Below are 55,843 nucleotides of genomic sequence, written 5' to 3'. Positions count from 1 at the left end.
GTCGGCGCGCAGGCGCTGGCCGATGACGGCATCCAGCTCGGCGGCGGGAATGCCGCTGGCGGGGCGGCGCAGTTGCAGGTGTTCGCGCTGCAGCACGGCGCCTGCGGGCAGGGCCGTGGACAGCACCACGCTGCGGCGGGCCACAGCGCGCACGTCGATCTCGTCAGGCCGCGGGGCCTTGATGCCGTCGCCCAGCATGGCCTCGATGCGGCGGATGTCGCGTGCCAGTGCGGCGAACTCGGCCGGTTCGCTCGAGGCGCGGTGGTCGGGGCCGGGCAGCTTGCGGTCGAGGGTGATGTGCTTTTCGATCACGCAGGCGCCCAGGGCCACGGCGGCGAGCGCGGCGGCATTGCCCAGGCTGTGGTCGGAATAACCGGTGGGCAGGCCTGTCTCAGTGCGCAGGGTGGCGATGACGCGCAGATTGAGCACCTCATCCGGCGCGGGGTAGGCGGAGGTGCATTGCAGCAGGGTGAGCGCAGAGCCCCCCTCGCTCGTGCTTTGCCCTCGCTGCCCCCCGAGGGGGCTGACCCCGCCTTGGGGTCATCTTCGCATCGCCGAACACGCTGGACCATTCGGCGAAGTCCAGGTTGGTGGTGATCATCACGCTGGTGTGCTCGTACAACTTGCTTAGCAGGTGGAACAGCAGCGCCCGCCGGCCTGGCTGAACGGCAGGTAACCCAGCTCGTCCAGAATGACCAGGTCCATGCGCAGCAGGCTGGTGGCGATGCGCCCGGCCTTGCCCTGCGCCTTCTCCTGCTCCAGCGCGTTGACCAGATCGACGGTGGAGTAAAACCGCACCCGCTTGCCGTGCCGGGTGATGCCCGAGACGCCCATGGCCGTGGCCAGATGCGTCTTGCCTGTGCCCGGCCCACCCACTAGCACGACGTTGTGCGCCTCGTCGGTGAAGGCCGTGGTAGCCAGAGTCTCCACCAGCTTACGGTCCACCGGTGAGACCGAGAAGTCAAAGCCCGCCATGTCGCGGTGCACCGGGAACTTCGCCGCGTGCATCTGGTGGCTGACCGAGCGCATCGCCCGGTCCGTGCCCTCGGCCTGCAGCAAGTGCTCGATCAGCCAGCGCGAGGACTCGATGCCCACACCACCTGCCCCGCCACCGCCTTGCTCGACCAGATCAGCCCACGCCCCGGCCATGCCGTGCAGGCGCAGGGCCTTGAGTTCGACCAGCACATCAGTCTTCGTGGTCAGCTCCCTCGGTGGTCACGCCCACCCTGTGGTCCACGGTGTCCGAACGCAGACGGTCGTAGCGCGCCGTGTTCGCCAGCGGCGGCGCGGTCACTTTCAACTGCGTGGCCGCCGTGGGCGGCACCGGCTGCGCGTTGAGCCGGTTGAGCACGTTGACCACGTGCTCCACACTGACCTTGCCCGGTGGCCCACTCTCCAGCGCCAGCTCGATGGCCACCAGCACCGCGTCCAGACCCGCGCTGAGCACGATGGCCAGCACCTGCGCCATCACCCGGTCGCCGCCCGGGTTGCGCAGCAGCCCTCGGCGCAGCCGCTGCAGCGGCTCGGGCATGTCGGCAAAGGGCGCGCCGTTTCTCAGTGCACCAGGCTTTCTCTGTAGCAGCGGAATGTAGTGCTGCCAGTCGTACCGGGTCTCGCCCGCGTTGCTCAGTCGCTCGTGGCGGGCCACGATGGCGTTATCCGCCACGATGGCGACGCTGCCCGGGTACAGCCGCGTGCTGACCCTCTGCCCCACCCGTTCGCACGGCACCGAATAGCGGCAAGCGCGCCACCGACACCAGGCAGGTGCTGGAGACCCGCGCGGGTTTCTCGACGTAGCCATCGAAGGGCACCGGCATGGGCATGAGGTGCGCGCGCTCGTGCTCCAGCATCTCGGCCACGCTGAACTGGGTGTGCTCGGGGTGGTGCACCTCGTTCCACAGCGCGCGGCAGCGCTCGCCCAGCCAGGCGTTGAGTTCGGTGAAGCTGCCGAACTTGATCTGGGCCGCGCAGGTCCAGATGCGTCGGCGGCTGTCCTGCACGTTCTTCTCGACCCCCCCCCTTTCTCCCAACCACTGGCCACGTTGCAGAAGTCCGGTTCATAGAGGTAGTGCGCACACATCGTCGCGAAGCGTGCGTTGACAATGCGTCCCTTGCCTTTCAAGACCCAAGTCCACTGCCGTCTTCATGTTGTCATAAATGCCCCGGCGGGCCACGCCGCCCAGCGCGGCGAAGCTGTGGGAGTGGGCATCGAACAGCATCTCGTGGCCCTGGCTGGGGTAGGCCACCAGCCAGAAGGCCCGACTGGCGCACAGCAACACGCGCGAGACCTGCACCCGGTAGTAGATGCCGCCGATCACCATGCCTTCTTCGCTCCAGTCGAACTGGAAGGCTTCGCCCAACTCGAAGGCCAGTGGCACAAAAGCGTTGACCACAGTCCCCTGGCCTTCGCCCTGGCGCCAGGCTCGGATGAAGTCGGTCACCCGGGTGTAGCCGCCCTCGTAGCCCGCACGCTTGATCTCGGCGTACAGCGCGCGGGCCGTGCGCCGTTCGTGCTTGGGCCGATGAGCGTCCGCCTTCAAGGCCAGCTTCAGCGCATCGTGAAACGCCGTGAGCTTGCCCGGCTGTTCGCCGCGCCGGTACTGCGGTGGACTGTCCACCTCGCCGTGCAGCCACTTCGCTACGCTATTGCGCGATAGCCCTGTCATGCGCGCTATCTCGCGCTCCGATTTGTTCTTGCGGGCATGCAAATGCCGGATCCTGCCAATCATGTCCATGGTGATCACTCCGGGTCCTCTGGTGCGTAAAAAAGCAGCAGAGTAGGTTGTTCACCTGGCTCAGTTTTGGGTCGGCACAACCCTCAAAGTAGCTCAGTTTTCGGTCGGCGTCAACAAAACGACCGCAGCTGGTCTTCCTGGCGTGCTGCCTCAAGCAATCGGACCTCCTCGTCTTCACTCAAACGCCGCTCGCGCTCGTTGAAGTATTTGGGCAGCCGCACGCCTTGCAGCGGATTGCGGTCGACGTAATAGCCCCACGTTTCCGTGGCGACTTTGATGACCGCACGCACCAGGTCCAGCTGCCGGTCGACCGTGGGAGGGGCAGCGTATTGCAGGCGCTCTTGAATAAAGTCCTCAATGTCCATGGCTTGAATTTCGGTCATGGGCTTTTGCATCCATTCCAGATTGCCCATAGGCACCCGGTTGGCGCGCAACTTGGTCATCGGCCGACCGCAAGCCTTGGCCTCCGCCTCCCGCACACGGATGCGCTGGTCGAGTGCGCCCACGCTGTCCTCGAGCATCGCGTTGAGGATGATGGCGTAGGTGTCGCCCCCTTTGAGCCGCGGGCACTCTTCGTCGATATACCGTTGCACGAGAGCCGCGAATGAGATGTTGGCTGCCGCGGTGTAATCGCGAAACAGGCCGCGCGATTGCTCAGCGTCAATGGTCTTGACAAACGCATCCGCGTCTTCCAAGGAGCCAAACGTCGTGACTTGGGCCGGATGACCCTTTCGGCGGACGCGGACTTGCCAAGTGTCTGTGCCCTGGGCGACCTGGGGCTTCAAACCCTTGGCTCGCAGCTCGGCTATGTAGGCCGCGAGTTTGGTGCGGCCGGCTTGGCTGAAGGGAAACGTGCGGTCGTGCTCGGGGCGGCGTGCGACGGTGACACGGTAGGCGGAACGATTGGAGATGTCTGACATGATGGGATTCCTTAGAAGTGGATGGAATCCCGTGTAAGCATCAATGGCGTTGAAACAGGCCGCCCCGCAGTCACTGCCACTTGACTTTAGGTCGCCGATTCTTCGGCGCTCCAGCGCAGTCTTATAGATTCGGCCCACAAATAGATTGAACTTATTGAGTTTTTCCGCATCTTCCATCCATGGAAAAAGACGATGCAAGAAAACTCAGCCCAGCCGAGCAGCACGAGCGGCGTCGGCAAGTCATCCGCTCACACAAGCGAGGGAGAACGCGCACGCAGATTGCCCAGGAGGTGGGGTTGAGCTACACGGCGGTGAGCAAGACGATCGCGCGCTTTGAATCGCAGGGATTGGCGGGTCTGGCGCCGCGCACACGCGGTCGGCGCAGTGGCGAAGACCGCGCCCTGTCAGTGGAGCAGGAACAAGCCATCCAACGCACCATCTGCGACAAGCGCCCGGAGCAGTTGAAGATGGACTTCGCGCTATGGAGCCGAGCTGCCGTCATGCAGTTGATCGAGCGCGAATACGGCATCAAGCTGCATGTGCGCTCGGTGGGCAAATACCTGGCGCGCTGGGGCTTCACGCCGCAAAAGCCGATCAAGCGCGCCTATGAGCAGTCGCCTGCAGCAGTCAAGCAATGGCTGGACACGCAGTACCCGCAGATTGCGCAGCGCGCCAAGGCCGAGGGCGCAGAGATTCACTGGGGCGACGAGACGGCGCTGGTCAACACCGATGTGCGGGGCCGCAGCTTTGCCCCCAAGGGGCGCACGCCGGTGGCCATGGCGGTGGGCGGCACGCGTCAAAAGCTCTCCATGATTGCCTCCGTGACCAATCAGGGCAAGGCGCGCTGGATGATCATCGACGGCGCCTTCAACCATGAGCGGTTGATCGAGTTCTTCGAGTCCCTGGTCAAGGACACGGGCAAGAGGATCTTCCTGATTCTGGACAACCTGGGGGTGCATCATTGCAAGCCGGTGAAGGCGTGGCTGTCGCAGAACAAGGAGCAGATGGAGGTGTTCTATCTGCCCAGCTACAGCCCTGAGCTCAATCCGGAGGAGCGCCTGAACGCGGACCTCAAACACGTCATTCGAACCAAGGTGCCGGTGCGAACCAAGGCGAAGTTGCAGGCTGCCGCCGTCGAGCACATGACTGCCCTGGCCCACAAGCCCGAGCGTGTCAAAACCTTCTTTCAAGATCCGTTTGTCAAGTACGCCGCATGACACTATTTGGGGGCCGAATCAATAGTGAACTCTACGCAGGCACACGAAACGCGACGCAAGGTGAATTGGCGCAAAAACGGAGCAAACTGTCGCCCTTTCTGAAAAGAACGACATTTACACATTTTGCACACGCTCGGTGCGATACCTCGACTTCCCGCTCAGGAACTGTCTAAGTTCTTGATTCCAAAAACAAAAACGGCCGCCATGTTGAAATAATGGCGGCCGTGTCAGCTTGAAAATTCTGGTCGGGGTGAGAGGATTCGAACCTCCGGCCTCTACGTCCCGAACGTAGCGCTCTACCAGACTAAGCTACACCCCGATCTTAAGTGGCGCGCGCTTCAATTCATCTCACCGCTCAGGCATTGTTGCCCGTGCTGTTGTCCGAGAAATCAGACCGTGCGTCCTAAAGAGTAAGCGCATAAGTCTAGCAGAGCCTGCCGGGCAGGGCTAGGTGCTAGGAGGGAAAGCGCGCGCTCGGCAACGCGGATCTCGCCCTGCGCGGCCTTGCGCACGGCCTGCATGGCGCCGCAAGCGTGCACGATGTCCATCACATCGTCGAGTGCGCTGGTGTCGCCTTGGCGGATGGCATTTTCGATCAGAGTGCGCTGCGCGGCAGTGCCCTGTCGCATGGCGATGATCAGCGGCAGGGTGGGTTTGCCTTCGCGCAGGTCGTCGCCAATGTTCTTGCCCAGTTCTGCGGAGTTCCCGCTGTAATCGAGCAGATCGTCAATCAACTGGAATGCGGTGCCGAAGCTACGTCCCGCCAGGGCCATCTCTTCCTGCGTGTTCGCATCGGCATCGGCGAGTACGGCGCCGATTCGGGCTGCGGCCTCGAAAAGTTTCGCGGTTTTGAAGCGGATGATTTGGAGATACCGTTGCTCATCGACTTCCGGGTCGTGCATGTTGAGCAATTGCAACACTTCGCCTTCGGCGATGACATTGGTGGCGTCGGCCAGGATGTCGAGGATGCGCATGCTCCCCACGGACACCATCATCTGAAATGCCCGTGAGTACAGAAAATCGCCGACCAGCACGCTGGCCGAGTTGCCGAAGAGGGCGTTGGAGGTTTCGCGCCCGCGTCGCATGGATGACTCGTCCACCACGTCGTCATGAAGGAGGGTGGCGGTATGGATCAGTTCCACCACAGCGGCCATGATGTGCAGTTTCGGCCCGCGAAACCCCAGTGCCTGGGAGACGAGCAGCAGCAAGGCGGGACGCAGTCGCTTGCCTCCGCCCGCAACGATGTAGCCGCCGATGGTGTTGATCAGCGCGACTTCGGAGGCCAGGTGGGTGTGAATGGCCCGGTCGACGCTCTCCATGTCTTCGGTGATCGGCGCAAAGACGGTATGAATCGTCGGTGCTTGCGCCATGTCTGGCGTTTGTGTTGATGAAGGCGACATGGAGGAGTCGGTTGAAAATCTGATGCGGGTTGACAATATTTGAGCTTTAAGGAGAGGTTCATGAACACCTTCCTACAGGCCGCCATTCTAAGAAGGTGCGGTGGCAGGGAGGGAGGTCGAACCTGAGGACATGGTGCGTGGACAACGATGTTTGAGCAGAACTGGTGAAAGACTTGAGCCGTGCTAGAATTGCGAGCTTTTTCCGGGCGAACCGCCAAGCCTTCTATTTTCTGAGGAAGCTTGCGGAGTGGTCTGGTTGTCCGTGCGGGGTCGATAAAAGAGGCCGTTTGCACGATTTCCAAGAGGTGAACTTATGTATGCGGTCATAAAAACCGGCGGCAAGCAGTACCGTGTTGCAGCTGGCGAAAAAATCAAGGTAGAACAGATGCCGGCAGACGTAGGTCAGGATATTGTGCTGGAAGAGGTGCTCGCCGTGGTCAACGGTGAAGACGCCAAGTTCGGCACTCCCCTGGTCGACGGTGCAAAGGTGACGGCCAAGGTGCTGTCGCACGGGCGGCACGACAAGGTGCGCATTTTCAAGATGCGTCGCCGCAAGCACTATCAGAAGCATCAGGGGCATCGGCAGAATTACACCGAGCTTCAGATTGAAACGATCTCGGCCTAAGGAGATTCAGACATGGCACAGAAAAAAGGCGGCGGCTCAACCCGCAACGGGCGCGACTCAGAAGCCAAACGACTCGGCGTGAAGGTGTATGGCGGCCAGGGCATCTCGGCTGGCGGCATCATCGTGCGTCAGCGTGGCACCAAGTTCCACCCCGGACACAATGTCGGCATCGGCAAAGACCACACCTTGTTTGCGCTGGTCGATGGCCGCGTTGAATTTGAAGTGAAGAGCGCGTTCAATCGGCAGACCGTGACGGTTGTAGCCAACTGACGTGTGAGACTCGGCCGCTGTTAGGCCGGGTTGGGGCAATGCCCCATCAACGCCCCGGCGTGGTGACACAAGGCACACAGCGTGTGTGCCGGGTTCGCCAGCCGGGGTTTTCTGTTTTTTCAGCGAAGCGAGCCCACCGTGAAATTTGTCGATGAAGTCGTGATCGAAGCGCACGCCGGAAACGGCGGCAACGGCTGCGTGTCGTTTCGCCGTGAGAAATTCATTCCCTTTGGCGGGCCGAACGGCGGTGACGGCGGGCGCGGCGGACATGTCATCGCTCGCGCAGATGTCAATCTGAACACGCTGGTGGACTTTCGGTTTTCCAGGCTGCATCGTGGACGCAACGGCGAGCACGGGCGCGGCGCGGATCAGTACGGCGCCGGTGGCGACGACAAGGTGCTGCGCATGCCGGTTGGCACGCTGATCTTTGATGCCGAAACGGATGAGCTCATCGCCGATCTGGTGCAGGACGGCCAGGAGATCATCATCGCCCGCGGCGGGCAAGGCGGCTTGGGCAATCTGCACTTCAAATCCAGCGTGAATCGCGCACCGCGCGAATCGACCAAGGGACAAGAGGGCGAGCATCGCAAGCTGCGTCTCGAACTCAAGGTGCTGGCCGATGTGGGGCTGCTGGGCATGCCCAACGCGGGAAAGAGCACCTTGATTTCCGCCGTGTCCAATGCCCGTCCCAAGATTGCCGACTATCCGTTCACCACGCTGTATCCCAATCTCGGCGTGGTGCGTCTGGGGCCTGGCCGGAGCTTCGTCATTGCCGACATTCCCGGGCTGATCGAGGGCGCGGCGGAAGGCCAGGGGCTGGGCCATCAGTTTCTGCGGCATTTGCAGCGCACCAAACTGCTGCTGCACATCGTGGATATGGCGCCGATTGAAGAGGGCGCAGATCCCGTCAAGGATGTTCGCGCCATCGTCGCCGAGCTGAAAAAATACGACGCCGACCTAGCCGCCAAGCCCCGTTGGCTGGTTCTCAACAAACTCGATCTGCTGCCCGAAGACGAGCGCGAGGCGGCGGTGAAAAACCTGCTTCGCCGTCTGCGTTACAAAGGCCCGGTGTTCCCGATCTCGGCACTGGCACGCGAGGGCCTTGACCCACTGCTACACGCGATTGCCGAACATATCGGCCAAAGCAAACCGGTAGAAACCGCCGAACCCGATCCCCGCTTCCGTGACGATGTCAGCCCCTGAAATGCAGCCTTCCCGCTCTGTCGTGCAGTCGGCGCGGCGCGTCATCATCAAGGCCGGTTCCAGTCTGGTCACCAATGAAGGGCGTGGCGTCGATCTCGATGCTGTGTCCCGTTGGGCGGGGCAGATCGCCGGCCTGCGCTCTGCAGGCAAGGACGTCATTCTGGTCTCCAGCGGCGCCATCGCCGAAGGGATGCGTCGCTTGGGCTGGTCGCAACGTCCGCGCGAAATGCACCAGTTGCAGGCGGCTGCGGCCGTCGGCCAGATGGGCTTGGCGCAAGCTTACGAAACGGCCTTCCGGGAGCGCGGCATGGTCGCCGCACAGGTTTTGTTGACCCATGCCGATCTGGCGGATCGCCAGCGCTATCTCAACGCCCGCACAACCTTGTTGACCTTGTTGGAGCAGGGCGTCGTGCCGGTCATCAACGAAAACGACACCGTGGTCACCGACGAGATCAAGTTTGGTGACAACGACACCTTGGGTGCGCTGGTCACCAATCTGGTGGAAGGCGATGTGCTGATCATCCTCACTGACCAATCGGGCCTGTACAGCGCGGACCCGCGCAAACATGCCGACGCCACGCTGATCGCCCAAGCCGACGCCGAGGACGCCACGCTGCAGGCCATGGCCGGCGGTGCTGGAACGGGAATCGGCACCGGCGGCATGGCGACCAAGGTCACGGCAGCGCGGCGTGCGGCGCGCAGTGGCGCGCATACCGTGATTGCTAGCGGACGCGAGCCCGATGTGCTGCTCCGGTTGGCGCGGGGCGAGATCGTTGGCACTCAGTTGCTGGCCGGGCATGCCAAGCTTGCCGCGCGCAAACAGTGGATGGCCGATCATCTGCAACTGCGCGGCTGGGTCAGGGTGGATGAAGGCGCAGCCCGGCGTTTGCGCGCACAAGGGGCCAGCTTGCTGCCGGTTGGCGTGGTGGAGGTACAGGGCGACTTCGATCGAGGTGACGTTATCGCCGTGCGCGATGCAAGCGGAGCGGAAGTGGCGCGGGGCCTGAGTAATTACGCGGCTTCACAGGCCCGGCGCATCATGCGCCACCCGTCTGCCGACATCGAGGCCATACTCGGTTTCAGCGAGGAGCCCGAGCTGATTCACCGGGACAATATGGTTTTCCTGTAGGACGCAGCGGTAGAGATGCTTCAGCGCTCATTCGTCATCAGAGAATTGTCCGAGGGCGCATGCAAGCCCATCTCGATGCGACGAGCCAAGTCAGCAGGCGTGCCGCGAACAGCCCGGTTGTGGCAAAAATCGTCGCTGTAAAGCGTGGCGTGCACCCGCGTTGCACCGTTTTCGGGAATGCGCTGCCAGTCACTCCCGCTTGCGGCCACCCATTTCTGGCTGGCGTCGTTCCACAGACCATAGAGCGTCCACTGTCGCGTGGCGCAGTTGATTCCTTCATAGGTGATATTGCGCGGTCCGTCGGGCGTTTTTCCCACCAAGGTGTAGCGCACCGTCTGGCCGGGTTCCACCGAGATCGAGCCCCGATCGACATAAAACTGCAGCGCGCCGCTCGCGGTGATGTGCACATGCAACAGATCGGCCGGGGCGCGGGGAAAGGTGACGGGCGCTTCGGCAGTGCTCTGTTTGGCGCCGAACAAGCCGCTTTCGTCTGCAGACTGGGCGTGAGTCAAAGGGCTGGAGCCTAAGCCGAGCAAAAGGCCGGCCAGCAGCGTCGCGCGCAGGCGTGCTGAAGCAGAAAAGGTCATGCTGGATCCGGTGTGGTGAAAGGAGAAGCCGAAGCATCCGTCGTGGCGGCCTCGTCTGCAGTGGCGGCGCCCTCATGGCGGTGCCGCAGATTGGCGCGCAGGAAACGCGTGCGCGGTTCGGTTCGGGGCAGAAAACGCGCCAGCTCAGTCAGCGCCATTTGATAGACGTCGCGCTTGAACTCGATCACACTGTCGAGCGGTATCCAGTATTCGTTCCAGCGCCAGGCGTCGAACTCAGGGTGCTCGGTGGCGCGCAGACAAACATCGCAATCGCGCCCGGTCAGGCGCAGCAAATACCAGATCTGCTTCTGGCCTTTGTAGATACCCCGACTGTCGCGGCGCACGAAATGGCTAGGCACGTCATACCGCAGCCATTGGCGGGTGCGGGCAATGATGCGGACATGACAGGGGTTGAGGCCGACCTCTTCGTGCAACTCGCGGTACATGGCCTGCTCAGGCGTTTCGCCCGGGTTGATGCCGCCCTGCGGAAACTGCCACGAATGCGCTCGCACGCGCTTGCCCCAGAACACCTGATTTCTGGCGTTGAGCAGGATGATGCCCACGTTGGGACGGTAGCCTTCGCGATCCAACATCGCCTGATCCTCGATCTTTTAGAATTCTCCGTTTGATTATAGGCAGCGCGGCCGCCGGGAGAGGGTGTTTCCAGAGTGCGGCAGAGCCTGCAAACGCCCAATACAGCTAAGACCCCGACGATCACGCTGATCTTCGAATTCATTTTTCCTCAAATGCCGGCCACGCGCCGCTACGCATGAAAATTTCCCGCTTTTTCATATCCACTCAGAAGGACGATCCGGCGGATGCCGATGTTCGCAGCCAGGCGCTGATGTTGCGCGCCGGCATGATCAAAAAACATGCAGCGGGGCTTTACAGCTATCTGCCGCTGGGCCTGCGCAGCATCCGCAAGGTGGAGGCCATCGTGCGCGAGGAAATGAATCGCGCGGGCGCCATCGAGTTGCTCATGCCCGTGGTGCAGCCGGCCGAGCTTTGGCAGGAGACCGGGCGGCTGGATCAATTCGGTCCTGAACTGTTGCGCATCAAAGACCGCCATGACCGCGACTTTGTGATCCAGCCCACCTCCGAGGAAGTCGTGACCGATCTGGTGCGCAGCGAGGTGCGGAGCTGGCGTCAACTGCCGCTCAATTTCTATCACATCCAGACCAAGTTTCGCGATGAGCGTCGTCCGCGATTTGGTGTGATGCGCGCGCGTGAATTCACGATGAAGGATGCGTATTCCTTCGATCGCGATTTCGAGGCGGCGCAGATCAGCTACCGCACCATGTTCGACGCCTATGTGCGCATCTTTCAGCGTTTCGGCTTCGAGTTCCGCGCCGTGGCGGCGGATTCGGGGGCCATCGGCGGCTCGCTCAGCCATGAGTTTCACGTCATTGCCGACACCGGCGAAGATGCCATTGCCTACTGCGAGGGTTCCGACTTTGCCGCGAACATCGAGAAGGCCGAAGCTCTGCCGTTGATCGCCGCGCGCGCCGAGCCGACGCAGACGCTGCAAAAGACGCCCACGCCGGGCGCGGCCAAATGCGAAGACGTCGCCTCGCTGCTGGGCATTCCCTTGCAGCAGACCCTCAAGTCGGTCGTGCTCGCAGTGGATGGCGACAAGCCCGGACAGGCCGCAACCATCGTGCTGCTGCTGGTGCGCGGCGATCATGCGGTCAACGAGGTCAAGGTGAGCAAACTCGCCGGTCTGGCCAGCACCCGCATGGCGACCGAGGCCGAGATTGTGGCCACGTTTGGCACGCCGCCGGGCTACCTTGGGCCGATCGGTACCGTGCACCCCGTGCGCGTGATTGCCGATCGCACCGTGGCGAATATGAGCGACTTCGTCGTCGGCGCCAATGCGGTGGATTTCCACTACACCGGCGTCAACTGGGGGCGTGATCTGCCTGAGCCCGAAGTGGCCGACATCCGCAATGTGCAGGCGGGCGATCCCAGCCCGGACGGCAAGGGCGCCTTGTCGATCTGTCGCGGCATCGAGGTGGGGCATGTGTTCTATCTGGGCACCAAATATTCGGCCGCGATGGGCGCGACATTCCTCGACGACAAGGGCAAATCGCAAACGCTGGAAATGGGCTGCTACGGCATCGGCATCACCCGCATCCTCGGGGCGTGTATCGAACAGAACCATGACGCCAAGGGCATGATCTGGCCGGATGCGATCGCCCCGTTCACCGCCGTGATCTGCCCCATCGGTTATGACCGCAGCGAAGCCGTGCGCCAGGCGGCGGACGCGCTCTACGCCGAACTCATCGCCGCAGGCGTGGATGTGGCGCTGGACGACCGCGGCGAGCGTCCGGGCGTGATGCTGGGCGACTGGGAACTGATCGGCGTGCCGCACCGCATGGTGATTTCCGACCGCGGTCTTGCTGCGGGCACGGTGGAGTATCAGCACCGCCGAGAGAGTGCGCCGACGGTGTTGCCGCTGGCTGACGCCTGCGCGCAGTTGCAGGCCCGGTTGCAGCGCTGATTCCGTCCGAGGGCTGTTGCATGCCTGACCTGTCTCGCCGTCGGTGGCTGTTGCAGATGGCGGGAGCGGGCGCTGCGATCGGCGCGGGCTGGAGCTTGCCCACTGCGCCTGCCTGGGCTGGCGCGCAAAAGGAAGAGCAGCTCAGCGACGCGGTGCGCACCGCGCTCGCCGCGCAGATTGCCGAGGCTCCGCCGCCGCAGCCGCATTTTCGCGACGCCAATCATTTCGCCCAATACTGGGTGTGGCTGGCGACCGAGTCGGCGCGGCTGCAAAACCGCATTCCGGGCTTCTCGGTGCGGCGCGATTTTCTGCAAACCGTCTGGTACGAAGCGCACCGCGCCGGGCTGGAGCCCGCGCTGATCCTGGGCTTGATTCAGGTGGAAAGCGGCTTCAAGAAGTATGCCATTTCATCGGCCGGGGCGATGGGCTATATGCAGGTCATGCCGTTCTGGACCCAGCAGATCGGCAATGGCGACATAACGGGGCTGTTTCACATGCAGGTGAATCTGCGTTATGGCTGCGTGATTTTGCGGCACTACCTCAACATCGAAAACGGCAGCTTGTTCTACGCCTTGGGCCGCTACAACGGCTCGCGCGGCAAAGCGGCTTATCCCGACGCGGTGCTCGCCGCGCGCCAGCGCTGGCTGGTGGCGGGCGGCTCCGGCTGAAGTCGCCCGTCCCGCCGAGCGTCGAGCACTCAGCGCGGCATCATGCCGCCCATGCGCTGCATCATTTTGAACATCTTGCCGCCCTTCATTTTTTTCATCATGTCGCGCATCTGCTCGTATTGCTTGAGCAGGCGGTTGACTTCCTGCACTTGCACCCCCGCGCCTGCGGCGATGCGGCGTTTGCGGGTGGCTTTGATGACGTCGGGCTTGTGGCGCTCCTGCGGGGTCATGCTGTGGATGATGCCCTGCATGCGGCGCATGTCGCGCTCGGCGCGGGACATATCGGCCTGACCGGCCTTGGCCTGCATCTCGGCCGGCAGTTTGTCGAGCATGCCCTGCAGGCCGCCCATTTTGTTCATCTGCTGCAGTTGCATCAGAAAGTCGTTGAGATCGAACTGGGCGCCCGACTTGACCTTGGCGGCCAGTTGCTGCGCAGCATCGACATCGACCTGACGCTGCGCCTGCTCCACCAGGGCGAGGATGTCGCCCATGCCCAGAATCCGGTCGGCCATGCGGCGCGGGTCGAAGGGCTCCAGGCCGTCGATCTTTTCCGACACCCCGGCGAACTTGATCGGTGCGCCCGTGACCTGCCGCACCGACAGCGCCGCGCCGCCGCGGGCGTCGCCGTCGAGTTTGGTGAGCACAATGCCGGTCAGCGGCAGGGTGTCGTGGAAGGCGCGCGCGGTGTTCACCGCGTCCTGGCCCTGCATGGCGTCCACCACGAAAAAGGTTTCGATGGGCTTGAGCGCGGCGTGCAGCTCTTTGATTTCGCGCATCATGGCTTCGTCCACCGACAGTCGTCCGGCGGTATCGACGAGCAGCACGTCGAAGTGGTGACTGCGGGCGAATTCGACGGCGCGGCGGGCGATATCCAGTGGTTTGTCGTCGGGTGAGGAGGGAAAGAATTCCGCCCCAGCCTGCGCCGTCACGGTCTGCAACTGCGCAATGGCCGCCGGTCGATAGACGTCGCACGACACGGTGAGCACTTTTTTCTTCTGCCGCTCGGTCAGCAGCCGCGCCAGCTTGGCGGTGGTGGTCGTTTTGCCCGCGCCCTGCAGACCGGCCATGAGCACGATGGCCGGCGGCTGGGTGGCGAGGTTGATCGGCACGGCGTCGCCGCCCATCAGCTCGGCAAGCTCGCGCTGCACCACGCCGACCAGCGCCTGACCGGGGGTGAGCGAACCCACCACTTCCTGGCCCAGCGCCTTTTCTTTGACGCGGGCGGTGAATTCGCGCACGACGGGCAGCGCCACGTCGGCTTCGAGAAGCGCGAGGCGTACCTCGCGCAACATGTCCTGGATATTCGATTCGGTGATGCGTGCTTCGCCCTTGAGGGTCTTGACCACGCGGGACAGGCGCTGGGTGAGGTTGTTGAGCATGGGGCGTGGAAGGTTGGAGCGAGGTTTGGGCGTTTGCGCAGTTTGGTCGTCGCAGAGCCTGAGGCCAGTCTGGCATTCACCGCGCGCGGCACTGAAGAACCGCAGGGGGGTCGGTTAAACTTGAAACATGTCGATTTTAGTGAATAGCCTCGCCTTCGCCTTCTATATGTTGGCTGCGGTGTTGTCGCGCCCGAAACCTGCTTTGGTGCTAGGCCAAGCGGAAGGGGCTGCCAGTGGGGCGACGCAACGTTCCGAGCGCTGGTCGACCTGGGTGATGGCGCTGGCCTGGATCGCGCAGAGCATCACCTTCGGTATGGTGCTGCACGGCGAGTTGCAGCCGCATTTCGGCTTTGCCCAGGCGCTTTCGGTCACGTTCTGGCTGGTGGCGGCAGTGTATTGGGTGGAAAGTCTGTATTACCCCCTGCAGATGTTGAGAAGCTGGATCTGTCTGCTGGCGGCCCTCTCCATTTTGTTGAGCTGGGTTTTCCCCGGAGGCTTTACGCCGCCTTACGGCGCCGGGCCCACTTTCGCGCTGCACTGGGCGATGGGGATCGCCGCCTATGGTCTGTTCGGCGCGGCCGTGCTTCACGGCATTTTGCTGTGGACGGCCGAGCGTTCGCTGCATCGGCGCAAGGGCGCGGTGTCGGGCGTGTCGCGCAGCCTGCCTTTGCTCACCCTGGAAAAGCTGACCTATCGTTTGGCGGCGGTGGGTTTTGTGCTGCTGACGGCCTCGCTCATTTTTGCGGCGACGTTCAGCGAGGAATTGTTTGGCAAGCCGTTCGAGTTCAATCATCAAGCGGTTTTCGGTATCGCGGCCTGGCTAATTTTTGCCGTGCTGATGGTGGGCCGGGTGTTTCTGGGCTGGCGGGGCACGCGGGCGCTGGCATGGCTGTTCGGCGGCACGGTGCTGCTGATGCTCACCTATGTCGGTTCGCGTTTTGTGCTGCAGGTGATTTTGCACCGATGAAGTACCTCGTTCTGTTCGTGGTGGTGATCGTCGGGCTGATGCTCATCAAAAAATCGCAGCAACCCCGCAGCGTGCGACAGCCGCCTTCGCCCAATAAACCGCCGCAGGTTCCCGAGGCGATGTTGCCGTGCGCGCATTGCGGCGTGCACTCGCCCGCCAGCCGCTGCGTCTGGCGCGATGGCAAGCCGTACTGCAGCGACGAGCATGCCCGTCTGGGGTCGTAAGCCGGGCGCTGCGGTCGCCGCTGAAAGCGCATTCGCGCGATCCATGTTCGCCCCGGCGGCGGCCTCTTCAGGTTCGGCCTTCGTGCCTTCTTCGCGTCTGGGCCGAGAACGCCTGCGAACCTACCGGGTGCTGGCTGCGGCGCGCGTGCTCATGTCGCTGATGTTGCTGGGCTGGCTGGTGCTGCTGCCCATGATGCAGGCGGCCCCCCATGCCGAAAAACCCGCCATCGCCACACTGGGTTACGGAGTGGCGCTGCTGTATGTGGCGCTGACAGTCGCGAGCCTTTGGTGGAGTTTCGTTCGCACGCAGGGCCTGGCCTGGCAGGTGCTGATCGCGATTGCCGTCGATCTGCTGGCCTTCACCACCTTGCAGTTCACTGCGGGATATCCCGCGCGCGAATTCGCCCTGATCTACGCCTTGCCCGTGTTGGCCGCGGGCATTTACGGCACGCTGTCGCTCACCTTGTTCGTGGCTGCCTTGGTGACGATGATTCTGCTGGGCAGCGCCGGGTTCGCGATGCTGGGCGGGGCGGCGGAGGCCGAGCAGCGCCTGCTCAATGCGGCCTTTGTCGGCATCGCCTATTTTGCCGTGGCGGTGCTGACTTGGCAGTTGTCGCAACGACTGGCGCGGCAAGAAGCGCGTGCGGCGGCCAGCGAGTCCGTCGCCCGGCGGCAGATGGCCTTGAACCAGCGGGTGATCGAGGCGCAGCGCGATGGCGTCATGGTGGTCGATCGGCACATGGTGCTCGAAGCGCTCAATCCGGCCGCGCAACAGCTGCTGGATTTGCCCTGGAGCGATGCGGTCACGGCGCGCTGGCTCGGGGGGCGCAAGGCCTTGCGCGATCTGCCGGTGGCCGAGGTGGTGCGAAAAGAGGTGGAGCGCATGGCCATCGACGGCGAGGAGGCGCTGGAGGTCAAGGTGCGCACGCCCGCGGGTCGCAAGCTGCTGCTTCGTCTTTCCACGCTGGACAACCTGCCGGGCGGCGTGGGCTATCTCATCGTGCTGCAGGATCTGCGGGAGATCGATGCGCGCATTCAGCAGGAAAAGCTGGCGGCGATGGGGCGTCTGGTGGCCAGCGTGGCGCATGAGATCCGCAATCCGCTGGGGGCGATCGGGCAGGCCAACCAGCTCGCCCGCGAATTCGCGGGCGATGCGGTGCAGCTCGAACGCCTGCATCATCTCATCGGCCAGAACGTCGAGCGCATCAACCGCACCGTCGAGGACGTGCTGGAGCTGGGCCGCACCGCGCCGCGTGAAATCGGGCTGATGCTTTGCGCGCCGTTGATGCGCGAGCTGCATGCCGAATTCGACCAACCGGATCAGGGACGCATCGGCCTGTTCATTCAGGACGACGCAGCGCAGATCCGCTTCGATGCCTTGCATCTGCGACGGGTGTTGGTCAATCTGCTGAGTAACGCGCGGCGCTATGCGAGCAACCAGCCGCGGGCGATCGAGATGCGGCAGCTTGGCGCCGGGCAGGTGCGGGAAATCCAGGTCTCCAACGATGGGCCGCTGATCGACGCCGAACTGCGCGCGCAGCTGTTCGAGCCGTTTCGCACCACGAGCAGCCGGGGCGTCGGGTTGGGCTTGTATATTTCTCACGAACTGTGTTTGCGCAACGGCGCGCGTCTGCTTTACCGCCTCGAGCGCGAGGGCACGCCGCAGGAGCGCGGTTCTTTTGTCATTCAAATCGCACCGGGCCCTTAAGGCATGAATCCAGCGGATGTGCGTATTCTCATCGTCGACGACGAACCCGATCTGCGCGAGCTCTACACCCTGAGCCTAGTGCACGAGGGCTGGCAGATCGACGTGGCTGAAACCGTGGCGCAGGCTCGCGAGCAGTTGGTGCGCAGGCGCTACGCCCTCATGCTCACCGATATGCGTCTTCCCGATGGCGAGGGGCTGGAGTTGCTGCGCTGGCTGGAAGCCCAGCCCGACCGCTTTGAGAAGTCCATCGTCATCACCGCCTACGGCAGTGCGGGCAACGCGGTGGCGGCGCTCAAGGCCGGAGCGTTCGACTACCTGAGCAAGCCGGTCGATCTGGCGGCGCTGCGTCGCACCGTGCATGCGGCCCTCGCAGCGGTCGATGTGGAAGTGCAGGCGCCGACCAGCAGCGCATTGCAACGCATGGTGGGTGAGTCTGGGGTGATGCGCGCCCTTAAACAGACCTTGCAGCGCGTGGCCCGCAGCATGGCGCCCGTGCTCATCCAGGGCGAGTCGGGCACCGGCAAGGAGCTGGCCGCAAAGGCCGTGCATGAGTGCAGCGCCCGCGCCAGCGGGCCGTTCGTTCCGGTGAACTGCAGCGCCATTCCCGAGCAATTGCTGGAGGCCGAGTTTTTCGGCTACCGCAAGGGCGCGTTCACCGGGGCGATGTCCGACCATGCCGGATTCTTTGCCGCGGCGCAGGGCGGCACGCTGTTTCTCGACGAGATCGGCGAACTGCCTCTGGCGATGCAGGCCAAGCTGCTGCGCGCCGTGCAGGAGCGGCGCGTGCGCCCGGTGGGCGAGACGGCCGAAATCGCGGTGGATGTGCGCCTGGTCAGCGCCACCCACCGTCATCTGGAACGCATGGTGGAGCAGGGCCAGTTTCGGCAGGATTTGTTCTATCGCCTCAACGTCATCGGGGTCACTCTGCCGCCGCTGCGCGACCGGCTGGATGATCTGCCGGTACTGGTCGAGGCGTTGCTGGGCGACATCCGCCGCGACAATGCGCGGCCCGGTCTGCGGCTGAGCCCGGCTGCGCTTGAGCACCTGCGCCAGCATCGTTTCTCAGGCAATGTGCGCGAGCTGGAGAATCTGCTGCACCGGGCTGCGGCGCTGGCTGCACAAGATCTGATCGGCCCTGAGGACATCGAGTTGCAGGGCAGTGGCGTCCGCGTCGCCGAAGTGCTGACCTCTGCGACGGCTTTGCCGATCACCACCATCCTGCCCGACACGACGGCGCCTTCAATGCAGCGACCGGCGGACCCGCCGATCACCCCAATCGTTGCGCAGCATGCCCCGGAGCCTCAGCCGCCTCAGTCGCCCCAGCCCCCCATGGCCCGGTTCGAAGCGCAATCGCCCCTGCCTCCCGACTTGGGGGCATACCTCGATCAGGTTGAACGCAGCATCCTCTGCGAGGCGCTGCGGCGCACCCGCTTCAATCGCACCGCGGCCGCGCAGTTGCTGGGGCTGAATCTGCGTCAGATCCGCTACCGTATGGAGCGCCTCGACGTGCGCGACCCGGCTGAAGCGCCGCCGGACGACCCTTTCTGATCATGTCGCCCCCCTTCAGTACGGCTAGTCGGGACGCAGGCTGGATGCCCCACGCCCGACATATGCCGTCTCCCAATCAGGATGAGCGGCCCGCGGGCATGCCGATCGATTTGCTGGTGATCCATTGCATCGCTCTGCCGCCGCGTCAATATGGCGGCGAGGCGATCGAGCAGTTGTTTTGCAATCGGCTCGATCCGCGGGCGCACCCGGCTTTTGCCGCGCTCGAAGGCCTTAGGGTCTCGGCGCATTTTGTCGTGCAGCGCGATGGTGTGCTCACGCAATATGTGTCCTGTGACCGGCGCGCCTGGCATGCCGGCGCATCGCGTTATGCCGGGCGCGAGCGATGCAACGATTTCAGCATCGGCATCGAACTCGAAGGGAGCGACGATGAGCCGTTCGAGCCCGAGCAGTACGACACCCTGATCGCACTGGGATCTGAACTGCTCGCGCGCTATCCCTTGCGCGCATGGGTCGGGCATAGCGACATTGCGCCAGGGCGCAAGACCGATCCAGGCGTCGGCTTCGACTGGCGCCAGCTCAAAAACGGCCTGGCCTTGCCGACATCGGCCTTTCCATTTCAGCGGTTTTGAGCACCCTTGCGGGTTTGCCCGAAGCCGCTCCAAGGGCAGACTTTGTGCATGAACCTGTGCATAAGCTGTGGGCTGACTGTCAATTTGTCCCACACTACGAATAGTGGTTGAAATTCCGCCAGACGCTAGATATAGTGTCTTGACGGATTGAGAGAGATGCCGGATCGCGGTCTGAGACTGCGGCTTCGGAAGGCTGGAAATGCTTACGCGCTCTCTCGGTTCGTCCCCGATTTGCCCTCATTCGTCTTTATTGCTTTGTCCGTGCTGCTTTCATGCGGCGTTCATGTGCGCTCGCAGCGCCGTGAGCCAGTCAGATTTGCTGCGCGGCCCATCTGCCCTCAAGGAGTCCCGATGTCCCAGACCACCGCCGCCACCGAATCCACTGCCGTCCCGCAACACCTCGCACACCCCGAGGTGGATACGCAACAGCAGGTCGCACTGGGTGATTTTTCAGACTACAAGATCATCCGTCGCAACGGGGCCGTGGTCGGGTTTGAGCCGAGCAAAATCGCCGTGGCGATGACCAAGGCCTTTCTGGCCGTGCAAGGCGGGCAGGGTGCGGCCTCGGCCAGCATGCGCGAAACAGTGAATGCGCTGACCGAAAACGTCGTGCGCGCCCTGCTCCGTAGCCGTCCCAGCGGCGGCACCTTTCATATTGAAGACATTCAGGACCAGGTCGAACTCTCGCTGATGCGCACTGGCCAGCACGAGGTGGCGCGCGCCTATGTGCTGTACCGCGAACGCCGCACACAAGAGCGGGCCAAGCAGAAAGCGGCTGCAGAGCAACAAGAGAGCGCTCCGGTGCTGCATGTGCTCGACGGCGGTCTGCGCAAACCGCTCGATCAGGCCGCTCTGGTGAGCCTGATTGAATCCGCCTGCGTCAATCTGAGTGCGGATGTGAAGGCGGCCCCCATCGTGGCGGAAACTCTGCGCAATCTGTACGACGGCGTGCCGATGCTCGAGGTTTACAAGGCCTCTATCCTCGCCTCGCGCACCCTGATCGAGCGCGACCCCGACTACTCCAAGGTCACCGCGCGCCTGCTGTTGCACACCATGCGCCGCGAGACGCTGAACGAGGACATTCCGCAGGAGCAGATGACCCAGCGCTACGCCGAGTATTTTCCGCGCTGCATCAAGGAGGGTGTCGAGCTCGAACTGCTCGACGAGCGGCTCGGGCAGTTCGACCTGGCCCGTCTGGGTGCCGCGCTCAAGGCCGAGCGCGACCTGCAGTTCGATTACCTGGGTCTGCAAACGCTGTATGACCGTTATTTCCTCGCCAATCGTGCCGATACGCGGGTGAACAAAGATGGCCGTCGCATCGAGCTGCCGCAGGCCTTTTTCATGCGCGTGGCCATGGGCTTGTCGCTCAACGAAATCGACCGCGAAGCGCGCGCCATCGAGTTCTACGAGCTGCTCTCCAGCTTTGATTTCATGTCGAGCACGCCCACCCTGTTCAATGCGGGCACCCGCCGTTCGCAACTGTCGAGCTGCTACCTCACCACCGTGGCGGACGATCTGGACGGCATCTACGAGGCCATCAAGGAGAACGCGCTGTTGTCCAAGTTCGCCGGCGGTCTGGGCAACGACTGGACGCGCGTGCGCGCCCTGGGCAGCCACATCAAGGGCACCAACGGCAAGAGCCAGGGCGTCGTGCCCTTCCTCAAAGTGGTCAACGACACTGCGGTGGCAGTGAACCAGGGCGGCAAGCGCAAGGGCGCGGTCTGCGCCTATCTGGAAACCTGGCACCTCGACATCGAAGAGTTCCTGGAACTGCGCAAGAACACCGGCGACGATCGCCGCCGCACGCACGACATGAACACCGCGAACTGGGTGCCCGATCTATTCATGAAGCGGGTGATGGAAGGGGGCGACTGGACGCTGTTCAGCCCGGCCGACGTCCCGGATCTGCACGACAAGTTCGGCAAGGACTTCGAGCAGGCCTATACCCGCTACGAGCAAAAGGCCGCGCTGGGCGAAATCAAGCTGTTCAAGACCCTGCCTGCGGTGCAACTGTGGCGCAAGATGCTGTCCATGCTGTTCGAAACCGGCCATCCCTGGATCACCTTCAAGGATGCGTGCAATGTGCGCAGCCCGCAGCAGCATGTGGGCGTGGTGCACTCGAGCAACCTCTGCACCGAGATCACGCTCAACACCAACGAGAGCGAAATCGCGGTGTGCAACCTCGGCTCGGTCAACCTGGTCGCGCATCTGAAAGACGCGCCAGACGGCGCCAAAGTCATCGACCAGGCCAAGCTCAAGCGCACCATCCAGACCGCGATGCGCATGCTCGACAACGTGATCGACATCAACTACTACGCCGTGGCCAAGGCGCGCAACGCCAATATGAAGCACCGGCCAGTGGGTCTGGGCATCATGGGCTTTCAGGACTGTCTGTATCAGCTGCGCATTCCCTATGGTTCGCAACAAGCCGTGGAATTTGCCGATCGGTCGATGGAGGCGGTTTGCTACGAGGCTTACTGGGCGTCGAGCGAACTGGCACGCGAGCGCGGCCGCTACAGCAGTTACGGCGGCTCGCTTTGGGATCAAGGCATTCTGCCCATGGACAGTCTGAAGCTGCTGGCCGAGCAGCGCGGTGGCTATGTCGAGGCCGACACCTCCAGCACCCTCGACTGGAACGCCCTGCGCGCGCAGATTGCGCAGCACGGCATGCGCAACTCCAACTGCGTGGCCATCGCGCCCACGGCCACCATCTCCAACATCGTCGGCGTCGACGCCTGCATCGAGCCGACTTTCCAGAACCTGTACGTCAAGTCGAATCTGTCGGGCGAGTTCACCGTCATCAATCAATATCTGGTGCGCGACCTCAAGGCGCGTGGCCTGTGGGACGCAGTGATGGTGGCCGACCTCAAGTACTTCGATGGCAGCACCCAGCGCATCGACCGCATTCCCGCCGATCTCAAAGCCCTGTATGCCACGGCCTTCGAGACCGATACCCAGTGGATCATCGAGGCTGCGGCGCGCCGCCAGAAATGGATCGACCAGGCGCAGTCGCTCAACATCTACATGGCCAATGCATCGGGCAAGCTGCTCGACGATACCTACAAGCTGGCTTGGCTGCGTGGCCTCAAGACCACCTACTACCTGCGCACTATCGGCGCCACGCATGCCGAGAAGTCCACGGTCAAGGCGGGTCAGCTCAACGCCGTGCCGCAGTCGCCAAGCGAGTCGGTTTCGGCTTTAGCTTCGGCTTCGGCACAGGCCGTGGTGCAGTCGGGTGACATCCGCTACTGTGCCATCGACAACCCGGAATGCGAGGCCTGTCAGTAAGCGCTGCAAACCGTTGCGGCGCATCACAAGTGATCAAGCGGCATGCCACTTGCGATGCGCCTGCACAACATGCGCCGCACAAACCACGCATCCTCATTGCATCGGTGTTGAGCCTTTGCGCTGAACACTTGATAATTCACGGAAGGTCATGAACATGCTTACTTGGGACGAACCACAACAGAACTCTGCAAGCCCCGCGCAAGGTGCGCTGGCGGAGCGTTCACTTCAATCCCTGGGCGGTGCCTCGGCTTCGCTTCAATCCGCAGCCGCATCGACGCCAGCATTGGCGGTGGCCGCAGACCTCTACAGCCAACGCGCGGCCTCCACCGCGCGGGTGCGCGCCGAAGACAAGCGCATCATCAACTGTAGTGTCGATGTCAACCAACTCGTCCCGTTCAAATACAAATGGGCCTGGGATAAATACCTCGCCTCCTGCGCGAATCACTGGATGCCGCAGGAAATCAACATGTCGCGCGACATCGCGATGTGGAAAGACCCCAACGGCCTGACCGATGACGAGCGCCTCATCATCAAGCGCAACCTCGGCTTTTTCACCACGGCCGATTCGCTCGCCGCCAACAACATCGTGCTGGGCACCTATCGCCACATCACCAACCCCGAGTGCCGCCAGTACCTGCTGCGCCAGGCCTTCGAAGAAGCCATCCACACCCACGCCTATCAGTACATCGTCGAATCCATAGGCCTCGATGAAAGCGAGATCTTCAACTCTTATCACGAGATCACCTCCATCCGTGACAAGGACGAGTTCCTCATTCCCTTCATCGACACCCTGACCAACCCCGAGTTCCGTACTTCGGCTTTCGGGGGTTCGGAGCGCAACGATCAGGAGCTGCTGCGTTCCATCATCGTGTTCGCGTGCCTCATGGAAGGGTTGTTCTTCTATGTCGGCTTCACCCAGATCCTGTCGATGGGGCGGCAGAACAAGATGACCGGTGCGGCCGAGCAATACCAGTACATCCTGCGCGACGAGTCCATGCACACCAACTTCGGCATCGATCTGGTCAACCAGATCAAGCTGGAGAATCCGCATCTCTGGACCCCGGAATTCAAGCGCGAGCTCACCGGCCTCTTCCATCAGGCGGTCGAGCTTGAGTATCGCTATGCCGAAGACACCATGCCCCGCGGCGTGCTGGGTCTGAACGCGTCCATGTTCAAAGGCTATCTGCGCTTTATCGCCAACCGCCGTGCGGTGCAGATTGGTCTCGACGCCATCTTCCCCAACGAAGAGAACCCCTTCCCCTGGATGAGTGAAATGATCGACTTGAAGAAGGAACGCAACTTCTTCGAGACCCGGGTGATCGAGTACCAATCCGGCGGCGCGCTGTCCTGGGAATGACGCCTGAATAACCTGCGAGCACGCACAACAGAGTGATTGTTGACCGAGTCCCTTCCACCCCGATACGTCCGGCCGCGCAGAGTCGGCGGGTGGAGTCTCCTCCTCTGTTTTTTGTCGCGCAACGCATGGGGGCGTCCATGGTGATGCCTGACTCCCTGCTCGATCAATTCTGGTGCGCCGGTCTGCGCCTCATGCTCTGGATGACCAGAGGTGAGCGCATGGCGCGCCGTTCCCCATTCCTTCCCGCAATGGCTTTGTCGCCGACGGAAGTGAATCCCCTGCACGGATCAGCGCTGAGCCGATCGCAGGTGGTGCCGGCTGAACGCCGTGCCGATGTCCCGTACTGGAAACCGCCGGGAGGCGGGGCCGTGAGGCGCTCGGACGCGATTTGGCGACCGGCTCAACTTCAAAAGACTTGATCAAGGAGAATCACCATGGCAACTGCAAAAAAAGCGGCACCGGCGAAGAAAGCGACGCCCGCGAAGAAAGTAGCACCGGCTAAGAAGGCTGCACCCGCGAAAAAGGCGGCTCCGGCGAAGAAAGCCGCACCGGCGAAGAAAGCTGCTCCTGCGAAGAAGGCCGCACCGGCGAAGAAGGCTGCTCCTGCGAAGAAGGCCGCACCGGCTAAGAAGGCGGCTCCTGCGAAGAAGGCCGCACCGGCGAAGAAGGCTGCTCCGGCGAAGAAGGCTGCTCCGGCGAAGAAGGCTGCTCCTGCAAAGAAGGCCGCACCGGCTAAGAAAGCTGCACCTGCGAAGAAGGCTGCGCCTACGAAAAAAGCGGCACCGGCGAAGAAGGCCGTAGCTGCTCCTGCCAAAAAGGCAGCGACCGCGCAAACCAAGCTGAATCCGCAAGCGGCCTGGCCGTTTCCGACCAGCAAGCCCTGAGCATTCAGTGCAATTGAGCCCGGGCTGATCGCCCGGGTTTTTTTATTTCCGCACGCCGCATGCCTACCTCGAGCCGCTATCCCGGCTAGCTTCACTCCGACGACCTGGCGGGTGCGGTATGGTTGCGTCTATCTGCCTTATTACAGCAGCCCGGCTGAGCCAGACTGCCCCGACATCATGAGCATCAAATCAGATCAGTGGATCCGCCGCATGGCGCAAAATACGGCGATGATCGAGCCGTTCGAGCCCGCGCAAGTGCGCGAGGTCGATGGACACCGCATCATCAGCTATGGCACGTCGAGCTACGGCTACGACATCCGTTGCGCCAACGAATTCAAGATCTTCACCAACATCAACAGCACCATCGTCGATCCGAAGAATTTCGATGAAAAGTCCTTTGTCGATTTTCGGGGCGACGTGTGCATCATCCCGCCCAACAGCTTCGCGCTGGCGCGGACGATGGAGTACTTCCGCATTCCGCGCAATGTGCTCACCATCTGCCTGGGCAAGAGCACCTATGCCCGCTGCGGCATCATCGTCAACGTCACACCGTTCGAGCCCGAGTGGGAAGGTTATGTGACGCTGGAGTTCTCCAACACCACACCGCTGCCCGCCAAGATTTACGCGGGCGAGGGCTGCGCGCAGGTGCTGTTCTTCGAGAGCGATGAAGTCTGCGAAGTCAGCTACAAGGATCGCGGCGGCAAGTACCAAGGGCAGCACGGCGTGACCTTGCCGCGCGCCTGAGCGCTTCGTCTGATCGCTTCGTTTTATGCGTCGCCGAGTGCGGCTTGCCAGCGCGCCACCTGCGCGCGCACTTGGTTCGGCGCCGTGCCGCCCAGATGATCGCGCGCGGCGAGTGAGCCCTGCAGCTTGAGCGCTTCGGGCGCGTCTTCTCCGATGAGGGGCGAGAAACTGTGCAGATCGTTCAGGCTGATGTCTTCCAGGCCGATGCCGCGCTCCACCGCAAAGCGCACGGCTTTTGCCACCGTCTCGTGCGCGTCGCGGAAGGGCAGCCCCTTTTTCACGAGATAGTCGGCCAGATCGGTGGCGGTGGAGTAACCCTGCAGCGCGGTGCGCTCCATCGCCTCGGCCTTGACGCGGATGCCGCTCACCATGTCGGTGAAAATGCGCAGGGTGTCGATCACGGTATCGGCGGTGTCGAACAGCGGCTCCTTGTCTTCCTGGTTGTCTTTGTTGTAGGCCAGGGGCTGGCCCTTCATCAGCATCAGCAGGCTCATCAAATGGCCAGTGACCCGCCCGGTCTTGCCGCGGGCGAGCTCGGGCACGTCCGGGTTTTTTTTCTGCGGCATGATGCTCGACCCGGTGCAGAAGCGGTCGGCCAGGTCGATGAAGCCGAAGGCCGGGCTCATCCACAGCACCAGCTCTTCGCTGAAGCGGCTGATATGCACCATGATCAGCGCGCAGGCAGCGTTGTACTCGATGGCGAAGTCGCGGTCGCTCACGGCGTCGAGCGAGTTCTGGCACACGCCGTCAAAGCCCAGCAGCTCGGCTACGCGCGGGCGGTTGATCGGGAAAGTGGTGCCAGCCAGCGCGGCAGCGCCCAGCGGCAGGCGATTGACGCGGGCACGGCAGTCGCGCAGGCGCTCAGCATCGCGACCGAACATTTCCACATAAGCCAGCAGATGGTGGCCGAAACTCACCGGCTGCGCCACCTGCAGATGCGTGAAGCCCGGCATGATGGTGTCGGCATGCTGTGCGGCCAGTTGTACCAGCGCACGCTGCAGCGCACGGAGTTGAGCGATGCTCTGGTCGATGCTGTCGCGCAGCCATAGGCGGATGTCGGTGGCCACCTGATCGTTGCGGCTGCGACCGGTGTGCAGGCGCTTGCCGGCGTCGCCCGCAAGCTGGGTCAGGCGGGCCTCGATGTTGAGATGGACGTCTTCGAGTTCGAGCTTCCACTCGAACGCGCCAGAGTCGATTTCGGTACGGATCTGCGCCATGCCGCGCTCGATGGCGGCGAGGTCGTCCGCGCTGAGAATGCCTTGTTCGGCCAGCATGGTGGCGTGCGCCAGCGATCCGTCGATGTCGAACAGCGCCAGCCGCCGGTCGAAATCCACCGAGGCGGTGTAGCGCTGCACCAGAGCACTGACCGGCTCGGAAAAACGCGCGGACCAGGCTTGCTGCTTGTGTTCGAATTGATCGTGCATGGATTGGCCTCGCAAAGCGAGCGTTATGACGCCATGGGCGCCAGGGTCGAAACCGCCAATTTTAGAGAAGCCTTCAGGATCAAGCTGCTTGATGCCCCAGATGACTGCTGAACCGACCCCTTCCACCGAAACCGCAGTGCGCCTCGACATCTGCGGCGCTGGCAGTCTGGTGCGCGCGCTGGTGGCGCTCAATCTGCTTTTGGCGCTGCTCGTGTTGCTGCAGTGGCCGCAAGGGGAAGGCCGTATCGGCGCCTTGTTGCTGCTCTCGTGGGTGGAGCCCGCCGCGCTGCTCTGGCTGGCGCTGATGTGCATGACCCAGCGGCTGTGGCGGCTGCGGGGTGCGGCCGCGGTGCTGGTCGTGGCCATGGCGCTGGGCGCCTTTTCGGCGCTGGGTTTGAATCTGCTGGTACAGCCCTTGTTCGATGCGCTTGCGCCGCGCGCTGCGCAGCAGCCCTGGCAGGCTGCGCTGGCGGGGGCGGCGCTGGCGCTGGTCTTCGTGCACTATCTGCAACTGCGCGCACGGGCCTTCACGCCGATCGACATGCAGGCGCGGTTGAGTGAACTGCAGTCGCGCATCCGCCCACACTTTCTGTTCAACACCCTCAACGCCGCCAGCGCCCTGGTGCGCGAGCAGCCCGAGCGCGCCGAGACCGTGCTCGACGATCTGGCCGAACTGTTCCGCGCCAGCGTGGGCAAGCCGGGTACGCTGGTCACGCTGGAGCAGGAAATGGATCTGGCGCGGCGCTACCTCGACATCGAGTCGGTGCGTTTCGGCGAGCGCATGCGAGTGCAATGGCAGGTCGACGACACCCTGCTGCAAATCCGCATTCCGGCGCTGACCCTGCAGCCGCTGGTGGAGAACGCGGTGCGGCATGGCGTCGAGCGCAGCAGCCGCAGGGTGCAGATCGACATCGACGTAGCCCGGCGGCTGGGGCAGATCGAAGTCACCGTGCGCAACGACTTGCCCGCGCTGAGCGACACGCCCCCACCGCGCCGTCATGGCACCGGCACGGCGCTGCGCAACATTCGCCAGCGCCTGCATCTGCTGTACGACATTGCGGCCGAGGTCGATCAGGGCGAAGTCGTCGAGGACGGCCTGGCCCGCTGGCGGGCGCGGTTACGCTTACCGCTATGAACGTGCTCATCGTTGACGACGAACCGCTGGCCCGCAGCCGCCTGCGCCGCCTGCTCGCCGAGCTGCCCGAAACTGCGCAGGCCATAGTGGACGAAGCGGCCGACGCCGCCGAGGCCTGGGTGCTGCTTCGTGCGCAGCGTTTTGACGTGCTGCTGCTCGATATCCAGATGCCGGGGCAGACGGGCATGGAACTGGCCCGGCGGCTGACGGGCGATCCCGGCCTGCATCATCCCGCCATCGTGTTCGTGACCGCGCACGAGCAGCATGCGCTCGATGCCTTCGGCGTATCGGCCGTCGACTATCTCACCAAGCCGGTGCGGCGCGAGCGCCTGGCTCAGGCGATGGGCAAGGCCGTGCTGTGGCTGCGTGCCCAGGGGGCGGAGCAGCAGGCGCCGGCAGCGGTGGAAACCGTGTACCTGACGGTGCAGCATCATGGCGCGCTCAAGCGCGTGCCGCTGGCCGACATTCTGTATTGCCGCGCCGAGGCCAAATACACCACCCTGCGCACCGCCGAGCAGCAGTATCTGGTGGACCTTTCATTGACCGATCTGGAGCAGCGCTACGCCGAGCATCTCGTTCGCATTCACCGCAGCGCGCTGGTCGCGGCGCCCGCGATTCGCAGCCTGGAGCGGCCGATGACTCCGCCGGAGGGCATCGCGCCAGAACCCGAGGCCGGAAGTGCAGAGACCGACAACGCCACTTGGACTTTGCATCTGCACGGCGTGCCCGACACCCTGCCCGTCAGCCGACGGCGCGTGGCTGCGGTGCAGGCGCTGTTGACTGCATCCAGGCCTGCCGCAGCGCGTCAGCCCCCCAAGTAGGCGAGAAACGCGTGGGGCTGCGCGGCGGCGTGTCTGTCAGGCGAAATTTCAGGCAAAACGTAGGCTCAGCCGACAAGCAACGCCACCGCGCCCAGCAACAGGCAGTAAATGCCGAACGGCCGCAGCGCCTTCATTTCGTGGTCGGTGAACCAGCGCATCAGAAACCAGGTGGACAGCCAGGCGAACACCCCGGCCAGCACCCCGGCCGCTGCAATGGTGCCCAGCAGTTCATGCGGCACGCCGGCGTGCATCAGCTTGGGCACTTCGAGCACGCCCGCTGCCGCGATGATGGGCGTGGCGAGCAAAAACGAAAACCGCGCCGAGTCGGCATAGTTCAAGCCCAGGCCCAGACCGGCGACCAGCGTGGCCCCGGAGCGCGAAAACCCCGGAATCAGGGCCAGCGCCTGCGCCAGGCCAATGAGAAAAGCGCGCAGCCAGCCCAGTTCCGGCAGGGCGATCAGCCCGCGCCGGTGCTTGAGCGCATCGCCGCCCAGCAGCAGCAGGCCGTTGAGCATCAGCGCAATCGCCGCGAAGGTGAAGCCGCCGAACAGCGCCTTGATCTTGTGCGCCAGCAGCAGCCCAAGCAGCCCGGCCGGAATGGTGCCCGCCACGATCAGCCAGAGCAGACGGGCGTCGGGGTTGGATGCCTTGCCGCCCGCGCGCAGCCAGCCACCGATCAGCCGCGCCCAGTCGCGCCAGAAATAGATCAGCAGCGCGGTGGCCGTGCCCAGATGCAGCACCACGATGAAGGGCAGAAACCAGTCTGCCGTGCGGTCGATGGGCCAATGAAACAGGGCCGGAATCAGAATGCTGTGCCCAAGGCTGGAAATGGGAAACAGCTCGGTCACGCCTTGAAGGGCGGCGATGGCCAGAAGGTAGAGGTGCATGGTGTGGTGAGGGGTTGTGGTTTTGTGGCGCAGATTCTGACAGAGGCAGACTTAGATTCGTCTGAGCACCCCCAGGGTCGGCTCGCCGACCCGCCCCCCGCGGGGGTCAAGGAAACTTGGGGCGGCCCGGCGTTTCCTTGAGAGGCTGCTGTTTTTGTTGCGCTTTTTACGCTTGCGGTGTCACGCCGCGGTCATTTGCAATCTTTACAGTACCCCCTCTTTTAAGGGGGTGGAATGAGCAACTTGACCTTGGCTGATGTGTTGCGAAAAACCTCGGCCGGCCGCCGCGAGCAACAGCAGCGCAGTCAGGCACTGAGTGCAAGGCAGCGGCATGTGCTGATTCTGTGCGACGGCCAGCGCGCCATCGGCGAGTTGTGCGCCTTGATGGGGCAAGAGGTGCAGGAACTCGCGCGGGAACTGCTCGCCGCTGGCTATGTCGAGCGCGTGGGGCTTGCGAATGCGCCGGAGCCCGTGGAAGCGCCGCTGAAGCGGACCTCGAATGCATCCGTTCAGGCTTCTTCGGCATCCGAGCCGAGCCCATCCAGCGTGGCGGCGTCGCAACTGGCGCAAGCCGTAGCGCCGCCGCCCCGGCGCTCCATAGCCTTGTCGCGCATGTATATGTTCGACATGCTGGAGCGACTGCTCGGCGCTCAGAGCGGGCCGGCACGGGCGCACCTGCGCGCCGCCGACCAGCCGGAGGCCGTGCTGGCCGCGCTGCAGGAATGTCTCGTACTCATCGCCGAGATCGCCGGATCAGTGCAGGCGGACAAGGTTAGGCAGCAACTGTGCGACATGCTGCCCGAAGACTATCGGCAAGGCTTTGTCGGTCAGGAGCTGGTTACATCTTGATTCAAAGGCATGGAGTCTGCGTTTTGTCAATTCAGGAACGCGTTAAGTCTTGACTGCGACAAAATGACGCGATGAGGCGTGCTGCCTCCCTATAATGAGGCGCTTGTTTGATGGCTCTCAAGACTCTCGCGCCTGCAATGATGAAAAAAGTCCTCTTTCTCGCTTCCCTGATGCTTGCGGCGTCCGCCCACGCGCAGAACGTCGTTGGCAATGCCGCAGAAGGCGCCAAGCTCGTGGCCAGCTGCCAGGGCTGCCACAACATGGGGGGCGGCTATCGCTCCTCCTTCCCTGAAATTTTTGCCGTGCCCATGATCAACGGGCAAAACGCGCAATACATCGTCGATGCGCTGAAGGAATACAAAAACGGCAACCGCCGTTTCCCGACCATGCGCGCCATCGCCGCGTCGCTGACCGACCAGCAAATGGCTGACATTGCCGCCTACTACGCTACGGCCAAAGGCCAGCCCATCAAATAACAAGCGCGGAGATCCTCGATGAAAAAAATTGTTCTGCTGGCAGCGACTGCCTTGGCCCTGGCCCAAATGTTCCAACTGGCCAACGCCGCCGACATCAAAAAGGGTGAAGAACTGGTGAACAAAGGCGGCTGCATTGCCTGCCACGGCGCCGGTCTCGACAAGCCCATCGCCCCCAACTATCCCAAACTGGCGGGTCAATACCAGAGCTATCTGTTCCACGCCCTGCAGCAATACCAGGCCAAGCACCAGACCCCGCTATATGGCCGCAACAACGCCATCATGAGCGGCATGGTGGCGCAGTACAACACGCAGGATCTGCAGGACATCGCGGCCTACATCGCCAGCCTGAAGGGCGATCTCTACATCCGCGACGAAATGCACTGATCGTCTGCGAAATCATCATGGCACCCACAAAAAAGCCCGGTCTAACCGGGCTTTTTTGTTGAGCACATTGCGTTCAGGACGCCAGCTCCGCGATGATGCGGTAAAGCAGACGCACGGTAAGGATCACGTACACCGCGCCAAACAGGAAGATCAGCGAGACGATGATGCGGATGGAATCTGCGGGCAGGGTGCTGAAAAAGGGCGAGACGAGATAGCCCGCGGTAAACAGCCCGATCAACAGGGTCAGGCCCTTCCACGCTTTGCCCACCTGCCCGCCGGGAATCTTGCTGCGCAGCAGCAAAACATCCACCAGGCCGTAGATCATGATGGCAATGCCGATGGCATTGATGAAAAAAGCGGTGTCGATCTGCATGTCTCTCTCCAGGTTTGCGGGCGGTGCCGGTCATACCCCCGGTATGACTTTGCGGTGCAAAACGCGGCATTGCGCCCTTTGTTTGATTCTTTACATTGTTCTGGATTGACCTGCGGGCGCCGCTCAGGGTCAACCCCATGCGCTGTGATCGCGGCGCCAAAAAACGTGAAAAAAGTCGCAGAAATCGTGTTGCGCATGGCGCAGACAGGCCGGTCTTATTCGGACTCGGACTGAGTTTCTGCGGGTTTTGCTGCCGCGGCGTCGGCAAGATCGCGGGCGAAACACAGATCGCGCCAGACGCGGGCCTTGTCGGCCGGGTTGCGCAGCAGATAGGCCGGGTGATAGCTCACGATCACGGGAATTCCGGCGAACTCGTGCACCTGCCCGCGCAACTGGCTGATGGGCGCTTGGCTGCCGAGCAGGCTGTGCGCCGCGAACCGGCCCAGAGCGAGAATGAGCTGTGGCTGCAGCAGGGCCACCTGGCGCTCGAGCCAGGGCGCACATTGGGCCACTTCTTCGGGCTCGGGGTTGCGGTTGCCCGGCGGACGGCACTTGAGCACATTGGCGATGTAAACCGCGCGCTCGGGGTCGTTGGCGCTGCGGTCCAGGCCGATGGCCTGCAGCATGGCGTCGAGCAATTGCCCCGCGGCGCCGACAAAGGGCTGACCTTGGCGGTCTTCTTCGGCGCCGGGCGCCTCGCCGATGATCATCCAGCGGGCTTGCGTGGAGCCGCTGCCGAACACGGCCTGGTGTCGGCTGCTGCCGAGTTTGCAGGCGCGGCAGGCCTGAGCGCCGACTTGCAGCTCGCCCCAGTCCATACGGGCGATGGCCTCAACCCGCGCGGCATCCGCGATGGGGATGGAGGACGTGGGTCGTGGCGGCGGGATGGGGCGGTTGGGCTTGGGCGGTTGCGCGACCGGCCTTGCAGCGGCGGGCGTTGCAATGACTTCTGCGGCTTCGACAGCGGGCTGAGCTTGCTGCTCGCGCAGAACTTCGCGCCGCACGAACAGCGGCCCGAGGCCGAGTGCCCGCGTCCACTGCAGGGTTTGCGGGGTGAGGCGAGGGCTGGGCTCAGTCATGCGGGCTGGGCGCGGTCAGGCCGGACGCAGGCCGCGGCGTTGCAGCAGATCGTCCACCTTCGCGGACATCACCAGGGCGTCTTCCCGGCTGGCGCGGCCTTGCGTATCGACCGAGGGGTAATAGTCGCGTCGGCGGGCGATGGGGTAGAAGCCGTAGCGCTCGTAAATGCGCACGGCGTGGGTATTGCTCGGACGCACTTCCAGCCAGAGCAGGTAGGCGCCATCGGCCCGGCTGAGCAAAACCACGGCATCGAGCATCAGCAGGCTCAAACCCTGGCCCTGCACCGCGGGATCGACCGAGATATTGAGCAGATGCATTTCTTCCACGCCGGGCATGGCCACGAAATAGCCGCGCACGGTGTCGGTCTCGTCGGTGAGCACCTGCGCGTGATATTGCGCGGTGAGGGAGTCGGCGAAGTTGCCCCGGCTCCAGGGAAAGTCGTACACCGTGTTTTCGATCTGCGCTACGGCGTCGAGGTCGGCAGGGGTCATCGGTCGCAGGGCGTGCGCCGACTGCCCAGCCGGGGCAATGGCGTCAGACGAGTCGTGCGGACGCAGCCGGGCGTTCATAAGGCAGCGCGAGCCAGTTCGCGCTCCGCCGTGGTCAAGGCCACTTTGTCGCGTACATAAATAGGTTGCGCCAGCGCCGCAAACACGGTCAGCCCGGCGGCGTGTTGCTGCAGCGACAGCCGGGCCACGGCGGCGGCCGACGGCGTGCAGGCCACGGCGCGCACCACCGCGCGGTTCAGGGCGAACAGGCGCGGGTTGTCGCTGGCGTGCGAGGCGAAGGCGGCGGAAAGGGCGTCTGCATGCTCGCTCCAGGCATTGCCGCAGGCGAGCAAGCGGGGCAGCACACCGGTCTCCAGATGTTCGGGCAGATCGGCCAGCACCTCGGCCCAGGCCAGCACCGCGTGCTCAGGTCGTTGCACGGTCGGCCGGTGCAGACTTTGCCAGCCTGATGTCTGGGCGCGAAACAGCTCCCAATACAACTCGCCCATGCGCGCATCGTTCGCCACGAGCACCACTGTGTCCGGCTCGGCTTGCACCGGATCGGGCAACACCGTGCCGTCGCTGTGCAGCAGTGCGAAGGCGGTTTCCGCCTGCGCCATGAGCGTGTCGACGCGCGCCACCGGAAGGTGCAGGGCATAGGCCAGACCCTGCGCCGCCGACGCGGCCGTGCGCAGCCCGGTGAACGCGCCCGGCCCGGCGCCCATGCCGATCAGGTCGAGATCGGCGAATTGCAGTCCGGCCGTGCGCAGCAACTCGGCACACAAAGGCAACAGCCGCTGCGAGGCGCGCGGGCCGCCGGCTTCGTCGAAGCTGCGGCAGTGGCCGTCCACGCTGAGCGCGACGCTCAGGGCTTCGGTGCTGGTATCGAGGGCAAGAACACGCATGGAGCAAGAATTATCGGTGAATTGCAGGCGCCGACTTGCGGGAATAATGTGCGGCATGAATGCGAACCTGACTACTCCTGCGATCTCCTCCGTTTCCCTGCCCATCACCGCCTTCATCGGCGGCGGCAATATGAGCAGCGCCCTGATCGGCGGGCTGCTGACCTCGGGGGCGCAACCCGCCAGCCTGCGCGTGGTCGAGCCCTTCGCCGAACAGCGCGCTCGGTTGCAGCAACGTTTTCCCGGTGTGCAGATTCTGGAAGCGCCCAACGCCGCCTTGCGCGATGCGCAGGCCGTGGTTTGGGCGGTGAAGCCGCAGCAGTTCGCGCAGGCCGCGGCCGACTGCCGAGCGCATCTGGGCGACGCGCTGCATGTCAGCATCATGGCCGGGGTGCGCTGCCGTGCCATCGAGCGGCAGACCGGCGCGCAGCGCATGGTGCGCACCATGCCCAACACCCCGGCGCTCATCGGTCAGGGCATCACCGGGCTGTTCGCCAGCGCGCAGGCCAGCGAGGCCGATAGCGCCCTGGCCGATGCCCTGCTGGCCCCGGCGGGTCGGCGGGTGTGGGTGCAGCGTGAAGACCTGCTCGACGCGGTCACCGCAGTGTCGGGATCGGGCCCGGCGTATGCGTTTTACCTGGCCGAAGCCATGACGCGTGCTGGCGAAGAACTCGGTTTGAGCGGCGCGCAGGCGCGCGAGTTGGCTCTAGCCACGCTGGCCGGGGCAGCCGCGTTGGCGCAGGGCAGCAGCGAGCCCTTGGCCACCTTGCGTGCCAACGTCACCAGCAAAGGCGGCACCACCGCAGCGGCGCTGGGCGTGTTCGATGCGGCCGATATGCAGACCACGATCATCCGCGCCTTGCACGCGGCCGATCAGCGCGCTAAGGAACTGGGCGACGCGCTGGATGCGGGTTGAGCGAGATGCCAGACGGCTTCAACCCAGCCGCCTGAGTTCACTCAGGCTGCGGATGCGCGCAGTGACGAAATCCGGCCGTCCGTGCAGGCCGGTGCGTTCCATCGGCAGATCGCGCCTTGCTCGCGCGGCGCGGCGGGGGTAGCGCACCATCCACGCGCCGCGCAGGCCGATGCGGCGGGCGGCTTGCAAATGCCCGGGCGTGTCTTCGACCAGCACGCATTGCGCGGGCCTGAGTCGGTGGCGGGCGAGCACATGGCGCAGCATGCGCGCATCCGGCTTGGGGCGCAGTTTGTGGAACATCCACATGTCTTCGACCGCGATCAGGCCGTCGACCAGCGGCCAGAGTTTGAGTGTTTTCAGCACGCGGCGGGCATAGTTGCGCGGGGCATTGGTGAGCACCAGTTTGCGACCCGGCAGACGCGCCAGCGCGGCGCGCTCGCTGCCGTCGCAGCGCAACATGCGAGGCAGATGCGGAAAATCGTGCGTCTCGCGCAGAAACTGCGCGGCGTCCACGCCGTGCTCGTGCATCAGGCCCAGCAGCGTGGCGCCGTAGCGTTGCCAGAAATGGGCGCGAATGCGGTTGGCTTCCACTCGCTCCACGCCCAGATGCCGTTCGATGAAGGCCGTCATCTGCGCATTCATCAGCGGAAACACACGCCAGGAGGCGTCGTGCAGGGTGTTGTCGAGATCGAGCAGCCAGACGGTCTGACTTGCTGCGCAAGCCGGATTACGCGGCATGTCGCAACTCCAGATTGGCAAAGCAGTAGCGCACCGCGCCGAAGCGTGCGGGTGCGGTCCAGGGAGTCAACCCGGTAACGCGATGCTCCACCGGGCGGGAGAACGCCGGGCCGTCGAACACGAAGGTGTGGAACTCGCCGTTCTCGCCGCAGGCGTCAACGCCCGCTGGCAGGCTGGCGATGAATTCGGCATCGAACTCCCGACCGCAATACGCGTCGTCAAGAAAACGGCTGTCCACGCATACCACGCGGGCGTGCCAGCCCTGCGCCAGAAACTCGTCCACCAGCGCCAGCCGCGCCTGTCCCCACAGCGGCAGGCATGCCTGCAAACCGGCTTGGGCGCAGACCTGTTCTTCCCAGTCGCGGTGGGCCTGCAGGTCGATGTCGCCAAACACCGCGACCTGCGCGCCGCGCGCGGCCAGCGCCTGCAACTGCGCGACGAATCTGGCTTGGTAGTTGTCCCAGCTTGCTGCCGCTGTTACCAGTTCCAGCCCCAAGGCGTCTGCCTGCGCCTGCATTAACGCCAGCGGCACGCCGTGGCTGCGAAGACGCTGACCGGTTTCTTCGAGCATGGCCAGCAGCCATCGCACCTCCAGCCCGCTTTCGCGGGCGCGCTGCACGGCGAGCATCGAATCCTTGCCGCCGCTGAACGAGGCCAGCGCCAGGGTACTCAATGCGAGCGGATCATGGTGCCGAAGGCCTGTTCGGTCAGCACTTCCAGCAGGATGGCGTGCGGAATGCGGCCATCGACGATGTGCACCGAGTTGACGCCGGATTTGGCGGCTTCCAGCGCGGACGAGATTTTGGGCAGCATGCCGCCGGAAATGGTGCCGTCGGCGAACATGTCGTCGATTTCATGCGCGGTGAGATCGGTGAGCAGTTCGCCCTTCTTGTTCATCACCCCGGGAATATTGGTGAGCAGCAGCAGCTTTTCGGCGCGCAGCACTTCGGCCAGCTTGCCCGCCACCACGTCGGCGTTGATGTTGAACGAGGCGTTGTCCTCGCCGAAGCCGATGGGCGAGATGACCGGAATGAACTGATCGTCCTGCAGCGCCTTGACCACCGAAGGGTCGATGGCCGCCACTTCGCCCACCTGGCCGACGTCGATCTCGGCTTCAGGATTCTCGCGGTCGCGCATGCGTAGTTTGCGCGCCCGAATCAAGCCGCCGTCTCGCCCGGTCAGTCCCACTGCCTTGCCGCCGGCGTGGTTGATCAGGCCGACGATGTCTTGCTGCACCTGGCCGGCCAGCACCCATTCCACCACTTCCATGGTTTCGTCGTCGGTCACTCGCATGCCTTGCACGAAGGTACCCTTCTTGCCCACGCGGCTCAAAGCCTCGTCGATCTGCGGGCCGCCGCCATGCACCACCACCGGGTTCATGCCCACCAGCTTGAGCAGCACCACGTCCTCGGCAAAGTCTTGCTGCAGGGCCGGGTCGGTCATGGCGTTGCCGCCGTATTTGATGACCAGAGTTTTGCCGTGAAATTTGCGGATATAGGGCAGGGCCTGGGCGAGGATTTCGGCTTTTTCGCGGGGGGCGATATGCGACAGATCGGGGAAGTCGGTGGACGTGTCGGCGGTCATGGCGAACCTTGGTCGTGAAGGGAGAGAGGCGGGCGCGATGTTGCGGTGCGCAATTCTAGGGATTCATCGCCGGGTATGTCGCGCTTAACTCACCCTACACTTCATGCCCCATGCGCAATCCGCTTCTCACCCTCTACCGCACACTCAGCCACCGCCCGCGTTTGAGCGCAGCCATTGCGCTGGGCGTGGTGCTGTGGGCGGTGCTCAGTGCCACTTTGCCGCACACTATTGCGCTGCTCTGGGCGTTTGATGCCAGTGCGCTGCTGTTTCTTGTCAGCACCGCCTGGATGATGGCGCACGCCACGACCGAAACCCTCAAGCGCCGCACCGAGCTGGAGGCCGAAGGACGCTGGACGGTGCTGCTGTTCAGCCTGGTGCTGTCGGGCGCGGTGTTCGCTGCGCTGTCGGTGGAGTTGCATGCGGTGCGCGGTCACCCCGGCGCGCTGGCGCTGGCCGGAAGCAGCATCGTGCTGTCCTGGTTGTTTTTTTCGGTGATCTTCGCCCTGCAATACGCCCATAGCGACTACACCGCGCGCACGGCGGGCACGCCTGCGCTGATGTTCCCCAACAGTCAGGTGCCCGATTATTGGGACTATCTCTATTTTTCCGTGGTGCTGAGCATGACCTTTCAGACCTCGGACGTGAACATCGCCGGGCGGCATGTGCGCCATCTGGTGTTGCTGCACAGCGTGGCGGCGTTCTTTTTCAATGTGGTGATTCTGGCGCTGACGGTCAATGCCTTGGCCGGCGCTTTCTAAATCGTGAAGGACTTTGACATGACGACCCTTGGCACCCCGCTTTCCCCTTCGGCCACCCGCGTGATGCTGCTCGGCGCGGGCGAACTGGGCAAGGAAGTGCTCATCGCGCTGCAGCGCCTGGGCGTGGAAACCATCGCGGTGGACCGCTATGACCACGCGCCTGGGCAGCAGGTGGCGCACCATGCCCGCACGATTCAAATGACCGATCCCGAGGCCTTGCGCGCCCTCATCCTGCAGGAAAAGCCGCATCTGGTGGTGCCGGAAATCGAGGCCATCGCCACGCCAGTGCTCGAAGAGCTGGAGGCTGCCGGTGTGGTGACCGTCATTCCCACAGCCCGCGCGGCGCGGCTGACCATGAACCGCGAAGGCATCCGCCGACTGGCCGCCGAAGAGCTGGGTCTGGCTACCTCGCCCTATGCCTTCGCCGATTCGCTGGAGCAACTGCAGGCCGCGATCGATGGCGGCATCGGCTATCCCTGCGTGGTCAAGCCGGTGATGAGTTCCTCGGGCAAGGGGCAGAGCAAGCTCGACGGCCCGGCCGACGTGCGCCCCGCCTGGGAGGCGGCGATGTCGGGCGGGCGCGTGGCGCAGAGCCGTGTGATCGTCGAGGGTTTCATCGATTTCGATTATGAAATTACCCAGCTCACCGTGCGCAGCGTGGGCGCCGACGGCGCCGTGCGCACCGACTTCTGCGAACCCATCGGCCATGTGCAAGTGGCCGGCGACTATGTGGAAAGCTGGCAGCCGCACCCCATGAACCCGGTAGCGCTGGAGCGCAGCCGCGACATGGCGCGGCGCATCACCGAGGCGCTGGGCGGGCGCGGCATTTTTGGCGTGGAACTGTTCGTCAAGGGCGAGCAGGTGTGGTTCAGCGAGGTCAGCCCGCGCCCGCACGACACCGGGCTGGTCACCCTCATCACCCAGTGGCAGAGCGAGTTCGAGCTGCACGCCCGGGCCATACTTGGCCTGCCGGTGGACCCGTCGCTCAAGACCGCGGGCGCCAGCGCGGTGATCTACGGCGGTGTCGAGGCGCGCGGCGTGCGCTTCGAAGGCGTGGAAGCGGCGCTGGCCATACCCGGAACCGATCTGCGACTGTTCGGCAAACCCGAGAGTTTTGTGAAACGCCGCATGGGCGTGGCGCTGGCCCGCGCCGAATCGACCGACGCCGCGCGCGCCAATGCCAAGCGCGCCGCGCAGCAGGTGCGGGTGGTGGCGTCAAGCTGAGAGCGTTATAGCGGCAAGGTGGGGTGCATCGAGCTGTCGAAACCGCCGGAGCGCGAGTCGGCGTTTCGGTCGGCATCTCGGCCCGCTTGGCGCGACGCCGATTCCGCCGCCATGGGCGGAATGTTCACCAGCACCAGATTCCAGAACTGATGCCGCACCACGCGGCTGTGCGCCTTGAGCTGCGCGGCCTGCGCCGGCTCGATCGGCGCCCTGGTCGCCAGCTGCTCGCGCAGCCGGGTGTGAAAGATGTGCAGCTCGCGAATCAGGCGCAGGAACGCGGGCCGATCTTCATACATCGCCTGATGGGTCTGGCACCAAAGACCCAGCTCGCTTTGCAGCGCGGCGTTCGGCTTGAGAAACTGCTGACGCTCACTCTCGCTCAAGGTGTCTTGCTGCGCGCGCAGCGCCACGGCGTTGTGCCACACCAGGGCCTGAATGGCATCGGCCGAGATGGCCGGCTGGTGGCGCAGCGAGGCCGTCCAGGGGATGAGTTGGGGCCAGTTGGATAGCCAGACTTCGAAGTCGGACAGCGACAGCGGCGGCGAAATGGCGTAGCCCTGAAAGCGCCGACAGCCCATGGACGACAGCGCCAGCGCATGCTGCGCCGAGCCCACGCCTTCGCCGATCACTTCCAGCCCCATGAGCTCGGCGATGCGCAGCAGGCCGTAGGAAATGCTCAGGCCCGCGCCGCTGGTGAACAGGTCATGGGTGAAGCTGCGGTCAATCTTGACCGAGGTGATTTCGAGCTGCTGCAAGTGGATCAGGCTGGCGCTGCCAGTGCCGAAGTCGTCAAGGATGACCTGCACGCCCAGCTGGCGGCATTGCGCGACCATGAAGCGCGCCATCGCGCCGTCGAGCTCGGAGCCGTGCTCGGTCAGCTCCAGCGCCAGCAACCCGGGCGGGCACTGCGGATGCTGGGCCAGCACGCTGCGCAGGTCGGAGAGAAATTGCGGATCGAGAAAATGCCGCGGGCTGATGTTGACGCTGATCTGCAGCGCGCGCCCCGCACCGAACCAGGCGTCGGCCTGGCGCATGGCCGCGGCCAGTACGAAACGGCCCACCGCCACGGCCAGGGTGTCGTCGTCGAGCACGGCCTCGAAAGTCGCTGCGCGGTGCAAGCCCGCCGCGTCGCGCAGCCGTAGCAGAGCTTCGGCGCCGTCGATCTGCACCTGCGGTTCCGCCCCTTTGGTGGTTGATGCCGCCTGCAGAGACAGAATGGGCTGATACTGCAGTTCCAGCCGGTTGTCGCGCAGCGCCGACTGCACCCATTGCAGCTTGCGGTGCCGCTCCTGCATGGCGTCTTCCATCTGCTGATCGAAGATGCGGTATTGCTGTCGGCCGTTTTTCTTCGCCGCATACATGGCCATGTCGGCCCGCCGCACCAGGGTTTGCGCGTCGACGGGCGCGTCGGGCTGCTGTACCACCAGACCGAGCGACAGCCCGATCTGCAGGCTGTTGCCCTGAATGATGAACGGCGCTTCGATGCAGTTCACCAGCCGTTTGGCGATGTAGCTGAGCTGCTGTTCGGTGCTGTAGCCGGGCAGCAGCACCACGAATTCATCGCCGCCGAAACGGGCCAGCAGATCGCCCTCGCGCAGCACACCGCGCAGCCGTTGTCCCACGGCGACCAGCAACTGATCGCCGATGATGTGGCCCAGCCGGTCGTTGACGGATTTGAAGCGGTCGAGATCCATCAGCCCGATGGTCAGCGTCTGGTTCGGGCGGCGCTGCATCAGCTCGTTGAGGTGATCGAGAAAGATGCGGCGATTGGCCAGCCCGGTCAGCTCGTCGCGCAGGGCGAAGCGGCGCAGCGCCTTGAACGCCTTGGTCAGCCGCAGGTTGTCCTTGATGAGCGCGCGGCTGAAGCCTTCGACGGTCATCATGAGCGTGGCGCCGAAGGCAAGCACGGTCAGCACGGCAGCCCATGCCAGTGCGCGCTGCTGCCCGTCCGCCATGGGCAACTGAATTCGGCCAGGACTGAGCCCTATCGCCACCGCGCTGAGCGCCGCGAGCAGCAGCAGGCTGGCGGCAATCTGAAGCCGACGCACATGCAGCGCGGCGATTGGAATCAACGCAAACAGCGGCAACAGGAACAGCGCCCCCAGCGACGGCAGCAAAGCGAAGAACAGGAACTGCAGCCCGGCGTTGAGCAGCAGGAACAGCGTGACCGGAAAATTCTCTGCGCTGTTCTGCGTCCGGGGGAAGTAGAGCAGCCAGTTGAGCAGGAGCAGATTGACCGTCACCCCGAGCAGGCCGTAGGCGACGGCAGCCAGCCAGGGCAGCAGCCCCGCTGCGGCATAGGCGAGCAACAGCACCGCGTAGAGCACATAACCTGCGAGAGTGCGGTTCAGCAGGGCGGTGGACGGTGCGGGGCGGTTGTCTGGGTTTTGATCAGGGGCGCGCTGCGTCATGTTCAGTCTGGGCCGCGGCACGCTGCAGGCGGGCAACCCGCGAGTGGCGGAGGCCGGACATGCTGCGCACGAGCGAAAGCGTCTTGTTGTGATGGAGTGTTCATGCGGCGCAGAGGCAATGCAAGCGGCAAGGCTTGCAGCGCCCGCTCATTTCACCAAAAAATACTCACAGAACGAGTTTGAGTGCTGGCGGGGTGGAGGGCGCCTCGATGGACTCGGCCGGAGCCGGCTCGAACACGCTGTTGAATTCGGTTGAGTTGACTTCCTCTTGGTCAGATTCGACGGGCTTGTCGACGCCCAGCAGAATCAGATTCCAGAACTGGTGCCGAATGATGCGGCTTTGCTCGCCCAGGCTCTTGATCCTGGCCGACTCCGGGCTCAGCGGGGCCTCGGCCAGTTCCTCGCGCAGCCGGTTGTGAAACACATGATGTTCGCGCATCAGTCTCAGAAATCCGGGCCGGTTGCTGTAACGCGCGCCGTTTTCGTGGCACCACAGGCCCAGGGCGCAGGCGTTCTGGGCATCTGGCTCGATGAGCTGCTTGCGTTCTTCCGAACTGATGGTGCCGCGCTCGGCGTGCAGCGCCGTATTGTTGTGCTGCACCAGGGCGTGGATCGCATCGGGCGAGATTTGCGCCTGCTTGGGCAGCAAGGCCGCCCAAGGCAGTTGCGAGCGCCAGGTGGTGAGCCAGGCATCCATGGCTTCGGCGGTCATCGGCCGGGCGATGGCATAACCCTGAAAACGGCGGCACGACATGGAGGCCAGCGCCAGCGCGTGTTGCGGCGTGCTCACGCCCTCGGCCACCACGGCCAAGCCCATCAGCGCGGCGGTGCGCAGCAGCCCGTAAGTGATACTCAGCCCGGCGCCGCTGGTGAACAGGTCGCGGGTGAAGCTGCGGTCGATCTTGACCGACGAGACCTCGAGTTGTTGCAGATGGGTGAGGCTGGCGCTGCCGGTGCCAAAGTCGTCGAGCGCGACCCGCACGCCGAGATGGCGGCACCGGCTGACGACAAAGCTGGCCATGCGGCTGTCGAGCTCGGAGCCATGCTCGGTGACTTCGAGCACGAGCCGTTCCGGCGGACATTGCGGATGGCGTTCCAGCGCGGTACGCAGGTCGGAGAGAAATTGCGGGTCGAGAAAATGGCGCGGACTGATGTTGACGTTGACCTGAATCTCCCGGCCCTGCAGATGCCAGCGCTGCGCCTGATCGAGCGCGGCAGACAGTACGAAACGTCCGACCGGCACACCGATTTGCTCGTCATCGAGCACCGACTCGAAGGCGCCCGCCGTGTGCACGCCGTCGGCGTCGCGCAGGCGCAGCAGCGCCTCGGCACTATGGACGCCAACCACGCCCGCAGCCGTGCCGCCATCGAGTGACAGAATGGGCTGGTAGTGCAGTTCCAGCCGGTTGTGATGCAGCGCGTCGAGCACCCAGTTGAGCTTGCGATCATGCTCCTGCAGGGCGTCTTCCATATGCTGGTCGAAAAAGCGGTACTGCTGACGGCCGCCTTCCTTGGAGGCGTACATCGCCAGATCGGCGCGGCGCATCAAGGTGAGCGCATCCACCGGCTGCGCTTGCTGCTGAATGACGATGCCCAGCGACAGCCCGATCTGCAGGGCGTGGCTCTGCACCGTGAACTCCTGCTCCATGCTTTTGACCAATCGGTCGGCCACTGCGCGCAGCTGGTCGAGCGAGGTGTACCCGGTGAACATCACCACGAACTCGTCTCCGCCCAGCCGCGCCAGCACATCGGTCTGGCGCAGCACGCTACGCAGGCGCTGGCCCACGGCCACCAGCAGTTGATCTCCCACCGAATGGCCCAGACGGTCGTTGACGATCTTGAAGCGGTCGAGATCGATCATGCCCACGGCCAGAGCCTGATGCGGATGCTTGACCAGCGTGGCGCTCAGTTTCTGCATGAACGCCCGGCGGTTGGCCAAGCCGGTGAGATCATCGCGATGGGCGATGGTGCGATAGGTCTTGTACTCGTCGCGGATCTGCTCGTTGTGCTGCACCAGCTTGCGGCTGAAGCGCTCCTTGAACAACTGCGTGGCGATGCTGAAAGCCAGCGCTTCGGTGAACGCAATCCACAGCAGCGTCTGCTGCGTCCAGCCGTTGGTGGGAATGCTCCAGCGGCCCGCGCTCAACAAGAGGGCGATCAGGGTCATCGCCGCGATCAGGCCGTACATGAACACGATCTGGCGACGGCGAAAGCGCAGCACTTCGATGGGCACGATGCCAATCAGGATCAGCATGGCGATGAACGCAATCTGCGGTTGCCAGATGGCAAAGCCCAGCTGCACGCCCACGTTGAGCAGCAGAAAGACGTAGGTGGGGTAGGTTTTGGTGCGAACCGCTTTGTCGCTCAGGCCCTGTATCCAGAAATACAGCCCGATGTTGACCAGCGCCCCGGCCAGAAAGTAGGCCCAGGCCACGAAAGTGGGCAGCAGCCCGATCAGCCCGTAGCCCAGAATCGTGAGGGCGCCCACAGCGTATCCGACCAGATTCAGCGCCAGCAGGGCCCGCTGCGGACGCCGCGATTTGTTGGAAGGGTGGGATTGATCCATCGGTGCGAAAACGGATTGCAAGGGCTGCAGTCTGGGACGAGTCGCCCGGGGTTTTGCAGGTCTGTATTGGAGGTCAACGGAACTGCCGTAGTTTAGGGATTGACCTTGAAAGGCACTGTAAATTAACGGCGTTCATCTGACGGAAACGTACTTTTTCCACACAACTCATTACGTTTTCGCCACAAGCGGACCGAAAGGGGTCTGCTGCGCAACAGTCGAGCATTTGCTTGACCTGCATCAAAGCGGAGGTGGATGGAATCGTCATGGGTTCATGTAACTAATTGATACTCGCACTTTCTTTTTGAAAGGAAGTCCATGAAAAAAGCTCTGTTAACCGTCGCCCTCTCCGCCCTGGCCTTTTCGTCGGCCGCGTTTGCGCAAGAAGCCAAAAAGCCGCTGACCTTCAGCGAAATCCAGACCATTCGCATCATGGCTGGCGGGGTGGTGGGCAACGCCCTGGCCCAGACCATGCAGCGTCCGCATCTGGGCCTTCTGGTGAACCGTTCCGTGATCTGCAACGATCTGGCCGGCGGCATCGGCGGCACCTTGACGGTGAACAAGGCCGACTCCCGGTTGACCTTTGAGTCGGTGAAGGACAAGGCAGAGATCGCCCCCGCCGTCGCCCACCTCCTGCCCTCAGACGGCATATACCTCGCCTTTGGCGGCGAGTGGAAGAGGGAAGAAAACATGGCGCTGCTCGAAGTTGCGCTGGAACAACTGGCCGAGCACAACTACAAGGGCAGTGTGATTTTCCACGTCACCACTTGGGCGCAAAAGCAGCCGCAAGAGATCGCCGCGCGCAACCCCAAAATCGCCAAATATTTTGAAACCGCCACCCTGCGCGCCGTCACGCTGGATCTGAACAAAAAAGAGGCCATGATCAACAAGATCAGCTTCGACGGCAAAGACTACAAACTCAACGTCGCCGCCACCGCTCCGATGCGCGACGATTTGGTGGAACTGTTCAAGCGCCAGTAAACCCGGCGGCCGTAAACGCCTCGTCTGCACGACGCCCCACAACACCCCGCCCCGGCGGGGTGTTGTGCTTTTTGGCGCTGAGCAAAAGCAAGTGAGACTGCCGCAGCGGTGATTCGTGTCCTGGCGGACAATCACGCAACACCGCCAGCGCTGATCCTCCCTCGTTTTTTGTCGCCCATCCCGTTGTCTCAAATCCCCCCTTCCGCTGAACAGCCGTCGCCGATCACGGACGACTCGGCTCAGCAAGGACGCCCGCTGGTGGCCATCATCGTGGCCATCGCCTTTCTGATGGAGCAACTCGACGCCACCATCGTCACCACCGCCATTCCCGACATGGCGCGCTCGCTGCAGGTCAGCGCGGTGCAGATGAGTCTGGCTGTGAGCGCCTATGTGCTGACCCTGGCGGTATTCATTCCACTGAGCGGCTGGTGCGCCGACCGCTTCGGCGGCCGCCGCGTGTTCGTGGCCGCTCTGGGGCTCTTCACCACCGGCTCGGTGCTGTGCGGGCTGGCCGACAGTTTTCCCATGCTGGTCGCGATGCGGGTGTTGCAGGGTTTGGGCGGGGCGATGATGACGCCGGTCGGACGCCTCATTTTGCTGCGCAACTTTCCGCGCTCGCAGCTGGTTCGCGCCATGACCTATGCGACGCTGCCCGCCATCATCGGGCCGGTGATCGGGCCGCTGCTCGGCGGCTATCTCACCACGGCGCTGTCGTGGCGCTGGATTTTCTATGTCAACCTGCCTTTCGGTCTGCTGGGCATGGTGCTGACCGCGCGCTTCATCCGCGACCTCGATACCCCTGCGCCGCCAGCCTTCGATCTGTGGGGCTTCATGTTGTTCGGCCTGGCGGTGGGCTTGGTGCAGGTCAGCCTGGAAGGCGCTGACCGCCTGCCGGTCGCCTGGCTGGCTGTGCTGCTGTTGGGGGCGGTGGCGCTGCTGGGCCTGTTTTGGCACCACAGCCGCAGCCGCAAGCATCCGGCGGTCGATCTGGGTCTGCTGCGCGAACGCGCCTTCGGCATTGCCACCCTGGCGGGCGGGCTGTGCCGCATTGCGATGAACGGGCCGGTTTATCTGTTGCCGCTCATGCTGCAACTCGGGCTGGGCATGAGCCCGGTGCAGTCGGGCGCGCTCACCTTTCTGTCGGCCGTGGCCTCGCCGGTGGTGCGGGTGTTCGTCGGCACCGCCCTGCGGCGGCTGGGTTTTCGCACCCTGCTGCTGATCAGTGCCCTGGCCTGCACCACCAGCCTGTGCACCTTCGCCCTCATCGGGCCGCACACCGAAACGGCGTGGATTGCGGCGGCCATCGTGTTCTACGGCCTGGTGCGCTCCACCCAGTTCATGACCTCCAACACCCTGGCCTATGCCGACATCGATGCGCAACGCCTGAGTCGCGCCACCAGTCTGGGCGGGCTGCTGCAGCAACTCACCGTGAGTTTCGGCGTTTCACTGGGCGCTGCGTGGCTGGGCCTGTTCACGCCCCACCACTTGATGCCCTCGCTGGCGACCTTTCATCTATCTTTTCTGCTGCTGGCCGCGCTGCCGCTGCTCGCCTTGCCCGTCTTTATCCGCCTGCAGCCGCACGACGGCGCCATCGTCAGCGGGCATGTGGCGCCGCAGAATGGCGGGTGACAGTGACGCGGCAACGCACAATGCAGAGTTTCCTTCCCGAGTGATGCATGCCATGGCGCTGAAAGCAACGATTTACAAAGCCGACCTGCAGGTGGCCGACATGGACCGGCATTACTACGCCGACCATGCCCTGACCCTGGCCTGCCACCCCTCCGAGACCGAGGAGCGCATGATGGTGCGGGTGCTGCTCTACGCGCTGTATGCGCAGGAGGGCATCGCCCTGACCAAGGGTCTGTTCGATGTGGACGAGCCCGACATCTGGGTGAAAGACCTCACCGGCGCGGTCAAGCTGTGGATCGACATCGGCCAGCCCGATGAGAGCCGCGTGCGCAAAGCCTGCGGGCGCGCGGATCAGGTTGTCGTGGTCTGCCATGCCAGCAGTTGTCCGGTGTGGTGGAAGCAGAACGCGGGCAAGCTCGCGCGGCTGAAAAACCTCACCGTGCTGCGTCTGCCGCCTGAGGTCAGCCAGGCTCTGGGTGGCCTCACCGAGCGCACGATGCAGTTGCAATGTCTGGTGCAGGATGGCGCGGTGTCGCTCAGCAGCGCAGCGGCAACGATGGCTGTCGAACTTGAGACACTGCAAGCCGCCGCTTAAAGGGCCATCAAAGGGGCCATCAAAGTCATGTCTCAGCTCACCTATGCCGATCTCAGTCCCGATGGCGTGCTCGACGCGATCGACAGCCTGGGCCTGCGCTGCGACGGCACGCTGCTGCAGCTCAACAGTTACGAGAACCGGGTATTTCAGGTGGGCCTGGAAGACGGCAGCCAGCGCATCGCCAAGTTCTACCGCCCCGGCCGCTGGAGCGACGCGGCCATTCTGGAAGAACACGCCTTCACCCTGGAACTGGCCGAGCGCGAGGTGCCGGTCGTGCCACCCCTGCTCTTGGGCGGCCGCACCCTGCATGCCGTCGCCGGACATCGGCTGGCCCTGTTCGCGCGCCAGGGCGGGCGCACTCCGGAGATCGAACAGGACGAGACGCTGGAATGGTTGGGCCGCTCTCTCGGCAGGCTCCATGCCGTTGGCGCCGCGCGTGCCTACCAAGCCCGCCCCACGCTGGATGTGCAGACCTTCGGCGTGGCGTCGCGCGACTTGTTGCGCGACGGCGGCTGGCTGCCCGAAGACCTGCGCGCCGCTTGGCTCACCGTCGTCGATCAGGCGCTTGACGCCGTGCGCCAGGCCTATGCGCGGGCCGGGGACGTGTCGCTGATCCGGCTGCATGGCGATTGCCATCCGGGCAATCTGCTCTGGACCGACGAGGGCCCGCATTTCGTCGACTTCGACGACAGCCGCAGCGGCCCCGCGATTCAGGATTTGTGGATGCTGCTCTCGGGCGACGAGGCCGATATGCGACGTCAGTTTGCGGCGCTGCTGCGCGGCTACGAGATGTTCCGCGAGTTCGACGATCGCGAGAAACACCTTGTCGAGGCCCTGCGCACCCTGCGCCTGCTGCATCACAGCGCCTGGATCGCCAGCCGCTGGAGCGATCCCGCATTTCCCGCGGCGTTTCCCTGGTTCGGCAGCGTGCGTTACTGGCAGGACCGCATCCTGGAGTTGCGCGAGCAAGTCGCGTTGATGCAGGAACCGCCGCGGATTTAGGAGCCGCATGGAGAGATCAATGCAACCATCGGCGGTCCATCGATGCTGTTCTTTACATCCATGCTCGCGTTCCATCATTCCCCCCATGCCCTGTCTTTTCCCGTGAAACCGATACCGTCTCGCCGCGATGCAGCGCCCCATGCGCAGACCGAGACTGGCGACTCCCTCGAACCCGGGCAGCTCTGGGCCTTGGTCGGTGTGCTGCTCGCGACGGTGCTGGTCGTGCTCGACGGCACCATCGTCAACGTCGCCCTGCCCACGATTTCCACCGAATTGCACGTCAGCGCGTCGCAGGCGATCTGGGTGGTCACGGCCTACCAGATGGCCCTGGTCATGGCGCTGTTCCCCTGCGCGGCCATCGGCGACAAGATCGGGCATCGCACGCTCTACGTCGGCGGCGTCGCGGTGTTCACCCTGGCCTCGGCCCTGTGTGTCATGGCGCCGAGCTTCGGCTGGCTGGTGGCTGCGCGGTTCATTCAGGGTCTGGGCGGCGCGGGCATCATGGCGCTCAACGCCGCTTTGCTGCGCGCCATCGTGCCGCAGCGCATGCTGGGCCGCGCCATCGGCTGGAGCGCACTGACCGTGGCCCTGTCCTCAGCAGCCGGGCCGACCCTCGGCGCGGTGATTCTTTCGCTGGCCGACTGGCGCTGGCTGTTTGCCGTCAACCTGCCGGTTGGCTTGCTCACCCTGCTGGCGCTGCGGAGGCTGCCGCGGAGCGCACCGGGTCAGCGCCCGCTCGATCTGCCCAGTATGGCCCTGAACGCCCTGGGTTTTGCCACGCTCGTGCTCGGCGTCGACCGGCTCGCGGCCTCGCCCGCGCAAGGCGCTGTGCTGATGGCAGTGGCTGTCGCGGCCTTTGCGGCGCTGATCGCACGCGAATGGCGGGTTGAAGCGCCGCTCATTCCGCTCGATCTTCTGCGCGTGCCCGCGTTCCGGCTGTCGGTGTTCGCCTCGATCTGCTGCTTCGCGGCGCAGATCGCGGGCATCGTCGCCCTGGTCTTCGACTTTCAAAACCGCCTCGGCGAAAGCGCGCTGGTCACTGGCCTCGCATTGACCCCCTGGCCCCTGACGGTCGCCGTGGCTGCCCCTTGGGCCGGGCGCCTGGCCGACCGCGTATCCACCGCCGCCCTCTGCACCTTCGGCGCCGTCTGTCTGGCTGCAGGCCTGCTGTTAGCCGCCTGGATGACGCAGGAACAGCGTCTGCTGCCCCTCGTCGCCAGTACCGTGTTGTGCGGTCTGGGCTTCGGATTCTTCCAGGTGCCGAACAACCGCAACATGCTGCTCGCCGCCCCCCGCGCACGCAGCGCGGCGGCCGGCGGCATGCAAGCCACCGCGCGGCTCTCAGGCCAGACCGCGGGCGCCGTGGCCAGCTCGCTGGTGTTTCACCTGGTGGCCGGAGCTCACGCCCCTCAGGTAGGCCTGCTGGTTGCCACCGGCCTGGCCGCGCTGGGCGCCTTGTTCAGCGTGATGCGTGTAGCGCAGGGCGGGACGGCAAAGTCGTGAGACGCCGGGTCAGCACAAGCGCTCGGGTTAGCGGCTGCACCACTGCTGCTCGCAGGGAGTGCCGTCCCTGTTGCCGTCCATCTTCACGCCGGGGCAATGGGCGAGAAAGTACTTGGCTTCGGCGCAAGAGCGCATCTGCGAGCAATGGATGCGTCCATCGCAGGTGAAACCGGAAACGGTTGCCGCCGAGGAGCCCGACAGCGATGTGGCGTGTGGTTGCGTGGTTTGCTTTGCGGCTTGTGCTGCGGCTTGCGCTGCGCGCTTCTTTTTTTCAGCGGCGTTCAGTTCATCGATTGACGGCGGGTTTCGCACTTGAGCAGATGGGCAGGGCGTTTGCTGAAAAGTGACTGTGCCATTCACGATGCATTTGTTCATCGGCGCCGCCTCAACGGCAGAGGTGAACAAAGCAAAAAACAAAGCGGCGCCCAGGAATTGTTCCTGCCAAATATAGTCGCAAACGCCCACCGAGCACGCCTGCGCCTCGGAAGCGCCCCGTCGCGATACGCGTGGCGCGCAAAGTCGCAAACTCCCTTGGATCCGTGCGAGCGCGCCTTTGGCTCGCGACTGTTGGCGCCGGTGCCGATTTGAGCCACATGCCGATAGGCGACTGCGCAATGGCAAACGAGCTGCGCACGGTATCAGGCTTGAATTTCGGCGCGTTCCAACCGGTCCGCAGCAAACCCGGCGCATGCCTCAAATCGGCGTCGGTGCCAGCAGCGGCGGGACTGAAACCGGCACGGAACGGATCCCGGAACCACTACGCGAGAAAGTGAAATTCCACTTCCTGTTGCTCGAGACCTGCATCCGACACGGGACAGGCCAAATCAATCGAGCCCAAGTGTCTTGTGCGCCTCGATGATGTTGTGGGCGACGTCTTCGATATTCGAGCGCTTGGCCATGGATTGGGAGCGCAGGATTGCATAGGCCTCGTCTTCGGAGATGCCGCGGGCTTCCATCATGATCTGCTTGGCCTGCTGTACGACCCGCTGCTTGGTGGACTTCTGCTCGAGGCGCTGGATGTAGCGCTCGCGCGTATGTCGCGCCTTGTGTTGCATGAGGGCCACCGCGATTGCCGTCAGGAGGCCAAATGAGCGTACCGGAGAGGCGATTGTGGTGAAGGCATTGAGCTGCAGCACCGCCTCGATGGTGATGGGGCTTTCATAAGTTACCACGGGGATGACCGGCGGCGTCGAAGGCTGTCCGATCCAGGGATATTCGATGCCGAGTGTTTCCGGACGCACGGCCAGCAGCACGATTCCGGTGTCCGGCGGCAGGACCCTGAGCTCGGGCCAGTAGGTCTGCACATTGCAGCCAATGCGGTGGAGTTGGGCAGACAGCTCATCGCCGTCCTGGTCCGGTGGGTGGATCACGACCACCTGGAGCGACCGAATCTGTCGCAGGACCGTAGCGTGTTCGGGTATGCGCGTCATTCCCGGTCCTCCGATCCCTGCATATTCTTGCCCACTGTGCCCAGCCAGTCAGGCGTCGAGTGGGAAACCACATAAGGGTCGGCCTTTGCGCGCTCAGGCGCGCTGACCAGGATGTCGAACTGGCCGTGCGCATTGGCCCGGCCGATCCGCGGCCGAAGGTAGGTGTGGTGGTTGTGCTCGTCGATGCGAACGCGGCCCTGTGGAGCGTCGTACTCAAGGCCTGGAAGAACGCGGAGCAGGTGCTCCGGATCGTCGCTTCCGACGCGTCTGATGGCGTCGGCGAGCATGTGCATTTGGAAATAGGCCGCCTCCCAGCACATATTGGTGACAAGCTGCTCGCCGAATCGATCGTGATAACGTGAGATGGCATGCCTGTTCTGGGGTGTATCGACAGACTGAAAGTAGGCAGCGCAGGTAATATGGCCTTCCGCCAAGTCGGCGCCCATGATGGCGATCTCCGCTTCGCTGGTCATGTGGCTTGCGATGGGCACCGCGTAGGGGTCGAGTCCCACGGTCGCGAATGCACGATGCAGGAGTGTGATGCCCTCGCCGACCACGGTCGAGAAGATGAAGTCCGGCATGGCGCTCTTGATCCTCCGGGCCACGTCGAGATAACTCTCCCAGGTCGCGTCGAGCGGAAGATAGGTTTCCGAGATCTTCTCGCCGCCGCGCTCGAGAATGAGGTCGCTCATGACGCGGTTGGACTCGTATGGGCAGATGTAGTCCGAGCCGACCATCCACACGCGCGAACCAAAGTTTGAGAGCATGAAGCCCGCAAGGGGAAGTGAATTCTGGTTCGGCGCAGCACCCGCATAGATCACGTTTCGGCTGTACTCGAAACCCTCATAGGGGGTAGCGTAAAACAGCAAAGCATCATGCCGCTCGACGATTGGAATCACCGCCTTGCGGGTGCTGGACATGTAGCAGCCGAAGAGGAGGCGCACGTCGTGTTCAAGGATGAGTTGCTCGGCGATGCCCGCGTAGCGGCGTGGATTGCTTTCTGGATTCACGCAGAGCAGTTCAATCTCGCGACCCAGAACGCCGCCGTCGCGATTCACCTCCTCTGCCGCCATGATCACCGCACGCTGCTGAGTCTCCTCGACAGTCGAGGTCACGCCGGTGGTGGAATAGAGAACGCCGATCTTGATGGGGCCGTCTTTGGTGTGTGCCATTGCGATTGATAGATGGAATAGCGCGAGAAAGGATGCGCCCCCAAATCGGGGCTTTTTCAGGTGAAAATGCACGACTTTTGTGCATTGCGCGCCATGTTGGGGTGTCTTGAGTTTCGATTGGAGGTAGACCAACTCCAGCAAGAATCGTGCTTGTCCAGGCATCCCCAAGAGCGGGATGCGTCCGCACTTCGGCTGGTATTCGAGGGAGCGGCCGGTTTGCCGCTGATTCGCAGAGGATCTGGCACGCCCCTTGCGTCTCCCATCCCGTCGGAATTGCCACGAGCCTTCGGGCTTTGATCCATCCGACATCATGAAAGTCGCTCCTGACAAAGTCGTCTCGAGCGGCACCGGCCATAGAAGCCCGAAAACCAGCACGCCTGGTTTCGGGCTTTTTTATTTGTTTTTTTTTGGACCCCTACCTTTGTTGGAGCTTTGGCATGAAAAGACGCGTATTCCTATCCGCTCTCGGTTCGAGCGTAGTTGCCACGGCAGGAACGGTTCTGCCACAGTCGGTCCTGGCTGCCGGAAACAAGGACCCCATCAAACTCGGCCTGCTGTTTTCCCAGTCGGGGACGATGGCCAACAACGAGTCGCTGCTCAAGGACATTTCCTTGATGACCATCGACCAGATCAACGCACGCGGCGGTGTGCTCGGACGCAAGGTCGAGGGCGTCGTCGTCGATCCGGGTTCGGATTGGCCGATGTATGCCCAGCTATCCAAGCGGCTGATCCTGAGCGACAAGGTGGCTGCCATCTTCGGGTGCTGGACTTCCGTTTCGCGCAAGTCCGTCCTGCCGGTGGTGGAAGCGCAGGACAGCCTGCTGTTCTACCCGCTTCACTTCGAGGGCGAGGAGGATTCGAAAAACGTGGTCTACCTGAATTCGCCCCCCAGCAGTTCCGTGCTCCCCGCCGTCGAATACCTGATGAGCCCGAGCGGCGGCGGCGCCAAGCGCTTCTACATGATCGGTAGCGACTATGTGTGGCCGCGGACGATCAACAAGATCCTGAAGGGGTACTGGAAGACCAAGGGCATCCCGGAATCCGCCTGGCGCGAACACTATGTTCCCTTCGGCCAGTCCAACTTCCAGACCATCGTCCGGGAAATCAAGGAGTTCGCCGCCCAGCCGGGCGGTCAGGCCATCGTGGTGATGACAGTGGTCGGCGATTCTATCCCCGCGCTGTTCAAGGAAGCCGTCAACCAGGGCATTCGCGCCACCGACATTCCCATCCTCGGCCTCGACGTCGTGGACAGCGATCTTCAGGGTCTGGACACCAAGCCTCTGGTCGGACACCTGAGCTGCTGGGATTACTTCCAGAACGTCAACACGCCCCTGAATACCAAACTCAAGAACGATTGGCGGAACTATGTCGAGACCAACAAGCTGAAGCATCGTCCGGACATGGTCATCGACCCGATGGTCTCCACCTACCTGGGGCTCAATCTCTGGGCCAAGGCAGTTGAAAAGGCCAAGTCCACCAAGACAGCCGCAGTGCGCAAGGCGCTCGCCGGTTTGACGATCGAGGATCCCGCTGGCTACGTCGACAAGATGGACATGTCGAACCAGTACCTCTGGCGCGGCGACATGATCGGTTCCATCAACGCCAATCAGGGTTTCGACATCCTGTGGAAGTCGACAGACATCGTCAAGCCCATCCCGTACAGCCCGTTCGTCAAGGCTTGATTTCGCACGCCCGGCCTGGCAGCCCGTTCACTCCGCGGGCTGCAGGTGGCGATGCTGTCGATACGTTCACGGAAATCTTCATGATGGATTGGAAACGGTTGTTGCATTGGGCCGAGTTGGCCGGCATGGCGCTCTGCTTGTGCGCCATGGGCGGCCAGGCCGTGTTCGCCGCTGGACAAGCCGAACCGCTGCGCGCAACCGCAGTTCAGTCGTTCTGTGCGGAAGGCGACCATCCAGACGCGCTTGCCAAGCTGGTCGGCCTGGGCATCCAGGGCGACCCGGTGAATCGCGCCTGGGCGAATACGGTTGTGATGGCGATCCGCGACGGGGAGTTGATCTGCACGCCGCGTGGAGGTGCGGTGATCTCCCGAAACGGGCGCAATCTCGACGCCGTGACGCTTGCGCCGGCGCAGGTGACGCCCAGCGGAACGCCCTACGTTCCGACCATCGTGATGATGCGCAGGCTTGCAGTGGCCACTGCCGAGATGGATCTGTTCAGCGAGCATCGGGATTTGCGCGAAAAGGCCGCAGCCCAGGTTAGCAAGTTCTTCATGCTGCTCGACCCGGACATCCTGCGGCAGGCGATCCAGCGCCAGGGTGATGCCGACATCAAGGCCACGCTCGAACTCGCCATGGCCAAGCGAGGCTTGTACTCCAGCGACAAGAGGGAACAACTGGCAGCCATCAAGGCGCTCGGCGAGGCTCCCAGCGAAAGCTCGCGCACGCTGCTGACCGATTACCTCGCGAACGACCAGGTCCGCGCAGAGCCGCAACTCGCCAAGGCTGCCGAAGCGGCCTTGCACAGCATCGATCAGCGGCTATCCATCGGGAAGGCGCTGTCCGTCCTGTTCAGCGGACTGAGCTATGCGGGGATGTTCGTGCCGAACGAAAAT

General features: G+C 63.7%; 49 protein-coding genes, 1 tRNA gene and 5 pseudogenes (1 of these 55 cut by a window edge). 31 read left to right on the top strand and 24 right to left on the bottom strand.

Features of this window, described 5'->3' with window-relative positions:
- The 5 genes and pseudogenes from B3H47_RS13415 to B3H47_RS13395 all read right to left on the bottom strand — a co-directional run.
- On the bottom strand, positions 1-198 hold the 5' portion of the coding sequence (locus B3H47_RS13415) for an SAF domain-containing protein (RefSeq protein WP_276710137.1). Its footprint begins 51 nt before the window's first position; 198 of the gene's 249 nt are visible here — the first part of the coding sequence; its start codon is at positions 196-198; its stop codon lies off the left edge, out of view.
- Positions 190-480: pseudogene (locus tag B3H47_RS13410) on the bottom strand (N-acetylneuraminate synthase family protein); the annotation flags it as partial. The gene B3H47_RS13415 and the pseudogene B3H47_RS13410, both read right to left, overlap by 9 nt.
- Positions 431-1,149, bottom strand: a pseudogene (locus B3H47_RS13405) (ATP-binding protein). The pseudogenes B3H47_RS13410 and B3H47_RS13405, both read right to left, overlap by 50 nt.
- 37 nt (positions 1,150-1,186) lie before the next feature.
- A pseudogene (istA, locus tag B3H47_RS13400) lies at positions 1,187-2,735 on the bottom strand (IS21 family transposase).
- 110 nt (positions 2,736-2,845) lie between these two features.
- Positions 2,846-3,655 (bottom strand): hypothetical protein, encoded by an 810-nt coding sequence (locus B3H47_RS13395; protein WP_286987497.1) that lies wholly within the window; start codon positions 3,653-3,655, stop codon positions 2,846-2,848.
- Between the two features lie 179 nt (positions 3,656-3,834).
- Here B3H47_RS13395 and B3H47_RS13390 point away from each other — a divergent pair, with 179 nt between their 5' ends.
- Positions 3,835-4,872: an IS630 family transposase gene (locus tag B3H47_RS13390; protein ID WP_286987496.1), complete on the top strand. Its 1,038-nt coding sequence runs from the start codon at positions 3,835-3,837 to the stop codon at positions 4,870-4,872.
- Between the two features lie 242 nt (positions 4,873-5,114).
- On the opposite strand, the gene B3H47_RS13385 is transcribed toward B3H47_RS13390, so the two are convergent.
- Positions 5,115-5,191 (bottom strand) — tRNA-Pro (locus B3H47_RS13385).
- A gap of 70 nt (positions 5,192-5,261) precedes the next feature.
- On the bottom strand, positions 5,262-6,272 hold the full coding sequence (locus B3H47_RS13380) for a polyprenyl synthetase family protein (RefSeq protein ID WP_286987495.1): 1,011 nt from the start codon (positions 6,270-6,272) through the stop codon (positions 5,262-5,264).
- A gap of 313 nt (positions 6,273-6,585) precedes the next feature.
- On the opposite strand from B3H47_RS13380, the gene rplU reads away from it, so the two are divergent.
- The 4 genes from rplU to proB all read left to right on the top strand — a co-directional run bounded on the left by rplU (position 6,586) and on the right by proB (position 9,499).
- Complete coding sequence (rplU, locus tag B3H47_RS13375; RefSeq protein WP_013104730.1) at positions 6,586-6,897, top strand: 50S ribosomal protein L21; 312 nt, start codon at positions 6,586-6,588, stop codon at positions 6,895-6,897.
- Between the two features lie 12 nt (positions 6,898-6,909).
- Positions 6,910-7,167 (top strand): 50S ribosomal protein L27, encoded by a 258-nt coding sequence (gene rpmA, locus B3H47_RS13370; protein WP_013104731.1) that lies wholly within the window; start codon positions 6,910-6,912, stop codon positions 7,165-7,167.
- 138 nt (positions 7,168-7,305) lie between these two features.
- Positions 7,306-8,370, top strand: coding sequence for an Obg family GTPase CgtA (cgtA, locus tag B3H47_RS13365; protein ID WP_276708538.1), 1,065 nt, complete (start codon positions 7,306-7,308; stop codon positions 8,368-8,370).
- A gap of 1 nt (position 8,371) precedes the next feature.
- Positions 8,372-9,499, top strand: a complete 1,128-nt coding sequence (proB, locus tag B3H47_RS13360; protein ID WP_276708537.1) for a glutamate 5-kinase — start codon at positions 8,372-8,374, stop codon at positions 9,497-9,499.
- Positions 9,500-9,519: 20 nt separating this feature from the next.
- On the opposite strand, the gene B3H47_RS13355 is transcribed toward proB, so the two are convergent.
- Positions 9,520-10,086, bottom strand: a complete 567-nt coding sequence (locus B3H47_RS13355) for a CNP1-like family protein (protein ID WP_286987492.1) — start codon at positions 10,084-10,086, stop codon at positions 9,520-9,522.
- Complete coding sequence (locus B3H47_RS13350; protein ID WP_013104735.1) at positions 10,083-10,679, bottom strand: RNA pyrophosphohydrolase; 597 nt, start codon at positions 10,677-10,679, stop codon at positions 10,083-10,085. The genes B3H47_RS13355 and B3H47_RS13350 overlap by 4 nt, the downstream gene beginning before the upstream one ends.
- Before the next feature lie 176 nt (positions 10,680-10,855).
- On the opposite strand from B3H47_RS13350, the gene B3H47_RS13345 reads away from it, so the two are divergent.
- Both B3H47_RS13345 and B3H47_RS13340 read left to right on the top strand, forming a co-directional pair.
- Positions 10,856-12,586 carry a proline--tRNA ligase gene (locus B3H47_RS13345; RefSeq protein ID WP_276708535.1) on the top strand — a complete coding sequence of 577 codons (1,731 nt, stop codon included), beginning with the start codon at positions 10,856-10,858 and terminating at the stop codon, positions 12,584-12,586.
- A gap of 20 nt (positions 12,587-12,606) precedes the next feature.
- On the top strand, positions 12,607-13,254 hold the full coding sequence (locus B3H47_RS13340; protein ID WP_276708534.1) for a lytic transglycosylase domain-containing protein: 648 nt from the start codon (positions 12,607-12,609) through the stop codon (positions 13,252-13,254).
- A 29-nt stretch (positions 13,255-13,283) separates the two neighbouring features.
- Here B3H47_RS13340 and ffh read toward each other — a convergent pair whose 3' ends face one another.
- Positions 13,284-14,633, bottom strand: coding sequence for a signal recognition particle protein (gene ffh, locus B3H47_RS13335; RefSeq protein WP_276708533.1), 1,350 nt, complete (start codon positions 14,631-14,633; stop codon positions 13,284-13,286).
- Positions 14,634-14,760: 127 nt separating this feature from the next.
- On the opposite strand from ffh, the gene B3H47_RS13330 reads away from it, so the two are divergent.
- The 9 genes and pseudogenes from B3H47_RS13330 to dcd all read left to right on the top strand — a co-directional run bounded on the left by B3H47_RS13330 (position 14,761) and on the right by dcd (position 25,943).
- Positions 14,761-15,600, top strand: coding sequence for a cytochrome C assembly family protein (locus B3H47_RS13330; protein ID WP_276708532.1), 840 nt, complete (start codon positions 14,761-14,763; stop codon positions 15,598-15,600).
- On the top strand, positions 15,597-15,824 hold the full coding sequence (locus B3H47_RS13325; protein ID WP_013104740.1) for a PP0621 family protein: 228 nt from the start codon (positions 15,597-15,599) through the stop codon (positions 15,822-15,824). The genes B3H47_RS13330 and B3H47_RS13325 overlap by 4 nt, the downstream gene beginning before the upstream one ends.
- Positions 15,825-15,867: 43 nt before the next feature.
- Positions 15,868-17,532 (top strand): sensor histidine kinase, encoded by a 1,665-nt coding sequence (locus B3H47_RS13320; protein ID WP_276708531.1) that lies wholly within the window; start codon positions 15,868-15,870, stop codon positions 17,530-17,532.
- A 3-nt stretch (positions 17,533-17,535) separates the two neighbouring features.
- Positions 17,536-19,080 (top strand): sigma-54-dependent transcriptional regulator, encoded by a 1,545-nt coding sequence (locus B3H47_RS13315; RefSeq protein WP_276708530.1) that lies wholly within the window; start codon positions 17,536-17,538, stop codon positions 19,078-19,080.
- 2 nt (positions 19,081-19,082) lie between these two features.
- A complete protein-coding gene (ampD, locus tag B3H47_RS13310) occupies positions 19,083-19,670 on the top strand; it encodes a 1,6-anhydro-N-acetylmuramyl-L-alanine amidase AmpD (protein ID WP_276708529.1) in 588 nt (195 codons plus the stop codon).
- A 351-nt stretch (positions 19,671-20,021) separates the two neighbouring features.
- A complete protein-coding gene (locus B3H47_RS13305) occupies positions 20,022-22,958 on the top strand; it encodes a ribonucleoside-diphosphate reductase subunit alpha (protein ID WP_276708528.1) in 2,937 nt (978 codons plus the stop codon).
- Positions 22,959-23,112: 154 nt separating this feature from the next.
- Entirely contained in the window at positions 23,113-24,315 is a 1,203-nt protein-coding gene (locus B3H47_RS13300) for a ribonucleotide-diphosphate reductase subunit beta (protein ID WP_276708540.1), read from the top strand.
- Between the two features lie 437 nt (positions 24,316-24,752).
- Positions 24,753-25,199: pseudogene (locus tag B3H47_RS13295) on the top strand (histone); the annotation flags it as partial.
- 177 nt (positions 25,200-25,376) lie between these two features.
- A complete protein-coding gene (dcd, locus tag B3H47_RS13290; protein ID WP_013122281.1) occupies positions 25,377-25,943 on the top strand; it encodes a dCTP deaminase in 567 nt (188 codons plus the stop codon).
- A gap of 23 nt (positions 25,944-25,966) precedes the next feature.
- Here dcd and argH read toward each other — a convergent pair whose 3' ends face one another.
- Positions 25,967-27,367 (bottom strand): argininosuccinate lyase, encoded by a 1,401-nt coding sequence (gene argH, locus B3H47_RS13285; protein ID WP_276708527.1) that lies wholly within the window; start codon positions 27,365-27,367, stop codon positions 25,967-25,969.
- A gap of 100 nt (positions 27,368-27,467) precedes the next feature.
- Between argH and B3H47_RS13280 the strand changes: the two genes are divergently transcribed.
- Both B3H47_RS13280 and B3H47_RS13275 read left to right on the top strand, forming a co-directional pair.
- On the top strand, positions 27,468-28,502 hold the full coding sequence (locus B3H47_RS13280; protein ID WP_232054287.1) for a sensor histidine kinase: 1,035 nt from the start codon (positions 27,468-27,470) through the stop codon (positions 28,500-28,502).
- Positions 28,499-29,323 carry a LytR/AlgR family response regulator transcription factor gene (locus B3H47_RS13275; protein ID WP_013122284.1) on the top strand — a complete coding sequence of 275 codons (825 nt, stop codon included), beginning with the start codon at positions 28,499-28,501 and terminating at the stop codon, positions 29,321-29,323. Before B3H47_RS13280 ends, B3H47_RS13275 begins: the two co-directional genes overlap by 4 nt.
- Positions 29,324-29,388: 65 nt before the next feature.
- On the opposite strand, the gene B3H47_RS13270 is transcribed toward B3H47_RS13275, so the two are convergent.
- Complete coding sequence (locus B3H47_RS13270; RefSeq protein WP_013104750.1) at positions 29,389-30,210, bottom strand: undecaprenyl-diphosphate phosphatase; 822 nt, start codon at positions 30,208-30,210, stop codon at positions 29,389-29,391.
- 234 nt (positions 30,211-30,444) lie between these two features.
- On the opposite strand from B3H47_RS13270, the gene B3H47_RS13265 reads away from it, so the two are divergent.
- The 3 genes from B3H47_RS13265 to B3H47_RS13255 all read left to right on the top strand — a co-directional run bounded on the left by B3H47_RS13265 (position 30,445) and on the right by B3H47_RS13255 (position 31,919).
- The gene (locus B3H47_RS13265; protein WP_276708590.1) at positions 30,445-31,059 is read left to right on the top strand and encodes a hypothetical protein; all 615 of its coding nucleotides are present in this window, start codon (positions 30,445-30,447) and stop codon (positions 31,057-31,059) included.
- A 110-nt stretch (positions 31,060-31,169) separates the two neighbouring features.
- Positions 31,170-31,535, top strand: a complete 366-nt coding sequence (locus B3H47_RS13260; RefSeq protein WP_013122287.1) for a c-type cytochrome — start codon at positions 31,170-31,172, stop codon at positions 31,533-31,535.
- 18 nt (positions 31,536-31,553) lie between these two features.
- Entirely contained in the window at positions 31,554-31,919 is a 366-nt protein-coding gene (locus tag B3H47_RS13255; protein ID WP_156054350.1) for a c-type cytochrome, read from the top strand.
- Positions 31,920-31,992: 73 nt separating this feature from the next.
- Here B3H47_RS13255 and B3H47_RS13250 read toward each other — a convergent pair whose 3' ends face one another.
- The 4 genes from B3H47_RS13250 to tsaB all read right to left on the bottom strand — a co-directional run bounded on the left by B3H47_RS13250 (position 31,993) and on the right by tsaB (position 34,765).
- The gene (locus B3H47_RS13250) at positions 31,993-32,292 is read right to left on the bottom strand and encodes a hypothetical protein (protein ID WP_013122289.1); all 300 of its coding nucleotides are present in this window, start codon (positions 32,290-32,292) and stop codon (positions 31,993-31,995) included.
- A 215-nt stretch (positions 32,293-32,507) separates the two neighbouring features.
- Positions 32,508-33,371 carry a uracil-DNA glycosylase gene (locus tag B3H47_RS13245; protein WP_276708589.1) on the bottom strand — a complete coding sequence of 288 codons (864 nt, stop codon included), beginning with the start codon at positions 33,369-33,371 and terminating at the stop codon, positions 32,508-32,510.
- 15 nt (positions 33,372-33,386) lie between these two features.
- Positions 33,387-33,941, bottom strand: coding sequence for a ribosomal protein S18-alanine N-acetyltransferase (gene rimI, locus B3H47_RS13240; protein WP_276708588.1), 555 nt, complete (start codon positions 33,939-33,941; stop codon positions 33,387-33,389).
- Positions 33,938-34,765, bottom strand: coding sequence for a tRNA (adenosine(37)-N6)-threonylcarbamoyltransferase complex dimerization subunit type 1 TsaB (tsaB, locus tag B3H47_RS13235; protein ID WP_276708587.1), 828 nt, complete (start codon positions 34,763-34,765; stop codon positions 33,938-33,940). Before tsaB ends, rimI begins: the two co-directional genes overlap by 4 nt.
- Positions 34,766-34,820: 55 nt before the next feature.
- Between tsaB and proC the strand changes: the two genes are divergently transcribed.
- Positions 34,821-35,678 (top strand): pyrroline-5-carboxylate reductase, encoded by an 858-nt coding sequence (proC, locus tag B3H47_RS13230; protein ID WP_276708586.1) that lies wholly within the window; start codon positions 34,821-34,823, stop codon positions 35,676-35,678.
- Positions 35,679-35,696: 18 nt separating this feature from the next.
- Here proC and B3H47_RS13225 read toward each other — a convergent pair whose 3' ends face one another.
- From B3H47_RS13225 to argB, 3 genes are read right to left on the bottom strand one after another with little or no spacing between them, the layout of a single operon-like run.
- A complete protein-coding gene (locus tag B3H47_RS13225) occupies positions 35,697-36,416 on the bottom strand; it encodes an HAD-IA family hydrolase (protein WP_286987487.1) in 720 nt (239 codons plus the stop codon).
- On the bottom strand, positions 36,406-37,089 hold the full coding sequence (locus B3H47_RS13220) for a diphthine--ammonia ligase (protein ID WP_276708584.1): 684 nt from the start codon (positions 37,087-37,089) through the stop codon (positions 36,406-36,408). Before B3H47_RS13220 ends, B3H47_RS13225 begins: the two co-directional genes overlap by 11 nt.
- A complete protein-coding gene (argB, locus tag B3H47_RS13215) occupies positions 37,086-38,000 on the bottom strand; it encodes an acetylglutamate kinase (RefSeq protein ID WP_013122296.1) in 915 nt (304 codons plus the stop codon). Before argB ends, B3H47_RS13220 begins: the two co-directional genes overlap by 4 nt.
- Positions 38,001-38,110: 110 nt before the next feature.
- Between argB and B3H47_RS13210 the strand changes: the two genes are divergently transcribed.
- On the top strand, positions 38,111-38,758 hold the full coding sequence (locus B3H47_RS13210) for a DUF1345 domain-containing protein (RefSeq protein ID WP_013122297.1): 648 nt from the start codon (positions 38,111-38,113) through the stop codon (positions 38,756-38,758).
- 18 nt (positions 38,759-38,776) lie between these two features.
- The gene (gene purT, locus B3H47_RS13205) at positions 38,777-39,982 is read left to right on the top strand and encodes a formate-dependent phosphoribosylglycinamide formyltransferase (RefSeq protein ID WP_286987486.1); all 1,206 of its coding nucleotides are present in this window, start codon (positions 38,777-38,779) and stop codon (positions 39,980-39,982) included.
- Positions 39,983-39,987: 5 nt separating this feature from the next.
- Here the strand turns inward: purT and B3H47_RS13200 are convergent, their stop codons facing one another.
- Both B3H47_RS13200 and B3H47_RS13195 read right to left on the bottom strand, forming a co-directional pair.
- Positions 39,988-42,393: a putative bifunctional diguanylate cyclase/phosphodiesterase gene (locus B3H47_RS13200; protein ID WP_286987485.1), complete on the bottom strand. Its 2,406-nt coding sequence runs from the start codon at positions 42,391-42,393 to the stop codon at positions 39,988-39,990.
- A 166-nt stretch (positions 42,394-42,559) separates the two neighbouring features.
- Complete coding sequence (locus tag B3H47_RS13195) at positions 42,560-44,959, bottom strand: putative bifunctional diguanylate cyclase/phosphodiesterase (protein ID WP_013122300.1); 2,400 nt, start codon at positions 44,957-44,959, stop codon at positions 42,560-42,562.
- A gap of 315 nt (positions 44,960-45,274) precedes the next feature.
- On the opposite strand from B3H47_RS13195, the gene B3H47_RS13190 reads away from it, so the two are divergent.
- The 5 genes from B3H47_RS13190 to B3H47_RS13170 all read left to right on the top strand — a co-directional run bounded on the left by B3H47_RS13190 (position 45,275) and on the right by B3H47_RS13170 (position 50,666).
- Entirely contained in the window at positions 45,275-45,937 is a 663-nt protein-coding gene (locus tag B3H47_RS13190) for a hypothetical protein (RefSeq protein WP_013122301.1), read from the top strand.
- Positions 45,938-46,120: 183 nt separating this feature from the next.
- Positions 46,121-47,566, top strand: coding sequence for an MDR family MFS transporter (locus B3H47_RS13185; RefSeq protein WP_286987483.1), 1,446 nt, complete (start codon positions 46,121-46,123; stop codon positions 47,564-47,566).
- Positions 47,567-47,618: 52 nt separating this feature from the next.
- Positions 47,619-48,161 (top strand): YaeQ family protein, encoded by a 543-nt coding sequence (locus B3H47_RS13180; protein ID WP_013122303.1) that lies wholly within the window; start codon positions 47,619-47,621, stop codon positions 48,159-48,161.
- 27 nt (positions 48,162-48,188) lie between these two features.
- Positions 48,189-49,163 (top strand): serine/threonine protein kinase, encoded by a 975-nt coding sequence (locus B3H47_RS13175; protein WP_013122304.1) that lies wholly within the window; start codon positions 48,189-48,191, stop codon positions 49,161-49,163.
- Positions 49,164-49,265: 102 nt separating this feature from the next.
- Positions 49,266-50,666, top strand: coding sequence for an MFS transporter (locus B3H47_RS13170; RefSeq protein WP_286987481.1), 1,401 nt, complete (start codon positions 49,266-49,268; stop codon positions 50,664-50,666).
- Between the two features lie 27 nt (positions 50,667-50,693).
- Here the strand turns inward: B3H47_RS13170 and B3H47_RS13165 are convergent, their stop codons facing one another.
- From B3H47_RS13165 to B3H47_RS13155, 3 genes are all read right to left on the bottom strand, one after another.
- Positions 50,694-51,131 (bottom strand): excalibur calcium-binding domain-containing protein, encoded by a 438-nt coding sequence (locus B3H47_RS13165; RefSeq protein WP_286987480.1) that lies wholly within the window; start codon positions 51,129-51,131, stop codon positions 50,694-50,696.
- A gap of 359 nt (positions 51,132-51,490) precedes the next feature.
- Positions 51,491-52,096 carry an ANTAR domain-containing response regulator gene (locus tag B3H47_RS13160; protein ID WP_286987479.1) on the bottom strand — a complete coding sequence of 202 codons (606 nt, stop codon included), beginning with the start codon at positions 52,094-52,096 and terminating at the stop codon, positions 51,491-51,493.
- A complete protein-coding gene (locus B3H47_RS13155) occupies positions 52,093-53,268 on the bottom strand; it encodes a transporter substrate-binding domain-containing protein (protein ID WP_286987478.1) in 1,176 nt (391 codons plus the stop codon). Before B3H47_RS13155 ends, B3H47_RS13160 begins: the two co-directional genes overlap by 4 nt.
- 437 nt (positions 53,269-53,705) lie before the next feature.
- Between B3H47_RS13155 and B3H47_RS13150 the strand changes: the two genes are divergently transcribed.
- Together B3H47_RS13150 and B3H47_RS13145 are read left to right on the top strand one after the other, a co-directional pair.
- Positions 53,706-54,950: an urea ABC transporter substrate-binding protein gene (locus tag B3H47_RS13150; RefSeq protein WP_286987477.1), complete on the top strand. Its 1,245-nt coding sequence runs from the start codon at positions 53,706-53,708 to the stop codon at positions 54,948-54,950.
- Positions 54,947-55,843, top strand: a pseudogene (locus B3H47_RS13145) (hypothetical protein); the annotation flags it as partial. The gene B3H47_RS13150 and the pseudogene B3H47_RS13145, both read left to right, overlap by 4 nt.

The sequence above is a fragment of the Thiomonas sp. UBA7699 genome (assembly GCF_002482605.1).
Lineage (GTDB): Bacteria > Pseudomonadota > Gammaproteobacteria > Burkholderiales > Burkholderiaceae_C > Thiomonas > Thiomonas arsenitoxydans.
This window is presented reverse-complemented; position numbering and strand designations above follow the sequence as displayed.

Bases quoted from the DNA above. Each gene is read 5' to 3' on its own strand.
- B3H47_RS13395 (WP_286987497.1), bottom strand. From the start codon at position 3,655: ATGTCAGACATCTCCAATCGTTCCGCCTACCGTGTCACCGTCGCACGC.
- B3H47_RS13390 (WP_286987496.1), top strand. From the start codon at position 3,835: ATGGAAAAAGACGATGCAAGAAAACTCAGCCCAGCCGAGCAGCACGAG.
- B3H47_RS13380 (WP_286987495.1), bottom strand. From the start codon at position 6,272: ATGTCGCCTTCATCAACACAAACGCCAGACATGGCGCAAGCACCGACG.
- rplU (WP_013104730.1), top strand. From the start codon at position 6,586: ATGTATGCGGTCATAAAAACCGGCGGCAAGCAGTACCGTGTTGCAGCT.
- rpmA (WP_013104731.1), top strand. From the start codon at position 6,910: ATGGCACAGAAAAAAGGCGGCGGCTCAACCCGCAACGGGCGCGACTCA.
- proB (WP_276708537.1), top strand. From the start codon at position 8,372: ATGCAGCCTTCCCGCTCTGTCGTGCAGTCGGCGCGGCGCGTCATCATC.
- B3H47_RS13355 (WP_286987492.1), bottom strand. From the start codon at position 10,086: ATGACCTTTTCTGCTTCAGCACGCCTGCGCGCGACGCTGCTGGCCGGC.
- B3H47_RS13350 (WP_013104735.1), bottom strand. From the start codon at position 10,679: ATGTTGGATCGCGAAGGCTACCGTCCCAACGTGGGCATCATCCTGCTC.
- B3H47_RS13345 (WP_276708535.1), top strand. From the start codon at position 10,856: ATGAAAATTTCCCGCTTTTTCATATCCACTCAGAAGGACGATCCGGCG.
- B3H47_RS13340 (WP_276708534.1), top strand. From the start codon at position 12,607: ATGCCTGACCTGTCTCGCCGTCGGTGGCTGTTGCAGATGGCGGGAGCG.
- ffh (WP_276708533.1), bottom strand. From the start codon at position 14,633: ATGCTCAACAACCTCACCCAGCGCCTGTCCCGCGTGGTCAAGACCCTC.
- B3H47_RS13330 (WP_276708532.1), top strand. From the start codon at position 14,761: ATGTCGATTTTAGTGAATAGCCTCGCCTTCGCCTTCTATATGTTGGCT.
- B3H47_RS13325 (WP_013104740.1), top strand. From the start codon at position 15,597: ATGAAGTACCTCGTTCTGTTCGTGGTGGTGATCGTCGGGCTGATGCTC.
- B3H47_RS13320 (WP_276708531.1), top strand. From the start codon at position 15,868: ATGTTCGCCCCGGCGGCGGCCTCTTCAGGTTCGGCCTTCGTGCCTTCT.
- B3H47_RS13315 (WP_276708530.1), top strand. From the start codon at position 17,536: ATGAATCCAGCGGATGTGCGTATTCTCATCGTCGACGACGAACCCGAT.
- ampD (WP_276708529.1), top strand. From the start codon at position 19,083: ATGTCGCCCCCCTTCAGTACGGCTAGTCGGGACGCAGGCTGGATGCCC.
- B3H47_RS13305 (WP_276708528.1), top strand. From the start codon at position 20,022: ATGTCCCAGACCACCGCCGCCACCGAATCCACTGCCGTCCCGCAACAC.
- B3H47_RS13300 (WP_276708540.1), top strand. From the start codon at position 23,113: ATGCTTACTTGGGACGAACCACAACAGAACTCTGCAAGCCCCGCGCAA.
- dcd (WP_013122281.1), top strand. From the start codon at position 25,377: ATGAGCATCAAATCAGATCAGTGGATCCGCCGCATGGCGCAAAATACG.
- argH (WP_276708527.1), bottom strand. From the start codon at position 27,367: ATGCACGATCAATTCGAACACAAGCAGCAAGCCTGGTCCGCGCGTTTT.
- B3H47_RS13280 (WP_232054287.1), top strand. From the start codon at position 27,468: ATGACTGCTGAACCGACCCCTTCCACCGAAACCGCAGTGCGCCTCGAC.
- B3H47_RS13275 (WP_013122284.1), top strand. From the start codon at position 28,499: ATGAACGTGCTCATCGTTGACGACGAACCGCTGGCCCGCAGCCGCCTG.
- B3H47_RS13270 (WP_013104750.1), bottom strand. From the start codon at position 30,210: ATGCACCTCTACCTTCTGGCCATCGCCGCCCTTCAAGGCGTGACCGAG.
- B3H47_RS13265 (WP_276708590.1), top strand. From the start codon at position 30,445: ATGAGCAACTTGACCTTGGCTGATGTGTTGCGAAAAACCTCGGCCGGC.
- B3H47_RS13260 (WP_013122287.1), top strand. From the start codon at position 31,170: ATGGCTCTCAAGACTCTCGCGCCTGCAATGATGAAAAAAGTCCTCTTT.
- B3H47_RS13255 (WP_156054350.1), top strand. From the start codon at position 31,554: ATGAAAAAAATTGTTCTGCTGGCAGCGACTGCCTTGGCCCTGGCCCAA.
- B3H47_RS13250 (WP_013122289.1), bottom strand. From the start codon at position 32,292: ATGCAGATCGACACCGCTTTTTTCATCAATGCCATCGGCATTGCCATC.
- B3H47_RS13245 (WP_276708589.1), bottom strand. From the start codon at position 33,371: ATGACTGAGCCCAGCCCTCGCCTCACCCCGCAAACCCTGCAGTGGACG.
- rimI (WP_276708588.1), bottom strand. From the start codon at position 33,941: ATGAACGCCCGGCTGCGTCCGCACGACTCGTCTGACGCCATTGCCCCG.
- tsaB (WP_276708587.1), bottom strand. From the start codon at position 34,765: ATGCGTGTTCTTGCCCTCGATACCAGCACCGAAGCCCTGAGCGTCGCG.
- proC (WP_276708586.1), top strand. From the start codon at position 34,821: ATGAATGCGAACCTGACTACTCCTGCGATCTCCTCCGTTTCCCTGCCC.
- B3H47_RS13225 (WP_286987487.1), bottom strand. From the start codon at position 36,416: ATGCCGCGTAATCCGGCTTGCGCAGCAAGTCAGACCGTCTGGCTGCTC.
- argB (WP_013122296.1), bottom strand. From the start codon at position 38,000: ATGACCGCCGACACGTCCACCGACTTCCCCGATCTGTCGCATATCGCC.
- B3H47_RS13210 (WP_013122297.1), top strand. From the start codon at position 38,111: ATGCGCAATCCGCTTCTCACCCTCTACCGCACACTCAGCCACCGCCCG.
- purT (WP_286987486.1), top strand. From the start codon at position 38,777: ATGACGACCCTTGGCACCCCGCTTTCCCCTTCGGCCACCCGCGTGATG.
- B3H47_RS13200 (WP_286987485.1), bottom strand. From the start codon at position 42,393: ATGACGCAGCGCGCCCCTGATCAAAACCCAGACAACCGCCCCGCACCG.
- B3H47_RS13195 (WP_013122300.1), bottom strand. From the start codon at position 44,959: ATGGATCAATCCCACCCTTCCAACAAATCGCGGCGTCCGCAGCGGGCC.
- B3H47_RS13190 (WP_013122301.1), top strand. From the start codon at position 45,275: ATGAAAAAAGCTCTGTTAACCGTCGCCCTCTCCGCCCTGGCCTTTTCG.
- B3H47_RS13180 (WP_013122303.1), top strand. From the start codon at position 47,619: ATGGCGCTGAAAGCAACGATTTACAAAGCCGACCTGCAGGTGGCCGAC.
- B3H47_RS13175 (WP_013122304.1), top strand. From the start codon at position 48,189: ATGTCTCAGCTCACCTATGCCGATCTCAGTCCCGATGGCGTGCTCGAC.
- B3H47_RS13160 (WP_286987479.1), bottom strand. From the start codon at position 52,096: ATGACGCGCATACCCGAACACGCTACGGTCCTGCGACAGATTCGGTCG.
- B3H47_RS13155 (WP_286987478.1), bottom strand. From the start codon at position 53,268: ATGGCACACACCAAAGACGGCCCCATCAAGATCGGCGTTCTCTATTCC.
- B3H47_RS13150 (WP_286987477.1), top strand. From the start codon at position 53,706: ATGAAAAGACGCGTATTCCTATCCGCTCTCGGTTCGAGCGTAGTTGCC.